The organism is Catenovulum sp. SX2 (assembly GCF_052056295.1).
In the GTDB taxonomy this organism is placed as follows: domain Bacteria; phylum Pseudomonadota; class Gammaproteobacteria; order Enterobacterales; family Alteromonadaceae; genus Catenovulum.
Genome location: NZ_CP182493.1, coordinates 3,114,260 through 3,171,930, shown reverse-complemented (window position 1 = coordinate 3,171,930; position 57,671 = coordinate 3,114,260). Strand labels below are relative to the sequence as shown.

Below are 57,671 nucleotides of genomic sequence, written 5' to 3'. Positions count from 1 at the left end.
CTAAAATTTTGTTGCGCCACCTTAGCAAAAGCAATAGCAAAAGCAGCACAAACACTTGGGGTAAAATCAACCACTAAACCGCGCGCACCACTAGTGCCAAACTGAACACCCGAATTTTTAATAACACTTGAAGTAACTAACATTGTTAAACCTTTATCCTAAAAACTGTTTAAAGCAAACTTAAAGCTCAAAGTACGCTGCACGCAACCTGTCTTGATGGCGCTGTAAATAACTTGTGCCTTTGCGGCCAAAGTTATTAAAGTGGTTATCTAAATGGTAAAAAGTGCGCGCCTCGTCAGCTATACCAAATGTTAAGTAATTGGCATCTTCACCGACCAAAGTATGCACCGAATAGCTCCAATCTGCTCGGCTCCTAATATTCACATATCTAGAATTAAAATCTTTTCGCGGTCCAAAATTCATAGTAAAGCCAAGACCTAACATCTTAGTATAAGTACTTTTGTATTCATACCCGCCAGAAAAAGCATCAACTTCACCATCAGGCTTTGTCGCTTTAAATGAAAGGTTAATCTCAAAGTCGTCGAAATACCGGCTCACTAGTAAATGCAGGCCTTTGTCATTTGACCAAAATGTTCCATACTTCGCATAAAAACTGGTGTTTAACAATGGAGAATAATAACGGTACTTTGCTAAATTGACCTTTTTATCCGCATATTGCGGCAATACACCATAACAATCAGACAAAAGCTTCGTTGGATCAGACACACAACTCCTATCATATCCGAATTCTTTTTGCCCTTTATACTTATAGCTCCCACTGTAAAGAAAAAACTGATGTCTCCCATTCTCGGTTTGCCACCCGATCTCCGCACTGCTTACAGTATAATTTTGCGCAAAGGTACCATAAGTCAACAACGCATTTGTGTTATATGGGAGTGAAATTGCTTGGTTCAAAGTAACATTATGAATACCTGACTTTTGCCTAAAATTTGCATACCACTTACCATCACGAAAGTCTGAACTTTCAGTTAATTGTGTTAAATGAAAGGCAGTGGCGGTCAATCCAGGCCAAACAGGAATTGGTAATTCGACATGGGTTGCTAAAGCTAAAGAGTAGTCGAACATTCCGGCATCGCTACCAACTGTGGTGCTCAAATGTGGGTATAAGGTAAATTTTGGCTTCAAGAAAAATGACCTAGCTTCGTCATACCATGCGATCTGACTTTCGGAATTAAGCCTACCAGCAATTTTTAACTCTCCACCCCGTAAAAATGCTCTGTAATCTTCAATACTGCCGCTGACTGTATCAATAACAATATCCGCTTGTTTAATATTTACAGCAAAGCTATCAAACTCTCTATCGACATAACTAGTTATAAGAGCCAACACAACAGAAAAAGTATCGATATGATTACCAGAATAAGCGTTATTCTCGACTTCCACTACAAGCATTGAACCAATCGAACCAATTCGATACTGATCAAACCCCTTGCGCGCCAACGCAACCGATAAAATATTGATCAAGTTTTCATTATTGGCCGTTTGCTCAAGATTAGATTTCGGAGAAAACTCACTAATTTGAGCTGGCGTAACTTCGTGGCGGCCTTGGTATAAATTACTCTTAAAACCTACATTAAAATAGCTATTGTCTTGTAATTCTGAGTTACTAGCACCGAGCATAGTCTTGGCAAAAACTTGATAGTTGCTACCTAACAGATCAAATTTTTTATTAATTTCTACCCCGTAATTTGTACTACCCCCATCATGTTCAAGCAATAAACTAGCCCAAGGAACAGGGCTCCATTTTACCCCTGCAAACGGGCCATCATTTCTACCATAAAAAGAGTCACTTGAAGCTGCACCAATAGTTGCTTCAAGATTGAGGGCTTCTATATGTTTGGAAAGCGCAATATATTTACTTCCAAAAAAACTAACTTCACCACCAACATCTTGCCAACCAACAGCTAGCTTAAACCAATCATCAGGAATGTAAGGGAATATGAATTTAATATTTGCAGATAAATCCGATCCGTGGCTAGTTTTTTCAGTATACGCAGCATTCCTAGCACTGATTTCTACAGTATTCCATAGGTTAACAATAAACTGGAAGTTAGGTGTTTGTTGAATTTTTCTTCCAGGCTTCAAGGTTTCTAATTCAGTGAAAGTGCTATAACTAAAACCAAAATCTCCATCGTCAACAGAGTAAGCTGTTGGCACATTATAATATCCTGCATATCCCTGAAAGCTTGGTGTTACATTTGGTTCATTTGCGTGAACATAAGAGAAAACTGAACTAAATAGTACCGTACTCACCAATAATTTGAATTTAAGTTTCATTGTATTCCCTAAACAGAAAAAAGGGAGCAGAGCTCCCTTAGTTTTAATTATTTAATTTATATCAAGCTGCGTTTTTATGTACAAAGCCTTTGAACAAGGTTAAAAATATAATCTTGAGATCTAAAACCAAAGACCAGTTCTCAATATATTCTAGATCGCATTCAATCCGTTTATTTAAATCTGTATCACCGCGCCACCCATTAATTTGCGCCCAACCAGTTATTCCAGCCTTAACCATATGTTTTTTCATATAACCTGGAATTTGAGTTTTAAACTCTTCAACAAAAACAGTACGTTCTGGGCGAGGGCCGACAATAGACATATCGCCTAGTAACACATTAATAAACTGTGGTAGCTCATCTAGACTGGTAGCTCGAATAAATTTACCGAACCGAGTATTAGCTTTACTTTTTGCATTACCCCATTGTACACCATTCACCTCGGTATTTACGGGCATGGAACGAAACTTAAGCATATAAAAAGGGTTACCATTCCAACCTACACGCTCTTGACGATAAAATATAGGCCCTGGTGACGACAACTTAACCCCTATAGCCAAAGCAAGCATTATAGGTGATATCATAAGCAAAATCATAAACGCCAACACTCTGTCTTCAACCGCTTTAATAATACGATTGAAGCCATACATAGGGCTAGAACTAAGGTTCACGACTGGCATACCAGAAACCATACTAACAGAGTGATTAATTAGGTTAAATCCGTCAAACCCTGGAATATAACGAATATCAACTGTAGTTAACTCTAACTGAGCCGCAATTTCTTGCACAACTAGAGCATCAGACAAAGGTAGGGCAATCCAAACTTGCTCTGCGATACCTGGGTGTGCTTCCATATATTCTTTTAGATCATTATAGCTACCAAGGCGTTTGACTGGCATATCTAGATCATCATCACCAAAATATCCAATCACTCGGTAACCTGTCCACTTACTCTGCCTGATACGTCGAATGACGGCTTGGGTAATTTCGTCGTCACCAACGATAATAATTTCTTTTATATTATAGCCACGCTCACGTACCCAGTTTAGGGCAATACGAACAACTAAGCGATTAATAGAACATGCAACTGAACCAATAACAAACCAACAAATTAGTAACTCTCTATCTTTTGCGGCAAGCAAACCAATAGCATAACTCGCCACAACCCCCAAGATAAAAACTGTAGACCACGCAACTAACATAGTAGCCAATTCGCGTGATTTCTTTTCTCCACGCCATGGCCGATACATGCCAATAGGCCGAAAAAGAAATACTGCAAACAAAAGCATTATTAGACCTGTGGCGGTGGTAGAAGCTGATAAAGAAAACTGCCCTGTCACATAATAAGAAGCCAAATAAGCAGCAAGAGCTATAGAAATCCAATCACTAATTTGGTGAATCCGAATTAGTGCAGACTGGTACCCATGCAAACCCTTATTATATCCCATACAAAAACCTCAGTTGAACTGCCAATCATTAACTTTGGCAATATTCTAAGCGTAATTTAGTGGAAATTTAATTACTAAAATCAATAATTTTTATTTTTTTGAGAGGTTAAACGTATCACCCGAATTGAAAAATTAAAAAAAAACTTTCAACTAACTTCTTGATACAGTCTATTAATATATAAATACATAATTACAACCTGCTAAATGAAAATGAAGCGGCCATACTAGGAAAGATTAAAAAGCAATTAGTTTAATTTTTTACGTATACATCGGCTAAACCACGCCTAACTTTTACACTCCAAGAAATAGCTAGTTGATGTCGCAATCTGGTTTACATCATTAAGTCAAACAATCACAGGTGGTCTATGTTAATTAAACCAGACACTTTAATAATGAAATATAACCCAATTATTGAAACCAGAAATGACAAAACCAACAAATAGAAGTTATACAACTGTGACGGTGTATATAAGCTATTGAAAATTTATCTACTAATGGTGATATATCGCAGTAGAATATGGTTAAAGCTCCTTGATTTACTGTCCAATAATCAATGCAGGCGAAGATAACATTACAATTATGCATTGTTGTCGTCCACACAGATGCAAGGTCAGGCAGTTTTGTGGCACCGCGTAGCACAGCCCCCTGGGAACGAAAGCGGCAATTTATATTCATAGGCCTCATTAGTAGAACAAACCGTCAGTTTGGAAATATTCAGGCGAAATCCGAACCAAAAATAAATTAAACTAATGGTAGCAAGTAACCAAAGGAGCTATCCCATTGGCTATAAACAGGCGAGATTTAATAATTAGTGCTTTGTCCGCAGCGGCAGGTTCAGGTGCAACTTACACGCAAAATAAACAACTGAATCCCTTCGGTAATAACTCTGATGCACTGACTATACTTAGCTCGAACGGTGGTGCGCATAACGTAAAATTTGATGCCAATAACTCAGTGGGTGATTTAACCAACAAAACGGATGAAACCAAAGGCGCAGCTCTAATTGGTAACCGCGGTGTTAGTTTATCGGACGTTTTATTAAAAAACACAATAGAGTTTCAAACTTTTTCTAGCTTATCTACTGCTATTTCATCTGATGGTCGAAAGCTTTCTCAAGCTGATTTACAAACGCTAAAGTCAAATGATGTTCGTTTTAGAACGATTGTTCATAATACGACGTCTAAAGTGGGCTCGGCAAAATATAAATTACTGACGACGGCTGAAAAAGATCAAAGCCTATACGCTGGACTGGAGGGAGTTGCATGTTCAGAAATTGACAACTCAGGATTATGGGCTTGCTTAGTTTTGGATGAAAAAACTTTGTTTAGTCAATTAGGGGCGATTGGCAACGGAATTGTTGACGATACAATAGCTATTAATGCTGGGTTTATATTAAATAAATGCACATCTGAAAATAACAAAACATATTTATTTAATTCAAGCGTTAACTTTGCACGCAGTTTTGCCGGAGGAGATAGCGTTAAATTTCTTAAAGGTGCAGACAATGCCTATTTAATCTTACACCCAGATAGAAAAGTGTATGCCGATTTTGAAGTGGATGCTGGCGGCTTTTCAACTGGTGTTGACGTGCGACATAACGGTAATCAATTTGACGGAATTAAGTATTCATTTTTAGCTAATATTCGTGTCAGAAATTATACTGTCCGTGGTTTCAATATTAATCAGGCAGCATTTGGCGCAACGCTTATACATTGTAGAGCATTGTCAAACGCGTCAGACGGATCACAAGATGCCTCAACTATGTTCTATTTTTCAATTGAAGAAAATAATGGCATAGGCACACCCAACGGAGAAACCAATGCATCCTTTAGCTTACTATCACCCAACGGATACTGTAGAAAAAATGCAGCAAACGACACTACATTCATTCAAGCTGATTACTGCCGTGGTGTATCTATCACTGGGGCAGAAGTCGCAGCTGCAAGAATTATTAAAGGTACTCAATTTGATGGTTCGATGCAGGGGGCTTTTGAATTTGTTAATACCCATTCAGCGCTGTACAACTCCAACTTAAAAATTGGTGAAGGTTCAAACATTCAAACTTTCAGAAAAGGGATTGAAAGTTGGACAGGAGACACAAATATTCCGGCGTCAACCAGTGTTGGCCGTCATATATTCCGTGTAGATGGTGCAGGCAGCATTAAAGTTGAGGGAACATCGTTTTTTAACCAAATGGGCACAGATGAAGACTCAGGCTCTATTGGTCTCATTGGTTTGGTGGCTTGCGCTTCTGGTTTTACAGGCAAAGCTAAAGTCGCAAGCATTCACAAATACAACAGTAGCAATGGTGGTTTTGCGCAATTAATCCAAGTTGCAAACGAATCTGGCGCCATTTCTAAAAAAACACTCATAGGTGAAACTGCTGAACAAGTGGTATTTACGCGAGATGTACTATCTAGTGACGGTATGGTTAATTTATATCCATCGGGTAAAACTTCAATCGCAGATAAATACGTCAGAGATCATACTGAAATACGCGAATTTATTATTGAACTTGAAGGCGATACATTAACAACTGACGTGGCAGTTAGAATTGAAACCTTTGACGAAACAGGAGCAATGGATTCCAGTTTAAAAGTTGTTCATACCATTCCAAGCGGTTCAGCGTCGGGTTTTAAAATCATAACCAACAACCCCAATAGAAGTATTGCTGAAGATGGAAAATACAAAATTAGTATTGCCCCCTCTTCTAGCTCGATGGGAACAAATACGCGTATATCAGTTATCGTACGTGAAAACTATTGATTCATAGTAGGTACGCTCCTAATCAACTGGTATCCTGACATTCAATGTCTTAAAACTGCATAATTTTCTCACCATTCATACAAGAAAATAGCGTACTTACTGGTACACTTAGCACAACGGCTAGCGCCAGGGCTTAGGTATCCGTCGGCAAAGTGTTCCGGAATGTTGAATTAAGTTACACGCCTCCAGAAAGCAAGGGTATTAAACCCTAACCGCTTCTTAACAAAATACACAGCAAGCAAGTTTTGTAAACTTATAAAAAAAGCCATTGACGAAGCGGCCCCAATGGGTCCATATAGCTTAGTGAAAAATGGGACCGATGCCAAAACTCCAAAACCGCTAACCATTGTAACCAGTCGCATATCTTTCTCGTAACCAGTCATCTGTAGTAAAACACCTACTGAACCGGTTATAACATTAACTGCTTGACCCAATACTAAAATCTGTAGTAGCACAGCTCCTTGCTCAAATTCCTTACCAAACAACCCCATTAATAATTTGGGAAACAAGAGCATAAAAAGAACAACCGGGCATGCGCTCAATATTAACAATTTAACGGAAAAAAGTGCGGTTTTTTTGATGCTTAGATCGTCACCATTTGCTCTATACTTTGCAAATTTAGGAGCTACAACCAGATTTACGGCCATTAAGATAAAACTAGTTAATAATGCAATACGCTGAGCCACACTGAAGTAAGCAACTTGTTCCGAGGCCAAGATTAAACCAATTATAATAGGCGCACACCATTGAACTGTTTGACTCATGATCGTAGTAAACCAGTTTGGCCTTGCACTCGACCAAATATCATTCGAATTTAGAGGACTACCATTAGAATTTAGAGGACTACCATTAGAATTTATTCCTTTTAAACTCACCCAATAAAAAAAACTTGATGACACTCCCAAAGACAAACTTAGGTAAAGAGCAATACTTTCTGGAGATTTTGTTTGAAAAGCGAAAATAATTGCGCCGCACAGAAAAAAATGAGCAATATTTTGACATGGTATGCTGTAAAAAATCTTATGTCGCGCCTGCAAACTCATTGCTAGTTGGCTTACAATAGCAAACCCAACTATGGCGGGAGATATATACTGCAATACGTTTTCTAAAAGGTTTTTTTTAAATATTACTCCTGCTATAAAAGGAGCATTGTAAAAAGTTAAGACCGCAATTAACGTAGCAAATGGAACACTGAATCGAAGTGTGAAGTGCAGTATAGATTTAACTGTTTTACCGTTTTGAGAATTAGCTGCAGTAAATCTTAGTACAGTGTTATCAAAACCCAATCGAGCAATAGCCGAAAGCACTATAGCAATTGCCAAAGCTAAAAAAAATATTCCAGCCTTTTCTGCACCTAGCTGCCTAGCTACAACAAGATTGAACGCAAATGACATTCCAGCGCCCATCACCCTAATACTCAGAGCAAGGATAGAGTGAAAGACTGTGTGCCGGTGCTCTGGATGAGTAATTAACTCGTATATTTTTTTAAACATAAGTTATTAAAAAAGCTTGGCATAAACACCAATTATTTCTGTAAAATACCTACAATTTTACCGCGTTCACATACAACTAGGCTTTTTATTTTTTTTAACTCCATTAAATCAAAAGCTTCTCCCATCAACATCGTTGGCGCTACAGTTACAGGATACCCAACAGCTATATCACTAGCCTTCATGTCAAACAAGTCTTTGCTGTACCTCTCTATAGCACGTCTTAAGTCACCGTCTGTAATAACTGACTTAATCTTATTGTCACATTCAACAATAGCTAAACCCATTGAGCCTTTTGACATAACATTTATCACCTCTGACATTGGGGTAAATTCTTTAACAATAGGCAAGTTTTCTGAGATCATTTCTGACTCTACGCTGCGGACTAAACGGCGTCCTAAATTCCCTCCTGGGTGGAACCTCGCAAAACTCTCTGGCTGAAATTTGTTTATTTCCATTAACGCAACAGTCAATGCATCGCCAATAACTAAAGTTGCGGTAGTCGAGGAGGTTGGAGCTAACTGTAAAGGGCATGCTTCTTTGGGTACACCGATGTTAATGTGGCAATTAGAGTTCTTCGCAAGCGTCGATTCTGGTTTTCCTGTCAAAGCAATAATAGTATTTTTATTGTCTTTCAAAAAAGGTATTAGTTTAATAACCTCTTCAGTTTCGCCAGAGTTAGAAATTGCTAAAAATAGGTCGTCTTTAGTAACCATTCCTAAGTCACCATGAAACGCTTCACCTGGGTGCATAAAAAAACTAGGAGTACCAGTGCTCGCTAGCGAAGCAGCGATTTTTTTTCCAATAATACCCGATTTACCCATACCACAAATGATGACTCTACCCTTAGTCTTAAAAATGAGTTCAATCGCATGAATAAACTGCTCATCTAGTTTTTCTGAAACAGCTGCCAATGCCGCTATTTCAATATCAATAACTCTTTTGGCTGTTTTCAATGCACCGGTCATTATTTCATAAGCCTCTTTAAAGCGAGATAATCTTCTTGGGTATCCACGCCATGAGGTAAATCACCAAGATAACGCATTACACCTATAGTCAGGTTATTGCTCAAAGCTCTTAACTGTTCTAATTTTTCGCTTTTTTCCAATAAAGATTCAGGAAATTCACAGACACGGGAAAGTACACTGACTTTGTATAAATAAATACCAATATGCCTCAACGCCAAACTGTAATCCATTGGCTCGTCACGGTTTAAAGGCGCTGGACTCCGGGTAAAATAAAGCGCTTGCTCTATTTCTGTAACCACAGCTTTCACAACATTTGGATTATGGAAATCATCCAGCGAATTAATGGGCGTTACCGCTGTCACTATATCAAAATGGTTATTTTCAACCGCAAATGTCGTTAACCCCTTAACTAAATCAGGTGGTAAAAGAGGCTCATCACCCTGTACATTGACCACCAAAGTATCATCAGTCCAGTTCTGTAATCTTGCAACTTCATTAATACGGTCTGTGCCACTTATATGTGAAGTTGATGTCATGACGACAGGCACATCTAACTCTTTAGCTTTAAGCAGGATACGTTCATCATCAGTTGCAACCAAAATATCGTCAATAAGAATTCCGGCTTCCAAAACGCGTTGAACAACATGCCAGAATAAAGGTTTTTCATTAATTTCCAAAAGAGGCTTAGCCGGCAAACGGCTCGAACCATAACGGGCTGGAATAACCACTTTAATATTTAATTGGCTCATTTTATTGTTCTAATGAATTAACATCGTCTGCGGAAATTTTGTTTAACAACACTTCATAGACAGCTGTTAATGTGCCATGTTTGGCTATCAAAATTTTGTCGGCGACTTCACGTACCACACCCTGTCCACCTTTTGCTTTTGTGATAACGCCAGCTGTTTCTATTACCAGCTCATGCGCGTCCACCGGAGCAAAACTTGCACCACAAAGACGCATAACAGGTATATCCAGAACATCATCACCAACAAAGGCTATCTGCTGCAAACTAATATTAAGCTCATTGCAAATTTGTTTAACCCGAGGTAATTTATTTTTACAGCCAGTGATCACATAATCAAAACCTAAACCTTCGCATCTTTTATTTAGTGCCGCACTGGCCTTGCCAGATACCACGCCAGTTTTAATACCATGACTTCTTAGCAACTCAATAGCTAATCCGTCTTTTACATTAAATTTTTTAAAGGCTTCGCCAGATGAATCAATGTAGATACCGCCATCAGTCATTACGCCATCTACATCAAATAGAACAAGTTCAATATTTTGCATATTAACCCAATTTAGATTCTAAAAACGGGCGCTTATGTGCGATTTGGTCTAACTCAAGTAAAGTTTCCAGCATTTCTTCCATATGTTTTAACGGGATCATATTTGGACCATCACTTAATGCAACTGACGGATTAGGATGCGTTTCCATAAATACACCATCAACACCTACTGCAACAGCAGCTCTCGCTAGTACTGGAACCATTTCTCGCTGGCCACCAGAAGTTGTTCCCAGACCACCTGGTTGCTGCACTGAATGAGTTGCATCGAAAACCACCTTGCAACCTGTACTTCTCATTACCGGTAAACCACGCATGTCGGAGACTAATGTATTGTAACCAAACGAGGTACCACGATCACATAGCCAGATATCTTTATTTCCGACCTCATGGCATTTGTTGACGACTTGTTGCATATCCCATGGAGCCTGGAACTGGCCTTTTTTAATATTGACCGGCTTACCCGCTCGCGCTACTTTTTGAATAAAATTGGTTTGGCGCACTAAAAATGCAGGGGTTTGCAAAACGTCGACCACACTGGCAACTTCATCAATTGGTGTATCTTCGTGGACATCCGTTAAAACACGTAAACCTAATTCTTTTTTAACTTTCGCTAAAATCTCTAAGCCCTTCTCCATGCCCGGACCACGAAAACTACCAGTAGAGCTGCGGTTCGCTTTGTCAAAGCTAGATTTAAAAATATATTCCATACCCAGTTTTTGGGTTAATTCTTTCATATGGCCTGCAACTTCAAAAATCAATTCTTCTGATTCGATAACACATGGGCCTGCAATTAAAAACATCAAAACTACCTCAAACTTTAATTTTATTAACGACTTGATTCACTAACAATAAATTAACTGACCTATTATAATAGCGACTACAAAAAGCCTATTAGTATTCCAAAGCGTTTGTAGGGTTAGGCTTTTTATTTTTTTTCACACGCAAAAACCCTTTTAGCTTCAATGCATTTTTTTCAATGTAATTCCATGAAGCAAAGGCAAAAATAAATGTCACAAAACTAGATAGGATTATCATCGTCATTATACTTTGAGGTTGAAAAACAGATACTATTGCCTGCTGTACAGGAAATGCATAAATATAAATTCCATATGAATAATCACCCAATTTATTAAAATTTAAGATATACCCTTTTGGCAAATACGCCACACATAATACAATATAAGCCAGAGTTATATGATAACATAACAAAAACACACTTTTGTTTACCACGGTGAGTAAAACTAACAATATTAGAATTAGAAAACACCACTCAAGCTTGAGTTTTACTTTCTCCTTTAAAACATAAAACGTAGCTCCAGCAAAAAACAATTGTAAAAATCGCAAAAAACCATCGCCAGAGCCAAGAGACAAACCAATATGTGAAATAAAAAAATCAGGGTAGGAATAATTAAGTATCAGTACAGATGTGACAAAAAGCGTCGCTAAGGCAAACAGCACTCCTCGTGCATCCAACTTTAATAATTTAGATATTGTAATAGTCACGAACCCAAATATACCTAAAAGTATGTACATCCATATTTCGTAAGGTAAAGTCCATAATGAACCATTTACGACATTTTCCACAGGAAGATCTGAAAAAACACCTGGCAACTCTCTTTTAACCCCGAAAACTAATGTACAATTCCTTAAAATAAATTCCAATACTTCATTACTTTTCATATATTCGACGAACCCTAATTCAGAAAAAATAGGTCCGATGATAAACACACAAAATAATACAGAAATGATTAAAGCAGGGAAAATCCTTAAAACACGTGCCCATATAAATGAAATTACACTGTCATTTCTAAAAAAACTACCAGCAATAAGAAAACCACTAGTAACAAAAAAGACATCAACCCCTACCGCTCCCCAAGATTTACCGACTAATTCCTGTAGCAATGAAATGCTATTCCCGGGACCAGACATCAAAAAGTAACTATGACTGATTAAAACCATAAAAGCAGCCAAAAAGCGTATTAAGTTAAAATTATTATCCCTAGACTTAGCAAGATTTGAGAGTAGATCATTGTTTTGCATGTTAACCCTATTATGTTTAAAGCATTTCTTACGTCTAAATAACTAAAATTTTCTGAAGCTAATTTAACGTGTGGACTCTGCTTTTTTCCAAGTTGTTATTTTTTTCCCAGTAATTGACAAATACCAGCCTAAAAATGCTGCAAAATTAACAGCAATGAAATAGACGACGATATTACCTATTTTTCCAAATTTATTGTCTAATATATTTTTTGTTATAATATAACTATATACGTAAGCAAAAATTTGGAAAACTGTGAGAGTTAATATTACATCAGAGTAAAATGATAGATATGCACTTGATATTAAAAAACAAAACATAGGTACAAATGAATACCAACGTAAAACCTTGTGTGAATAAAGCTTTATCAAATCGAAATAAGAGAACGTTGCAACTATCTCCTTTTTCATATTTCTAAATGTGTTGAAGGATCTATTGCTAATTCTTATCTTTCTGTAAAACTCTTCGTCCCCCCTTTCAGCGCCCTTTTCATAAGCTTTGATTTCCGTTGAGAAAATTAACCTCTGATTCTGGCAAATAACCCCGACTGAAGTCGAAAAATCATCCAAAACATTGATATCGAGCTGCCTGTAGTAATTAGTTTTTATTGCAAAAATAGAACCATCGGCTCCCATCATCGAACCAGTATCAGATTCAAGTTTCTTAATACTCTCTTCATACCGCCAGTACAACCCATTCGAATACGCAGCACCTGGCTCGAAACTATTGACATAAGTAAGCTGCCCAGCGACCCCACCAACATTGCTGGCGGCTAATGCTTTAACTATGTTCATAAGCGCTTTATCGTCAAGCATTACGTTGGCATCAGAAAATACAGTAATGTCTGTGCGTATTGTTGGCATTAACTGATTAATCGCGTTGGTTTTACCCTTGCCGTCCTTCACATCAAATACACTAATTAGTCCAGGAAATTTTTTTGCATATTCAGTTGCGATTTGGCCAGTTGCATCATTCGAAGTATCATTTAACACAATGATAGAAGTTAACTCTTTTGGATAGTCTAAACTAAGATGGTTTTCTAGTTTCTGTGCAATAACAGCTTCTTCGTTATGCGCTGGGATTACAATTGTGACGGTTTTTTTTTCAAAAATATTGTCCGAAGCAATTTCTTTATCACCCAAACTGCTTAGTTTTTTTACTATATACAGTACGCAAGGGTATGCGATATAAACGTAGAACAAGATTAAAAACGATATCACTGCAACTAGCTCAAAAATCAATCTCATCTAAACAAACTCCTTATAATGAGAGATCATACTTTCTACATTTTGGTCCCAATCATAGTTATCCACGACTCGTTTTCTAGCGTTGTTTCCTAGGTTATTCCGAAGAGCTTTGTCTGCAACCAGAGTCTTTATTTTGTCAGCTAAATCGCTAGGGTCTTCTTTTCTAGCAACCAACCCAGTGACACCATCAACTACAACTTCCGGCAGCCCACCTACATTCGATACAACACATGGGACAGCACAAGCTCCAGCTTCAACGGCAACAACACCAAAACTTTCACTATCTAACCTTGAAGGCACAACAAAAATATCAAAAGAATTTATAATACTTGGTAAGGTATCGTTGTCTACCCAACCAACAAAATTAATTTTTTGATATACACCAAGTGCTTTAGCGAGATTAACTAATTCGTCATACTTAGGCCCATCACCAACTATGTCGAGGGTTATATCACTATATTCTACTTGAGTTAATAGCGCAAAAGCTTCGATCAAATTATCAATGCCATATTTGTGATCCAGAACCTTTACCACACCCAATCTAACTGATTCTTTGTGCCCTTTTTGCATCTCGGGCCTAAACTTAACCAAATCGACACCAAACGGAATCACATGAATTTCGCCATTGAAAAAATTAGACGTTTGTTTTTTCATACAATGACTGGTTGAAAAAATACGGCTAGCTTTCTTTAAAGAGCGTCCAAGCAAATATTTAGTAAACTTATTATTTGGAAAGTCATATACATCACTCCCCCAAACCGAAAGTAAGTACTCAAAACCACTATTAGCAGCAAGAGTACCATAGCCGCTTGCGTAATGTGCATGGATGATGTCCGGGCTTTCCTGCTTGACCAGTTTCCTAAATTCAAAAGTATTTAGAAAGTACCCTTTAGAGCCTTTATATTTAAGTTGATGAAAGCTTACATCTGAAGATAATCCCGATATTAGGGTGTGTTGAGATACTAGCAATATGCGGATACCTCGTTTTGACAATGCGTTACACCACCTTATTGTGTGGACTGATTCAGCGCTTGATAGGACTATTAATTTCATTTGAATGTTCCTACAATTCTAATAATTTTTTTCATAAATAGGTATAAATTAAAATTCCATCTAGAGTTCAACACCCTTGAAGCAGCCTGCTCTCTCAACGAACTGTAATAACCCGTATACCCAGTGGCCATAGGCTCTATTCTACTATTCAATATTTCTTTAAGTGTTTTTGGATCCTTTTGAATTTTTCGAATTACAAAATTCTGGAACTCCATGCGCTCTGGCTCATGATTTAGCATAGACAATAGCGTATCTCTGATAGATACGCTCGCTGTAATCCTCCAAGCTGATTGATACAGTATAGGAGAGCTTCGATAATCAAAGTGTGCAACGGGAACGCCATAAGCCATAGCTTCAATCGATACAGAGCTTGGGGTCGTGACTAAAAAGTCGACTTTAGACATCAAATCATTAAAGTTTGAACTCGTGTCGTTCCGAAGTCCTTCGCCATTAATTTGTGCCATAAGGTCTTCATCAAATATCCTAAGAACTACTACGTCAAATACGTTTTCAGCTTGTGAAATTACTGAATTGATTAACTTTACTAATTCCCGTTTTTCATCATTATTAAAATATGGGGCGTTTGCCGTTGTAATTAATAGAACACTCGAACTAACACCTTTTCTTTTCACTCTACTCGTCAAACTTTTTTCCATCCTATTAGGTATATATGAAAAGTATTTAATACCGGGGTTTTGATATTCAAGAAACTCTTGACTTCCATCATTGAGCCCCAGTATAACCCTTGCAGGAATGGGATCATATAGAGCCAAACCTCTCTGAAGATGTTTGGGGTTATAATAGGCATTAGTCCAGTCGTATAAGCCATCTTTTATAACAATAGTTAACTTCCCAGCAAGCATTTGCTCTAACATTAAATATTGATTAACTAGATTAATAGTGTTGATGCAGATAACAACGTCAAACGATGTTAATTCGCTGTCTCTTAATAAAAGTTGACCCGAATATACTAAATCAAATTCATCTAAACTTGACACATCAACTATTTTAATCACTTCCTCAAAAGGGTCTAAAAAAAGTATTTTCTTTGTTTTTTGCATATAGCATAACCAACAACATTATTTGGTAAACGAGCATCCCTTGGGCAGAGTTCAAAGAAGTCGTAATAACACAACATATGAAAAGTACACTGGAGTCACTTTTATCTGGGAGCTTAAGAAGGTTATATAATAAAATGACTATAATCACACTACCGACTAATATCCCAAAGTTAAAAATAAGCATAAACAATAGTGAAGACGCACTACCAGCAATCGAACTAAAAGGTAGATAAGTATCACTTAAAGGCCCCATCCCCAAATAAAGCCTATTGTTTTCGAGCATAAACCTAAATAAGTCTAAAACAGTGTTTAATCTTGGGTTATATCCTTCACTTCCCAAATATACAATCGCTTCGAGTGCGGCTTTTAGCTTGATCAACGGGTCATCAAGATAGTCAACCCCGATTCTGGAATAATCCAATATAGCCTGAACAACAAAATGTACTATAGCTAGAATAGCGATATACAAAACTAATCTTCTAGACGCACTTAATGAAAGAGATAAATAAAAAAGAAAAGTAGAAAAAGTCACTATAATTAAGATCAAAGAACCACTAAGTGACATACAAGTTAACGCAATCAATAAATCTACAGGCCTTTTGTCACGTATGCTACGTATAAAAAACCAAGACACGAATAAAGACAACGCAGAGGGTTCAGATAGAAGAGCATGAGGCCGAAACAAACCGTATCCATCGTCTGCTAATACATATATGCCAGATGAAAAGTGGATCCCCCATGAAGCAATCACTAAGATTAAAGACACTTTGATAAAGCGATAAAACAAATCGTAAAACTGTTGGAGGCAATCATATTTTTTTACAAATAAAAAGAAAAAGTAAGTCACAATAACATATGTAAAAAATAGTAATGTTGAAGCAAAACTAGATGCCAAATAATAGGGGCGATTGAGGAACGTATCACCTAAATATATCAACAGAATTACTAGCAACAAGCTAATAATTAACGTTACCTTTTTTAATGGTAAAACATTCTTTTGGAGTAAAATAACAATTAATAACGGGTAAAAGATCAAATGACTCCTAAGAAAAAACTCACCCTTTGCACCAAAATCAACATTCGCAAAAAATATTGGCACTAGATACAAAAAGATAATAACTGGCTGGAGCCTATAAGCAATCATCACTCATAACCGAATAATTCAAAGTCTTCTCTATAAACGCGCTTTAGTTTCTCAATATTGCTTTCATCAACCTGCAGCTCAGTTTTTTGTTTTGTCCTGTTTGAATGAGAGAGCTGTGTATCTAACCTCAATTTATTCATTAAATTGAAAAAGTCTTGTTCAATTGATTCAAATTTTCCAATAAAATCAGCTCTCACTTTGCCTTTATTATCCTTCAAATAATAAGCTTGAGGAACGAAATGCTCCTTTTTATTAATGTTTCTTGAGTCAACCCAATCTTCTATAAAATGATTTACATCAACATACTTAGACATCACGCTTTCAGAAAAGCATTGATCTCCGTGACTTGTTCCCCCTTGTTTCAGAAAGGAGTAAGCAGACAAGAACCTATCAATAGGGTGCCTGACAAATGCAAAAATAAAACTTTCTTCGAAGTGTTTCTGGTCATAATATAAATAGTCTTTCACCGAATAATGTCCAGGCTTATCATCCCCATAAACAGCTAAAGCAACACTTTTTCCAGCAGCTTTTGGGATATGAATAAATATGTAGTCTTTGTCTAACACAAACGGTTTATAGATGCATGTCCTTTTTGATTTCCCATATACAAAGCGGCTTAATGCTCTCCTCTCTGGATAAGTGATTAAACTCTTAGCTATTGCAGATATTGCCTGTTTCATAGACTGTGACCTAATGACATTTAGTGTTGTTGTTAAAAGAGCCTTTAAAATGATGAAGCATTAAGACTACGACTAGAGCAAACACCCCTCCCAAGAAAGTGATTACAATACAAATAATAGCTCTATTAGGGAAAGATTTTTCTTCTGCAACCTTTGCTGGGACTAAAGTTTTTAATACATATTCAGAACTGCTTTCAGCAAGCATAAGAGTTTGGGTTTGGCTTTCAATCATTTTGTAGAATACAGAATGCATTTCAGTCAAATTGGTCTCCGCTATCTTTCTCTGTAAATATTCTACGTTTTGCTTAGCTTCTAGAGTATCTAAGCGTTGGAAGTAAAGGTTCAGCTCTTTTTTCAGCAATACTACCCACTCATACGCTAAATCAGGAGAATAGAACTCTAACGCAATCGTCACCAAGCCAGATTTAGAGTCGAGTTCGATAGAAAGCATATCCCTGAATACTTGATAGGTCTCAAAGCTAGTTGGCTCACTGCTTTCGCCATCCTTTATCATCCACTCTCCATTTATTGGGTTATATTTATCGAGATCGTAAATCAACTCGTTGTTAACTTGATCAAACCCTTCTGTAGCCATTATCTTTGCTTTTAATTCATGCTTATTAACGAATGTCTCTATAAATGGCCAACTGCGGCCAAGTAAAATTGCCTGCTCCATACGGCTACTTTCTTGGTTTACATTAACTCCGGCCAACGCAGCTAATCCACCAAAACTAGAAGATATTCCAGCAAGTCCTCCACCTGAATTGGCTTGAGTAGACACCAACACTGTATGAGATTGATAACGGTTAGGGATCAGTAAAGCGACGAAAACAGATATGCTAGCAAACAACAATGTCATAACAATTATCTTGATGCGTTCACTCCATAATATATCCCATAGTTGATTCAGGTTGACAGTTTCAATCACGAACGGTTTGCAGTTATCGCGTAATTCGTCATCTAACTTTTCGTCATTACTTTCAGAGCTATGGCTTAAATGGTTGCTCATCGTATATACTCCCAACTTACAACGCTGCGACAGCTGCAACAGCTACAGTAGATTGATAAATAATACCCGTAACTTCTTTCCATATGGTTAACGAAGGTACTGGGTCTACATTTGTTGGTACAACTATGGTATCGCCTGGCTCTACAGCATCATCAAAACTAAACCAGCCTATATTTGATACCACTCTACCATTGGCTTTTATTATGTAAGCATCAGAAGTTTCAGCTAATTGGTTATAACCACCTGCCGCGGCAACATAGTCCTCTAAACTCCAACCGGCTTTATATATTTGCGCGGTAGGTGCGTATACTTCGCCAATAACTGATACAGCTTGGTTTATAGTTGGAATAATTAGTACGTCACCGTCGCGTAATTGTACCGACTCTTCAATATCTAATAACTGGTCGCGATTTATTATCATACGGCCAGTCGCTTGAGTCGCTTGCAATTGATCTAACAAAGCTAGAATGGTATCTGCATTACCGGCTTCACCTGAATTAATTTGCGTTGAAACTAATTCACGACGCAGCTTTTTCTCGGCTTCGTCTAATAGTTTTTGTTCTTTAGCTTTTAAGTAGCTGCGGGTAAATATTGAAGCATCTAAAAATGCATCACCAGTAAAGCCGCCTGCTCGTTTTATTAACTGAGCTAAGGTTTCGCCTTTGTTAATTGTGTAGTTGCCCGGGAACTTAAATTCGCCCATTAAGGTAACTGTTTCATGGTCACGCCACTCTGGTATTTTTTTAACCAGTACTGTATCGCGCGGTTGTAGTTGGTATTCTTCTATACTGGTTGTGGTTAGGTCTATGGTTTCTAATATAAATTCAGACGAGTCAATTAAGTTTGAGTCAAAGCGGCTGATATTCATTTCGTTTAAATAACTGGCTTCGGTATAACCACCAGCAGCATCTACTAACTCAGCAATAGTCATGTTTGATGAAAGCGGGTAAGTACCCGGAAAACGTACTTCACCATTTATATTTACCAATAGTTCACGGTTTTGTTTGTTGTTTTGCGCTTTTATTTGTGCAACTAAATCAGCAATTGCTTCAGCGCGCGATGCGTTTTGGGCAAACACATATAGTTTGTCTTGCGGTTGTAGTTTTAGGCTTAAGTCTTGTGCATTGCGCATACTGAGTGTTTCAAACTCAAATCTGTCTAGCAGGTAGTTGCGGCGTTTTAGCAACATGTAATCTAAATCAGTTTCTAGTTTTATGTCGTGTGCGGCTAATAATAAGTCACCTACTGTCATATCTGTTGCTAACGGAAAGTACGCCGGAAATTTTACATTACCTGTTACTTGTACAATATTGGCTGGTTCGCCGTTACGTGTTTGTTGTTGTAACTCTAACAATGCACCGGCTAAGTCACCAATTTGACCGCTACGCGATTCGTTACTTGAAAATACAAATAATCTGTCTTCTGCTTTTAGCTGAATGTTTTTGGTACTGCTCCTGGTTAAGTCTATTTGTTCAAACCAAGTACGTTTGGGGTTGCGATTACGGCGTTGTAGTAATGCAAATTTTAAGTCGGTATCAATTTTATAATCGTATGCTGCTTGCAGTAGTTGTTCTACCGTCATGCTATTGGTAAGCGGATAACTACCAGAAAATTCAACATTACCTGTAATTGAAACTACTTTTGCGGGCTCGGTTGCGCGCGCTTGAGATCTTAATTGTGCAAGTACGTTAGTTAATTCTCGTGATTGGTTTGCACCAAATATATATACTTTGTCGCGCGGTTGTAAGGTGATATTGTCTGCACTGTTACTATTTTCGAATACTTTACCTAACGAAAATTGCATTGCGCTTATGGTACGCAGTGGTTGTTGTTCTCGCACCACTATTGAGTACATTAAATCTGGTTCGGCTTTTAGGTCTTTTATATTGTTTATTAAGTCGCTTATACGTAAACCTTTACGCCATGAAAATGCACCTGGGCGTTGTACGTGGCCTTCTATCGACACTACATTTTCGCGCGAGTCGAGTATTGAATATACTCGTACTACGTCACCATTGGTTAGCTTTTGTTGTTTACGGTTATTTTGGGTGAGATCTAGGTCTATTACTGTGCGTTCACCTTGCTTAGAGATACGCTCAATTTTTGATGCTTTTGGATATGCAGTTGCTAAATAACCACCGGCTAGTTGTATTACTTCGTCTGCTGTTTCTTCGCCTTTTAGTTCATATATGGCTGCACGTTTTACTTCGCCATCTACACCAACTGTAGCGCCTACTGGTGGAATAAATACTACATCGCCTGGTAGTAGGTTGGTGTCGTTAGAGGTATCACCCTTTAACAGTAGGTCGTATAAGTCGAATGTAGTTACTACACGGCCTTTTCGTTTTAATTGTATTTGTCGTAATGAACCAACCTCAGTTATACCACCTGACACAAATAACGCATGGGTTATGCTAGATAAACTGCTTACTGTGTAGGCACCTGGTTTGTATGCTTCGCCCAATACAAATATACGAATTGAGCGTAATGCGCCCATAGTTACATTAGCTTTTGCGCCTATTACTTTTTGTTCTATTTGTTGGTTTATAAAGTTTTTAAATTCGGTAAAACTCATGCCTACTACTTGTAGTGGGCCGGTTTCTGGCATGGTTATTGTGCCGTTTCTGTCTACTGCTAGTTCGTAGCTTTTATATTCTTTACCAAATAGTTGTACTTTAATGGTGTCGCCTGGGCCTATTACGTATTCGCTTGGTACAGGTACGTCGGTTGCGGGTGCAAAGGTAGATGGGCTGCCGGCAAATAGTTCGTAACCAAATGGTTTTAATACTCGCGCTTTTTTGCCTTGTTGTTTTGCATCACCGTCTGACTTTAAGCCAGTGCTGCTAGACAAACCTTTATCAATTTCAGTAACTACAGCATCATCTACTGAACGGGCAGTCACTACGTTTGGATTCGTTACTTTCTCGTCATTTACGCTTTGGTTTATTTCGTTTAGGTTTATACCATATTGCGCTGCTAATGCTTGTTGTTGCGCTTTTGGTAGTTGTTTGAATTGTGCGATTTGTTCTTGTGATGGCGCTGCTGCGTAGGTGGTTTGTACCAAGCTAATACCAGCTGCTAAAGCGAAAATTTTGGCAAGCATGAACTGCTTCATGTTTTGTTTTTCCCTATCCGAAACGTCAATTTAACATTTTGTTAAATTGCTTTTTAATAACTTTAAACTCGTCTAACGTCTATGTGTGTATTTTTACACTTATAATTGTATGTTCTTTTTTAGGCGTTGTTTATAGCGCGCTAATATAACAAAACTATGAATGGTTGCGAATTAATTTTTGTTGGTAGGCGGTATATTGTGATGGTTTTAACTTAAGCCTCGGATTTATGGCGCATGTTTTGCTGCTTTAAGTGTTGAGTATTGCTTTTTTTGCAATGTAGAACCTAAAATTTAGCTAAGTTTAGCTAAGCTAGGTAAGTAAATATGCAAGTTAACATGCACGAAGCAAAATCTCAGTTATCAAAATTAGGTGAAGCTGCATGGAGTGGTGAATCAGTTATTATTGCTAAATCAGGCAAACCTTACCTTGAATTGGTGCCGCATAAGACTGTTTTAAAAGAGCGTAAACCAGGCCGTTATAAAGACCAAATCAAACTAAATCCTTCTTTCAATAATGAATCTAAAGAGTTGAACGATCTTTTTGAGGCCGACTTATGAAACGTATTCTGTTAGATACGCATGCACTTTTGTGGTGGCTGACAGATGACCAAAACTTAGGTGTTAAAGCTAGGGAAATTATCGCAGACCCACGCAATCAAGTATTTGTCAGCACTGCTTCTACTTGGGAAATTTCAATTAAACGCGCTTTAGGTAAACTTAAAGCGCCTGAAGATATGGACAGTTTAATTGAAGATGAGGGCTTTTTGCCACTGCCAATTAGTTTGTACCATGGCGATCAAGCGGGTTTATTGCCCGAACACCACAAAGATCCATTTGATAGAATGTTAATAGCTCAAGCCCAAGCTGAAGGTTTAACAATTATTACTTGCGATGAAAAATTTCCGCCGTATAAAATTAGGTTAATCGACGCGGGTAACTAATTACAAACCGAGCGCAACTGCTCCAATATTTCGTCCATGGTTTGCATTGTATTTAACGTAAACTGGTGGGTTACTACATCGCTTTGTATTTTGCCTTCTTTAATACATTTTTCTGCTTCAGCTATTTCGTATTCAAAGCCATTTACGGCAAATGGTAGTTGCAGTGTTTGTTTGCTGTTGTCTTCGTTGGTGTATAGGGTTATTTCTTCGCTTTCCCAAAACATATTGCTTATTTCTATCCGGCCTTCACTGCCGTAGATATGTAGGTTGTTTTCGGTTTTACACACTAGGTTGGTGTTAAATTGGGCAAATTTGTTGTTGCTATAGCTAAGGTTGGCCATGCTGGTTAAGTCGACCCCAGTTTCACCTATTGTGCCCATTGCTTGTATGTTTTGTGCTTTTTCTTGCATAAACCATTGGGCGGTTGCTACGCAATATACGCCTCTGTCTAATAGTGCGCCACCTGCTAGGTTTGGATTAAGGTTTCTGTCTTCTGGGTCGTCTTTAGGTATATTAAAACCGAAAGTTGAGCGAATTAATTGTATGTCACCAATTTTGCCTTCAGCTATCCATTTATTCGCTTGCAAATATACAGGTAAATATAGCGACCACATGGCTTCCATTAAAAAGGTGTTATTTGCGTTAGCTAATTCAATTAGCTCTGCCGTTTGTGCAGCGGTAACTGTTAATGGTTTTTCACACAAAACTGGCTTTTTAGCTTTAAGGCAGCTTTTTACTAGTTCAAAATGAAAATTATGCGGAGTGGCTATGTAAACAGCGTCTATTTGTTCATCGTTTATTAAATCTTGGTAGTTTGTATAAACTTTTTCGCCGCCGTATTTTTTTGCAAATTCTTCACCACGTTGTTGGCTACGACAACCAACTGCGTATAGGCTACCGACAAAATCAGCAGCAAGTGCACCGGCGAATCTATTAGCGATTTGTCCTGGGCCGATAATGCCCCACTTAAAATTTGTCATGGTTAAACTTGCTCCGTAGCCTGCGGTTGATAGTTTTTCTTGCGTAAAAAATACCCTACTACTGCGCAAATACTGATTAAATAACAAAGGTAAACGAACCAATCACCATATTTTCTATATACAGTTTGATGCTGAATAATTGGTAATAAGTAGGTTAATACGTGTTGCTCAAATTGTGGTGCTTGCGCTGATATTCTGCCTGTTGCATTTATAATTGCAGAAATACCTGTATTGGTCGCACGCACTATCGGAATACCGAGTTCTAGCGCTCGCATACGCGCGATTTCTAAATGTTGATGTGGGCCGTGTGAATTGCCAAACCAAGCATCGTTACTGACGGTTAAAATGAAATCTGTCTGCTCGGTTAAATTGTCTCTAATTTGTGTTGGAAAGAGAATTTCGTAACAAATGGCTGGGGTGATATGAAAACCTTTAGCAACCAGATCGTGCTGAACATAGTCGCCACGGGTAAAAGAAGAAAAAGGTAAATCAAATATCGGCGACAGTTGACGTAACCAATCTTCAAAAGGGACAAATTCGCCTATCGGCAATAAATGATGTTTGTTGTATCTATTATCGTGGCCGTGAAAATAGCTCGCATCACCGGCTTCGCTTTGCTGTTGCCCCACAACAATCAAACTATTATAAAACGCGCCAGAATATGGCCGGTAGTCAATAATACCTGTCACTATTGCTGTATTGGTATAATTGGCGGCTTTGTCTAAGTTTGCTAGAAACTCTTGTGCGTTCGGCTCTATTGCCGGTATAGCTGCTTCAGGCCAGATTACGATATCAGTTTTTGAATAATGTGGCCGGCTAATATCTTGATATTTGAGCATGGTCGGCAATAAATATTCAGGCTGCCAACGATTTTCCTGCGCTATGTTGCCTTGCACTAATGCTAGGTTAATTAATTTGGTAGAGCGTGGCAGCTGGTTTATCGGTGGCTGCAGAACCGGAGAATCAGCAATTCTAAGTATGTGTTGGCTGGTTGCAGTTATCGTGGTTAATAACATTGCAATTGCAACCGTTTGAGTGCCACTGACCTTTCGAATTATGCTAAATACAGCGGGCAATAAACTCATTGCGACAACAACTAAAGTTACGCCTGTTTCACCAATTAACGGTGCGAGTTTTCCCCACATGGTGTGAAATTGACTGTAGCCAACCGACAACCACGGAAAACCGGTTAATACAAAGCTGCGCAGCCATTCAAACAAACACCAAAAAGCGGGCAATAACCATAATGCATATAAGCTGTAGCGCATTAGGTAGCGAGTTATGGTCAAGGCGGCGGTAAAATAGATAGATAAATAGGCTGCAAGCAGCAAAATCATCGCGACAGAGCCAAGCATAGGCACGCCGCCGTGTTGGTCTAAACTTACGTATATCCAACTTAAGCCAAAACCAAACCAACCTAACGAAAAACTGAAAGCATATACTGCGGCCATTTTGGTTGAGGCGGTCAGGCAGGCCCAAATCACTCCTGGTAATATTAAAAATATCATCCAAGAAAATGAAAAAGGCGCAAATGTTAAAGTGCCGAGGCCACCTGCTACAAACAGCAGTAAACTTTGGCATTTAGCATCTAGTTGCATTAAGCAGTGGCTTCCTTGTTTTCTGCATTGTCGCGTGGCATGGTCATTTGTAGCTGGTTGATACGGCGTCCGTCGCAGCTAACTACTTTAAAGTTATAACCATTTACTTCTATCGCCTCACCTTTAGTTGGTAAGTGACCAAATGCTTGTATAACTAATCCGCCTATTGTGTCTACGTCTTCTGCTTGCCATTGTGTTTTGAAAAAGTCGTTAAATTCTTCAATTTCAGTTAACGCATTCACAGCATAAACATAGCTGGTGACTTTGCGAATATCTTCTGGCTCTTGAACGTCGTGTTCGTCTTCAATTTCGCCAACAATGAGTTCTAATATATCTTCAATGGTGACAAGGCCCGACACGCTGCCAAATTCGTCGACCACTATTGCCATATGGTATCTTTCTTTACGAAAGTCTTTAAGCAGTATGTCTAATCGTTTGCTCTCTGGAATAACAACAGCTGGACGCAATAGTTCATTAAAGGTGAAATTTTCAAAACCATTGTGGTAAACGTAGGCTAGTAGGTCTTTGGCAAGTAGTATGCCTTCAACATGATCTTTGTCTTCGCATATAACCGGAAAGCGGCTGTGCGCAGATTCAATCATGATAGGGAGGAATTCTTCTACAGGTTGTGATCTTTCAATGGTAACCATGTGCGATCTTGGGATCATCACATCACGAACACGCATTTCAGCAATGTCCATAACACCTTCGATCATTTCCTTGGTGTCGTTATCTATTAAAGAACGCTCGGCGGCTTCTTCAAAAACTTCCTGTAATTCTTCACGGCTTCGCGGTTCTCCTGCAAACATTTGTCCTAGTTTATCTAACCAAGACTTGCCAGAAGAACCGTTGCTAGAGTGAGGATTGTCTTCGCTCATGTTAGCTTTTTTCTCATTCTGTTAGGGATCAATAGTTTCGTCACTTTTGTACGGGTCGTCAAACCCTAATTGCGACAAAATTCGTCTTTCTAAATTTTCCATTGTTTCGGCTTCTTCGTCTTCTATATGGTCGTAACCTAATAAATGCAAGCAGCCGTGTATAACCATGTGTGCCCAGTGGGCTGTTAGTGGCTTATTTTGTTCTTCGGCTTCGCGCCTAACAACTTGAGCACAAATCACTAAATCACCAATTAATGGCAATTCAATTCCCGGCGGGTTTTCAAATGGAAATGATAATACATTGGTTGGTTTATTTTTGTGTCTGTAGGTATTGTTTAGATCTTGGCTTTCGTCTTCGTTGACTAAACGAATAGACATTTCGGTTAATGCATCACCGCGCTCAACCAAAGCTGCCTGCGCCCATTTAACAAAGTTGGACTCAGGTGGGATATCCCCTTCGCAGGCTATTTGTAAATCTAGATCTAACATTATCCTAGAGACATCAAGCGTCATTGTCTTTTTTCGCTTTTTGTTCGCGCTGTTTTATTTCGTCCCAGCGCTCGTATGCATCAACAACTCTTTGCACAACTGGGTGACGCACTACGTCATGTGAACGGAAAAAGTTAAAGCTGATGTCTTCAACCCCTTCTAAAACTTCAATTGCATGGCGTAAGCCAGATTTTTGCCCACGTGGTAAATCAACTTGGGTGATGTCACCTGTGATCACAGCTTTTGAGTTAAAACCAATACGGGTTAAGAACATTTTCATTTGTTCTACAGTGGTGTTTTGGCTTTCGTCCAAAATAATAAAGGCATCGTTTAAGGTACGACCACGCATATAAGCTAGTGGTGCTATTTCGATAACGCTGCGCTCAATTAAACGCTCTACTTTTTCAAAACCAAGCATTTCAAACAAGGCGTCGTAAAGTGGCCTTAGATATGGGTCGACTTTTTGGCTTAAATCACCCGGTAAAAAGCCGAGTTTTTCACCGGCTTCAACTGCGGGGCGAGTTAATAAGATACGGCGCACTTCTTGGCGCTCGAGTGCATCTACCGCACAGGCAACGGCTAAATATGTTTTACCTGTACCAGCAGGGCCAACACCAAAACAAATATCGTTAGTCAGTACATTATGAACGTATTTACTTTGGTTTGGATTACGCGGTTTAATTACCCCACGTTTGGTTTTGATAAAACTTTCTTTACCAATTTCGTCGTCATCACTTGATTGTTCAAGCACTTTAAGCGATTGAATAGCAAGGTGAACTTGTTCTGAGTCAAGTTCACTGGCTTTGCCTTTTACAATTTGTGTTTCTACGTATAAGTCACGTAATAAACCTGCAACAGGCACCACCACATCTTTTTTGCCAGTTATTTTAAATTGGTTGTCACGGTAGGTAATTTCTACCCCTAAACGACGTTCAATTTGTTTGATGTTATCGTCAAACGGGCCACACAAACTTGCTAAACGAAAGCTGTCGGCTGGTTCTAAAAATACTTCGATTGATTCTAACTGGCTACTCAAGAGTTATCCTTTTATTTGTTTGTTCAATTACAGGCTTGGGTTAAATACACCCACACCTGTTTCGTCTACTGCTACTTGTTTTTTCGCTAAAATTTCAGCTGGTGCAGTAGCAACACGTAAACCCATTTCTTCTTCCGAACGAATAAATTCGCCGCGTAATGAGTTTGACCACACGTCAACTATCTTCACATCAACAAATTTACCGATACAAGTGTGTGGACCTTCAAAGTTAACCACTCGATTATTTTCAGTACGGCCACAAAGCTCCATTGGATTCTTTTTCGATGGGCCTTCTACTAAAATTCTTTGTTCGGTATTTAACATGCCTCGGGCAATTTGTAATGATTGCTGATTAATACGTTGCTGTAATAAGTATAGACGTTCTTTCTTTTCTTCTTCGGTAACATCGTCAGGTAAATCTGCTGCAGGTGTACCAGGGCGTGCACTGTAGATAAAGCTAAAGCTCATATCAAAACCTATGCTGGCAATTAAGTCCATTGTTGCTTTGAAGTCTTCTTTGCTTTCACCGGGGAAACCGATAATAAAGTCGGACGACATGCTTAAGTTAGGGCGAATTTTCTTAAGCTTGCGAATTTTTGACTTGTATTCAATTGCAGTATGACCACGTTTCATTAAGTTTAAGATGTGATCAGAGCCTGATTGCACTGGCAAGTGCAAGTGGTCGACTAATTCTGGTAAGTCTTTATAAACTTCTATAATGTCGTCGGTAAATTCTACTGGGTGTGATGTTGTGTAACGAATACGGTCGATACCATCGATAGATGCAACTAAACGCAATAACTCAGAAAAGTGGCAAATGCTGCCATCAAAGTTTTCACCACGGAATGCGTTTACGTTTTGGCCTAGTAGGTTTACTTCACGTACACCTTGTTCTGCTAACTGGGCAATTTCGTATAATACATCATCCACTGGTCGTGATACTTCATCACCACGAGTGTAAGGCACTACGCAGAATGTGCAGTATTTAGAACAACCTTCCATTATAGATACAAAAGCAGTTGGCCCTTCAGCACGCGGCTCTGGCAAACGATCGAACTTTTCAATTTCTGGAAAGCTTACGTCGACGACAGACTTATCACCCGCTTTGATTTGGTTAATCATTTCTGGCAAGCGGTGTAAGGTTTGTGGACCAAATACCATATCAACATATGGTGCGCGCTGGCGAATTGCTTTACCTTCTTGCGAAGCTACACAACCACCAACACCTATAACCAACTCAGGATTTTTGTCTTTTAGCTCTTTCCAACGACCTAATTGGTGGAACACTTTTTCTTGTGCTTTTTCACGGATTGAACATGTGTTTAGGAGGATCACATCTGCGTCTTCTGCTTCTTCAGCAAGTGTGTATCCGTGGGTTGAGTCTAATAGATCCGCCATTTTTTGCGAATCGTATTCGTTCATCTGACAACCCCAAGTTTTAATAAATAGCTTTTTGCCCATTTAAATATCGCCCAAAATTTAACCAACGGGAAAAATGACCGCGTATTGTACCCAGTTTGCTTGGCTTAAACCATAGTTTAAGCCTGAAAATTGCTCGATTAATGCCTATCCTATGATTCGTAAGGATAAATCGAGTGCTTTGATGTGTTTTGACAGTGCACCGCTTGAGATAAAATCGACTCCTGGCTGCGCGTAACTTGCGATAGTTTCTAAGGTGATGTCGCCAGATACTTCAATTTTCGCCGGTGTTTGGTGATTTTGGTTTATTTCCACGGCAGCAGGAATGTCAGCTGGCGCGTAGTTATCCAACATAATAATATCTGCACCTGCGTTTAATGCTTGTAGCAGCTCGTTGTTGTTTTCAACTTCTACTTCAACCGGTTTACCCGGCGCTATAACTTTTGCTTGTTTAACTGCATTTTCAATCGAGCCTGCCGCCGCTATATGATTCTCTTTTATTAAAAACGCATCATATAAACCGACTCTGTGGTTTTTACCACCACCACAAGTTGTTGCGTATTTTTGCGCAAGCCTTAAACCCGGAATGGTTTTACGTGTATCCAACAAGTTTGTTTGGGTATGTGCAATTTTACTCACATATTCGTGGGTAATAGTTGCTGTTGACGACAAGGTTTGCACAAAGTTTAGCGCCGTTCTCTCGCCAGTTAAGATAGCACGTGCAGAGCCAGTTAAGATGAAAAGTGGCTGATTTTTACCAACTTCGTCGCCATCTTCGACTAAAAACTCTATTTCAACCGGTTGATTTATTTGTTTAAAAGTTTCGAGCACCCATGCTTTTCCACAAAATATTGCATCTTCACGGCTAATAACCTGAGCTTTTGCTTGTTGCTCGGCTGGAATTAATTGCGCTGTGATGTCATTACTGGCATCTGTGCCATTTAGATCTTCAAATAGTGCCAGTGCGACCATTTGTTCTATGTTTGTTTGCAAGTTTTGCGGTAACTGTGAGGTCATGGGTGTTCTTTGTTTGCTCGAAATGCGGGGATTATATCTGTTGTGGAGTGTAATGTGCAATCAAGCCACCATATAACGAACATGGTGGTGTTTGAAAAGTCGCAGCAAGACTAGTGCAATATGCTCAAAATCATTAAGCCATAACTTTCGCAAAAACGCTGTGAATACTTCCATGTACGCTTCGCTTTTTCATCCCTGAAAAAGAGATTTTGCTCTAAGTTATCGCCTTAATGCTTTTTCTGTAATTGTTGATCGCAAAAGTGAAGTATTTAAATATCAAACGATAATTACATAAAGGTATATAGGCTTGTGGAAGCGTTTCCTACAACTGTGCCATAGAACGTCAAGCTGGTTGCGAAATTTTTTGCAAAATCGCTGCAAGGCCATCCATGGCCCGCTCTCAAACGGTATCCCTACCGATTGGAAGTTTTGCAAAAAACACTCCCAACCACCTTTCCTTAGCAATTGTTTTGCTGCAAACATGTGCAGCTATGCGACCAAAAGTCTGAGAATAGATTAGCGCCGTAGAGATAAAGAAGATTGATGGAAATGTTGTGAGCAAAACTTCAAAAGATAGGGATATCTTTTGCGAGCGACCCAAGGATGGGCTCGAAGCGTTTTTGCGAACAATATTCCATCAAGCTTCGATATATAGCACGAAACTTCCAGCTGTTTTGAGAAACATCTCGAACTAGCTCAACTTTCTATGCCTCAAAATTAGCAGCGCCTTAACTACAGTGCAATAAAGTCAACTTGAAGCATAGTTTTATCAGACATTCTGGTTTCGGCTCAAATATTTCAGTAAAAAATACTTGCTCTTCTTCCAATTTAAAACGATAGTAAAATTAGAAACGCAATGACGCGACATAAAACCAACCTGCCATATTTCAGCTAAGTCTGAAAAAGCTGAATACGGTTCATAAAAAAGCATCAAGGGGGTCTGATGAGCAACGACCAAATGACCAAGATATACGTACTCGACACCAACATACTGCTACACGAACCTTTCGCCTTTCTCAATTTCCAAGAACATGACGTCTATATCCCAATGATTGTGCTTGAAGAGCTCGACGCAATTAAAGACCGGAAAAAAGACGTTAGCCGCGACGCACGTATTGCTATTCGCGCGTTGGAAGAAGCATTAAAAGACGCCACACCAGAGGAAATAGCCGAAGGTGTGCCGATGAAAAGGTATCAAAGTGAACATGGTTCAACCGGACGCTTGGCCATTTATCCAGACCACCTACTCAAAAACGAACGGGTTACTTTACCTGGCCCCGAAAATGACAACACAATCATCAACGCTGCATTGCATTTGCAAAAAGATAAATTTCCGCAACCCGTTATCTTAGTGACAAAAGATATCAACATGCGCCTGAAAGCCAAAGGTGCAGGTATGGAACGTGTTGAAGATTACCGCACCGACCAATTAATTTCAGATCTTAAATACTTAAGTACAGGTTATGCTGAAATTGAAGGTGAGTTTTGGTCAAAAGTAAAAAGTTGCGATAGTGAAACCGAAGGCAGAGAAGCAATTCACACAGTTGAACGTTCCGCGCTTCCTTCAACCATTTTTATCAACCAATATATTTTTGATGAAGCAAAAAGCTTTGCGGGTAAGGTGATAGAGCACAATGATAGCCAGGTAAAACTTAAAGACCTTGGTTACGAACGTTTAATGGGTCGTCATGCTTGGGGCATTTCGCCGAAAAACTTCCATCAAGCCATGGCGTTAGATGCCCTGTTAGATACCAACATTGATTTATGCTTGTTAACCGGCCCTGCAGGTAGTGGTAAAACTTTATTAGCCTTGGCTGCCGCTTTAGAAATGGTGGTGGAGAAAGGCATTTACGAAAAAATAATAGTAACCCGCAACACGCCTGAGATTGCTGAATCCATTGGTTTTTTACCGGGTACTGAAGAAGAGAAAATGGCACCTTGGTTAGGGGCGATTAGCGATTCTTTAGACTTTTTGCATCGCCACGACGAGTGTCGCGAAGGCAGCACACGTTATATTATTGAGAAAGCGAATATTCAATTTAAGTCGGTTAACTTTATGCGTGGCCGTAGTATTCAAAAGTCGATTGTTATTTTGGACGAGTGCCAAAATATGACATCGTCTCAGTTAAAAACCATTATTACTCGTGCGGGTGAAGGCACTAAGTTAATTTGCTGCGGTAACTTGGCACAAATTGACAGTAATTATTTGAGTCCTCTAACCTCTGGTTTAACTTATATAGTTGAGCGATTTAAAGACTTTGAAGGCAGCGCGACTGTGCATATTGCAGGTGTTATGCGTTCTAGGTTAGCGTCGTTTGCGGAGAAAAATTTGTAGCGCTTGGAATAGATTGCGTTGCGCTCAGTGCAAACAAGCGCACGCGAAGCATGGTTTTCTAAAAACGCTTTAAACCCATCCATGGGCCGCTCGCACAAGATATCCATATCTTGTGAAGTTTTAGAAAACCAGCATTCGCGTACACTTTTATTTAGCTCATCTATCGCTACTTGAAAATGCAGACGACAGATTAAATATCACGCAATTCCATACCAGGAAAGTGCTAGGGCATTAACTTAGAGCAAAATTTCTTTTTCAGGTTCGCCCCTGAAAAGGACGTTCTGCTTTGGTAAATCTAATCACAGTCCTCAACCAATAAGTCGCTTTTGAGCCCGCTTTTATTAAGCATTGGCATTGCTTCGATGCCGCTAATAGCAACAAATATGTTTAGGAAAGGTGATCGTAAATGTTTTTTGCAAAACGTCCAATCGGTAGGGATACCGTTTGAGAGCGGGCCATGGATGGCCTCGAAGCGATTTTGCAAAAAATATTGCGAGCACCTTGACCTTCTATGCCCCGCTTTTCCAGCGAAAAAGCCCTATTCTGCTTCTTTAATTGCCGCTAGCCGAACTTTTGCATCATCAGCTATTTTACGCTTCTCATCGTCCGATAAAAAAATCCAATCAGTGCGCTCATCTTTAGTACGACCACAGCCTTTACACACATCATCTTCATTCAATTGGCAATAACCAATACACGGATTTTTAACTGCATTAATATTAGAAAAATCGAACTGACTCATAAATTTAGCAACAACCTGATTAAAATTAATAGATTAACTTTAAGTTAGTAAAAATATACCTATACTTACACTATAGGTTTATTCTAAAGGAAACTTGTATGGTAATCGACAAAGCAGATGCGCTAGAAAGATTAGCAGGTAACGAACAACTATTTGTGATGTTGGTAAATAAATTTACCGACCAATATAAAAATTCAGCAGAAGAAGTCACAACACTCGTTTCGTCAGGGCAATTAAAAGATGCAGCAGTATTAGTGCATTCGATTAAAGGCGCAGCTGGCAATTTGAGTATGGTGGAACTGTACAATCATGCAAAAGTTCTCGAGACGGAGTTACGAGCAGACAATTTAGACACAGAAGCTTTAGTTATAGAATTTAACAATGCGCTGCAAAAAGTAATTGAAGAAACATCTTCTTGGTAAATTATGTACGTAGATGACAACATAGCGACAGGTAAAAACCGTCCTTGTATATTGGTTGTTGACGACCAAGAAATCAATTCTCATATATTACAATCCGCGCTTTCACAGTTGTACGAAGTATTTACCGCTTCTGATGGATACCAAGCATTAGAAGTGCTCAATAAGTATCATCAACTAATAGACTTGGTATTGCTGGATATTCAAATGCCTAATATAGATGGCTACCAAGTTTTGTTAGAAATTAGACAAAGTGACCATTTAAAAAACATCCCTGTTATTTTTATTACCGGTAAAGATTCAGCTGAAGACGAAGCAAAAGGTTTAGAGCTTGGCGCTATGGATTATATTCCTAAACCATTCAATATGTCGGTTGTACATGCGCGTATTCGAAACCAGATCTCGTTGAAGAAAAAGTCAGCTCTATTAGAAAAGCTCGCCTTGCTTGACGGCTTAACAGAAATCCCTAACCGACGAAATTACGACGAAACTTTTGTCCAAGAGTGGCGACGCGCTGCGCGCGCTGAGAGTCCAATTTCGTTAATCATGTTAGATATCGATTATTTCAAACAATATAACGATCACTATGGTCACAGTTTAGGCGATCAAACGTTAAAGGCCGTGGCTAAATGTTTATCTGATCAAGTAATGCGTAGTGGCGATCATGTCGCACGCTATGGTGGTGAAGAATTTGCGATCATCTTGCCGAATACAGAATTGCGAGCTGCATCTAGCGTTGCAGAAAAAATTCGTAATGCAATTATTCAGTTAGCTATACCACACGAATTTAGTACAGCAGCTGATTTCATTACCGTAAGTTTGGGAGTTTCCTCAACCATTCCAACTATTTCAGATTCTTACACTGTATTGCAAGAATTTGCTGATCAACAATTATACAAAGCGAAACAAGCTGGCCGGAATAGAGTTGTTGCTGAGAATATGGCTAAAAGTTAATGCGTGGTAATTTATTATTACCACGCACTTTTTTACACCAATTATAGGTTAACTATGCAGGTGAGTTTTCAGCAGAATTAGCGCCTGCCTTTTTTGACTCTGTGTTTTCAGCTTCTTTACTGTCATTTACGAAACAAACCGAAATTGCACCCAATACTAAAGATGCACCTGCTAACCACATCATACCAATTGCATTATTATCAAATAGATACAATAAAATTGGGCCAGCAATAATACCACAAACGATTTGCGGGCCTGCAACGGTAAAGTTAAATATACCCATATATACACCGGTTTTATCCGCAGGTAACGCACCAGCTAATATAGAATATGGCATAGCGATAATAGCTGCCCAAGCAATACCTACACCTATCATAGGTACTAACAAACCTAGTGCACCTGCTGGAATTTCAACTTGTGCTATTAATAAATTCACTTCAACAATTTCAGCTTGAGTGAACAAGCCCATAGATAAGAAACCAATAGCGCCTGCTAACAAACCCACTGCATAGGTAAATTTACGTCCAAAGGTATTGGCCATTTTACCCATAACCATAGAAAACAAAGCGGCGGCTATGTACATCATGGCATATAAAATACCCAGCCAATCACCGGCAGCGCCTTTAGCAGCACTGATTTCTGCCGGTACAGCTTCAACAGATTTAATATAGTCAGCATTAAACCAATTAGGATCTATTCCCCACGATGTTTGAGTAATTGCCGCCAAAATATATACCCACATTAAAAACATCGGGAACCATGAGAAAAACTGTACAAACGCCAGCTGCTTCATGGTTTTTGGCATAGACGTCATCAGCTGCCACATACCTTGCGCTTTTTCTGTCAGGCTTTTTTTCTCAACTTCTGCTGGCTCTTCAGCTAAGCCTTTATATTGACGATATTCAGCTGGCGCGTATTCTTTAGTTTTAACCACAGTCCATACAACTGACGCTATCATAATGAACGCACCAAGGTAGAAAGACCAAGCTACAGTTTCGGCTACTTCACCTAATTCAGCTTCGTTACTCAGCAATAAAACATTAGTTAAAACAAAAGGTAAAATTGAGCCGATAATTGCGCCCATGTTGATTAACAAAGATTGAATTGAATAACCTTGGTTGCGTTGCTCGCCCGGCACCATGTCAGACACTAAAGCTCTAAACGGTTGGAATGCAACGTTAAAAGCAGCATCCATTACCGCAAGCATTATCAAACCAAATAACATAGGCATGATAAAACTTACAAACACTGGCGCTTGTGGCATTAATATCATTGCGACACCAGCCGTTAATGCACCACCTAAAATAAATGGGCTTCGACGACCTAAACGAGTCCAAGTTCTGTCAGAGCTTGCACCCACAATAGGTTGAATAATCACCCCCATAAGTGGTGCTAACAACCACATAAACGACAATGAATAAAGGTTTGCTCCTAAATCAGAGAAAACGCGACTCATGTTGGCATTTTGCAGTGCAAAACCAATTTGCACACCAAAAAAGCCAAAACTGACATTCCAGATTTGCCAAAACGATAACTTAGGCTGTTTCATAATAATTCACTGCTCATAATGTTAAAAATTTAATACGAATTTTTAACATTCTATCACCCGACTTTTTTTTGTAATCAGGTTTTTATATGCATACGTATGCAGCGAAGTAATTGAAAATTAGGGCGGTTAAGGAGTCAGCGGGTTAAGTTAACCCGCTGGTTTCTATGGGTTGGCTATTGCTTGCTACCACGTAATTGAATTAACAATTCCATATGTTTTTTGCCGACTAGCATATTTTGATATTGCTGCTGAATATCTTGCAAGGTCAGTTGCTGCAACAATTCGATGCTACGCTCTTTACTGTCAAACTGAGTTTGATTGTCAAAAAAATCGTAAATATAGCTGCCCGCTTCATCATATAGGTTATTCGGTGCTTGTTGGTAATAACTCAACAGACCATCACGCGCTTGTTCAAATTCAGCTTGCGTCAGTTGATTAACTTTCACAGCAAAGTCTTTCCTAAATGTGTCCATACGCTTTTTCAACGCTTTGTAATCTGTGTTATTGCTTTGCACTAACATAGCGAATATAGGTTTTAGCTGGTAATCAAATGCCATGCTTGCAACTTGATAACCTAACTGTTCTTCGGTGCGTAACTGGGCAAAAAATTCACTGTGATAAAAGTTATTTAATACTTTTAGTGACAAGCTATCTTTTAAACTCTCACGTGGCGCAATAAATGCGTCCAACACAGCATGATCTGAATGTTTAACTTTATGCGCAAAGTTAAGTTGCTCACCAACATGAATATCCATCAGTGGCTTTTTATATCTATCAATACGTTTACGCTCTGCTGGTAAAATGCTCGCGTAAGTATTAATTGCACTGAGTAGTTCATGTTGGCGATAAGCGCCGTAGGCAAAAATGAGTACTTTGTTGCGGTTTAACAATTGCTGCTTAAATTTATTTACCACAGCTAAGTTCACATATTTGCTTGCTTGCAATAATTGGTCGTCCGTCAATGCTGTGTACATTAGCTGAGTTAATAATCTTTGTGCCTGCTCTGCAGGTGTATCTAAAGCTTTATTGGCGAGCTCTTCTTGGTATTTAGTTAGTGCTTGTTCAAACTCTTGTTTTGTTGGCTTAAAATCAACTAAAGCTTGTAACAACTGCTGCGCTAACAATAAATGTTTGGCGCTTTTACCTTGAATTTTAAAGCGCATACTGCCGCCCCAATAAGGCTCAATATAAATATTGATTCCGGCACGAGATGCTTTATCACGCAGTGCAATTAAATCTTGCTCAAACATATTGAGAAATACCCGAGATGCCACTTTATATTGACCATCCCAGTCACCCACATCTGTGTTAATAATGAGCTCTAACCAACCTTGGTTATGTTGATAATTTGGGCTGTGGCTTAACCAAGCTTCAATACCATCTTGATGATAAACTTGGGTTGGTTTGGTTAACTCCACTGTTATGCCTAAGTCTTTTTGTGTATCAAATAACTCGTTAGTTTTTGGCAATTGCATGGCAATGTTTTGGCTCGCATTTTGCCATTTGTTTTGTTCGTCAGCAGTAATAGCTTTTACTGCGTATTGGCCGTTGTAGTGGTCAATTGGTTGGTTTACTTCAACTTGCGGGTAAACATGCCATACACGTATATTATTAACAGACATTTGCGCCAGCACTTGGTTAATTTTATCTGCATTAAAATCAGCGAATACAGCAGCGCGATTTAATACATTTTCAGCAGGTGTATCAAATAAAGTTGCGCTTAAATTAACGGCTGTATGCATTAAATTACCTTTAGCGCCATTATTAAATTCATCCACCGCCATAGCCGCAAGCTCTTGGTAATATTGCTCGCTAACACCTTGCTGTTTAATCAGATTAATGTAGGCCAAAGTGGCCGCGATGATTTGATCTGTTTTATTGATTCCTTCATCGGTTAATGACACATGAATTTGCACAAAACCGTCCTTACCATAATAGTCTGGCGCGAATTGCACTGAGCTTGAAATTGCTAAGTTTTGTTTACGTAAATATTCACCTAAAGTGCCCGGCTCTTCTGAGCTTAAAATATAACTTAAATAACGATTTGCTTGATACTGCCAGTCGGTACTATTGTCTGTTAACGCAAACTCAATAAAGAGCAATTTATGCGTTTGCTGCGGCTGATAATAAATATGTTGGTTTAACGTATCTGCAGTAATACCGGGTACGGATATTTTATCGGTTTTCACCTGAGTATTTTTTATTGCAGCAAAATACTCATTTGCTAGTCGAGCAAGTTCAGCTAAGTTTTGTGGGCCAGCCAATACTAAGTTCATCTGATTAGCTGAATAATGTTTTTTATAAAACCCAACTGCTTCATCTAACAATTTGCTATCCGCTTTATCGGTAAGTGTTTGCAAATTACCAACGCTAATTTGGCTGACTGGATGTTCAGGATTGCCAGTATGGCCGCGCACACGTTGCATAATCACACCATCGTGCGATTTGCGTTTAGTCCATTCGTTATCTACCGCTGTGCGTTCTTTGTCCACATAAACTGGATCAAACAGTGGGCTGATAAAGTAATCCGAAAATCTGTCTAACGCGCCTTGATAATGTTCATTCGGAATAGAGAAATAATAGTTAGTGTGATCTTTGGCTGTATAGGCGTTGCTCGACCCACCTTTGGTTTCGATAAAGTTAAAATAGCCAGACGGCTCTGGATATTTTTCTGAGCCTAAAAACAGCATATGCTCAACAAAATGCGCTAAGCCTGGTTGGCTTTTAGGATTGTGGTAACTACCTACCCCTACTGCAAGTGATGCAACAGATTGTTCAGATTGAGGATCGGATATTAACAATACTTTTAATTGGTTATTTAGGACTAAATATTGATATTCCCTGTCGTCTCTTGGGCTTTTAACTATTTCTACAGGTTTAGTATTTATAACAGGTTTCACTTCAGCCACTTTGTCAGTGCTATTACAGCCGACAACTAAGCTGCATAAACAGGTAATTGTGATGATAAGTTTGTTGTGCAGTGTCACGCAAAAATCCTCGTGCTTGTTTTTTTAGTGAGTGGTAAGACTCAATTTTTGTTTGTTAGTTTAATTCGATTTATTTAAACGCGTGTCATTCGGCATAAGACACATGTTTGGCAATATGAACTTGCGCTGGCGCTAAATCAGACACTCGCTGCAAAGCAATTGCATTAGCTGTGTACTGAGCAAAAAACTTTTGCAAAACTGCAATTGTTTGTGGATGCGGGTGGCCAATAGCAATAACAGTTTGTTTTTTGGTGGCTAAATGCAGCACTTTATTTAACTGGCGTTGAATAGCCACTTCGTCTATTTCGTTGTCTAAAAATACATGCCGACGATATGCTGTCACCCCGTTTTGCTGAGCCACAATTAACGCCTGCGACGCACTGCTGGTGCGGCTATCAACAAAATACAAATTGTGTTTTTTCAGTACGCGCATAATCGCCGCTAGCGGCTTTTCCATTTGAGTTAGTTTACTGCCCATATGATTGTTCACCCCAATAACTTGTGGGTACTGAGCTATCGCGGTTTCAAGTGTTTGGGTGATTTGTTGCTCTGACATGCTGCTATAAATTGTTCCCGGCTCTAGCGTTTGTCCGCTGAGTGATTCCATTGGTAAATGCAGCATAATTTCGTGGCCGCGCGCACTGGCTAAATCAGCAAGCTCTTTGCCATGTGGGGTGTGGGGCAACATTGATAAGGTAATTTCGGGTGGAAGTGTAAGTAGCGCGCGGTCTGTTGCGCGATAGCCGACATCGTCAATAATAATCGCTATTTCTGCATGCGCATATGAGGTTAATACAACCCATTGTAGTGCCAATAAGCTGGCTAGTTGTAAGCTTTTGTTTTTTATTTTTTTATATAAATTCACAGCGCAGTTCTTCTAAAAAATGACCGACGCAGTTTAGATATTTCGGCCACGAATGGCAACTTAAATGCCGTAAAATTAGTTTAAGTTGCGGTGCATCCAAGCCATCTCTATGCGTGATTTTCTATATTCAGTGCACGGTCGTTTAAGGGGAGTTCCTTTTAGCGCTATAAAAACCGAGTAACAGAGTCCTGTCGAAGCATAATTTTCTAAAATCGCTTTTCGTTCCTGCAATATAAGTGTATGGAAAGACGGTTGGGAGTGTGTTTATGGAGCTTTAAGAATTGTGCCATAGAAGGTCAAGTTGGTTGCGATATTTTTTGCAAAATCGCTGCAAGGCCATCCATGGCCCGCTCTCAAACGGTATCCCTACCGATTGGAAGTTTTGCAAAAAACACTCCCAACCACCTTTCCTTGATAATTGTTTTGCTGCGAACACGTAAAGTTATGCGACAAAATATGAGAATAGTCATAGTGCTATCAGCAATAAAAATGCCGAGAAGGTTGATGGAAATGTTGTGAGCAAAACTTCAAAAGATAGGGATATCTTTTGCGAGCGGCCCAGGGATGGGCTCGAAGCGTTTTTGCGAACAATATTCCATTAAGCTTCGCATTTATAGCACAGAATTTCAGCGGTTTTGAGAAACATCTCGCAACCAGCTTGACCTTCCATGCCACGATACTTGCAGCAACAATAACTAAACTAATGAAATTTTAGCAAATTTACGTTTACCAACTTGATAAACAGCTTCGCTACCAACCTCAATTTGCAACTTATTATCAGCAACTTTTTCGCCATCAATTTTAACAGCGCCCTGCTTAATCATACGCATAGCTTCACTGGTACTTGCAACCAAACCAGCTTCTTTAAGCAAGTTCGCAATACCTTGAGCTTCACCAGTAGTTACAGTTACTTCGTCAATATCATCCGGAATGGCATTTTTTTGGAAACGCTGAATAAAATCTTGCTCTGCACCTTGCGCCGCAGCGTCATCGTGGAAACGAGCAATTAACTCTTTCGCTAATTCAATTTTAACGTCTCGCGGGTTTTTGCCGTTTTCAACATCAACTTTCAGCTGAGCAATTTCTTCAATTGGACGGAAGCTTAATAAATCAAAATAACGCCACATCAAATCATCAGAAATAGACATAACTTTACCAAACATATCGTTTGGTGCATCGGTAATACCAATATAGTTATTCAAAGATTTAGACATTTTTTGTACACCGTCTAAACCTTCTAATAAAGGCATCATCAACACAGTTTGTGGTTTTTGACCTTCTTCTTTTTGTAACTCGCGGCCCATTAACAAATTGAATTTTTGGTCAGTACCACCTAACTCAACATCAGACTCTAATGCAACTGAGTCCCAACCTTGTACCAGAGGGTATAAAAATTCATGAATCGCAATTGGCTGGCCGCCAGTGTAACGCTTTTTAAAATCATCACGCTCTAACATACGCGCAACGGTTTGACGCGCTGCAAGTTTAATCATACCTGCAGCACCTAACTCGTTCATCCATTTAGAATTAAACTCAACACGCGTTTTTGCCGGATCTAAAATCTTAAACACTTGCTCTTTATAAGTTTCAGCGTTAGCAAGTACTTGCTCTTTGGTTAGCGGCTTACGCGTAACGTTTTTGCCAGTAGGATCGCCAATTAAACCAGTAAAATCACCAATTAAGAAAATTACCTCATGGCCTAATTGTTGGAAAGCACGCATTTTGTTAATAAGTACAGTGTGACCTAAATGCAAATCAGGTGCTGTTGGATCAAAACCCGCTTTAATTTTTAATGGTTTACCTGATTTAAGCTTTTCAATTAGCTCTTCTTCTACCAAAATCTCTTCTGCACCGCGCTTAATTTCTGCTAGTGCTGCCTGAATGTCGGCCATGATTTACCTACTATCTTAGAATTCTGTTAACAGTGCTGTGCCGATAAGTTGACAATCCAGCGTAAAAGTCCGACATTTTATCCGTCAATTCAATGAATTTAAAGCTTGGATGCTGGTAAAACGAGCAAATTCATTATATTCTTCGCTTGTTTTAGTGACAGAGGTTAAGAAGTAATGCGTGGCTTGACACGTTTTTGGAGCGACTTTCCAACATTACATAAAGTTTATATAGGCTTTATTAGTTTAGTTATGGTGATAGCGTTATGGTTGCCACTAGAAGACGCCAGCGCCTCCAAACAAAATGACGCCAGCACGACCAGTTTAAAACCCGGTGTTAGATACGATTTATCTACACTTGAAGTTGTTCCCTCCTCGGTTGAAAACAGCCAAGATTCTCCTACTGACACAAGCGAAATTAATCAAGTATTAGACAGCAGAGTTGAAAGTACTCAAGTAGCCGATGTAATTGAGCAAGAAGTTGAGAGCAATGCCAAAATAGAATGGCGCACAGTTAAAGTTGAAAAGAACGATAATTTAGCGAAAATCTTCGAGCGTAACAAAATATCTGCCAAAACTTTATTACAGGTCAGCCAAAGTGGCCCAGCAGCCAATACGCTGATCAATAAATTGCGTCCTGGACAAAGCATTGAATTAGGCTTTTTAGACGATAAGTTTGATCGTTTAATGTACCCCTTATCTAAATTTGAATTTATCGAAATCACCCCAGTAGAAAATGGTTATTTCGCCCAACAAGTTACTCGTGCAGTTGATACAAAACACGCATTTGCCGCAGCTATCATTAAAAGTAACTTTTGGAATGCGGGTGTTCAAGCTGGTTTAAACGACACACAAATTATGAACCTTGCCAACATTTTTGGCTGGGATGTCGATTTTGCCTTAGATATTCGTGAAGGTGACAGTTTTACCGTTGTCTATGAAGAATTATTAGTTGAAGGTGAACACGCTGGTTATGGCAATATTTTAGCCGCCGAGTTTGTTAACCAAGGGGATGCATTTACTGCTATTCGCCATAGCGACGGCAACTATTACACACCAGAAGGTAACAGCATGCGCAAAGCGTTTTTGCGCGCACCAGTTAACTTTAAATATATTAGCTCTAGCTTTAACCCTCGTCGCTTACATCCAGTAACAGGCAATGTCGCTCCGCACAGAGGGATAGATTACGCAGCTCGCACCGGCACTCCGGTTGTGGCCGCTGGTGATGGTAAAGTAATTAAATCTGGCTACAACAGCTTAAATGGTAACTATGTATTTATTCAGCATGGCAAAGAATACGTGACTAAATATCTGCACTTACATAAAAGATATGTTCGCACAGGTGCTAAAGTTAAACAAAATCAAAAAATTGGTACAGTTGGAGCAACAGGCCGAGTGACAGGCGCACATTTACACTATGAATTTTTAGTAAATGGTGTGCATAGAAACCCAAAAACAGTCAAGTTACCTAAAGCTTTGCCAATTGAGTCGAACGAAAAACAAGAGTTTATGGCAATAGCAACTAACATGATGTCGTTATTGCAAACCAATAAAAACGTTTTGTTAGCCGCAAATTAATGGATGATATATGCCTTTGTTTATTGGCTTAATGTCTGGCACCAGCGCTGATGGTGTTGATGCCAGCTTAGTCGACATTAGCCAGAATAACGGCCAACACTCAATTAATCCTCTTGCTCATTATTATTTACCCTTCCCTGATAACTTTGCCAATACAATTCGCAGTTTGTATCAAAGTGGCGACAATGAAGTAGAAAAAGTTGGAGTTATTAGCCAACAACTCAGCCACTTATATGCTCAAGCAGTAAACGAGCTACTCCAGCAACAAAATATTCAAGCCGAACAAATTGTCGCTATTGGTAACCACGGGCAAACCATTCGCCATTGTGTTGATTTGAACCCTGCTTTTACTGTGCAAATTGGTAATCATGCGTTATTGGCCGAGTTAACTGGTATTGATGTAATTGGTGATTTTCGCAGTGCGGACATTGCCGCAGGCGGCCAAGGTGCCCCTTTAGTGCCTGCTTTTCATCAACGTATTTTTACCAGCGGCCAAAACAATCAAGCGATAGTTAATATTGGTGGCATTGCCAATATTACCGCGATTGCTCAAAGTGGCAACGTGCTTGCAGGTTTTGATACAGGCCCCGGCAATGCGTTATTAAATGATTGGATTTTTAACCATCAGCAAGTGAGTTTTGATAACGATGGCTTATGGGCTAAATCAGGCGTGGTAAATGACCACTTACTGACTTTGTTATTAAATGATGATTATTTTAGCCGGTCAGCGCCTAAAAGCACTGGTCGCGAGTATTTTCATTTAGCTTGGCTGCAAACTAAGTTAGCGCAATTTTCTACTGATATTTCTGCGCAAGATGTTCAAGCTACTTTGGTTGATTTAACCGCTGTGACCATTATCAAGGCTGTCAAAAATTATTTTGACCAAGCGGATATTTGGATATGTGGTGGTGGTGCACACAATAGTTTGTTGATGCAGCGTTTGAGTTTTTATGCTGGTAGCGATTTTACTGTAGCGAGCTCTGCTGAAAAAGGGGTTGATCCTGATTGGGTTGAGTCGCAGTGTTTTGCTTGGTTAGCATTTTGTTTTGTTGAGCGTTTAGCGGCGAATATTCCAGCTTTAACTGGTGCAAAAAAACCAAAAGTGCTTGGGTGTTTGTATCCTGCTTAATGCATTGCTTAGCTCTATAACCAAACAAAAGTACATGTGTTTAAAAAGCCTTAGTTGCAGCGCTTGGGATGTGGTGGCAAAGACCGAAGGTAAATAGGATATTCCGACCAAAAACGCTGCGAGTTCATCCCTGAAGCGCTCTCACAAAATATACCTATTTTGTGAAGTTTTGTTCGCAACACCCTATCCACCTTCTTAGCACCTTTAACGCTTCTTTCACCCTAACTAACCCAATCTCAGGTTAACTACCTTTTCTTACGTACTTAAAGCGTTTTAGAGCTAAATCAATATAAATTGCAAGTATCAGAGCCATCACAGACAGTTCAATTCAAGGCGTATCACTGCAGGAATGTAGTCACCTTTCAAAATGATACAACACAGAAGTGGGCTGTCTGCGAGGCTCCTGAAAGGCTGGGCTAAAAGCTATTTATATTGATTTAGCTCTACTGCGCATAACAGCAACATCTCAGCGAAAAAATTGCCAAGGAAAGATGGTTGAGAGTGTTTTTTGCAAAACTTCCAATCGGTAGGGATACCGTTTGAGAGCGGGCCATGGATGGCCTTGCAGCGATTTTGCAAAAAATATTTCAACCAGCTTGACCTTCAATGGCACTTTAGCTGCAGCGATCGTGGGCATAATGCACAAAACTTGCAGCAACTTTTCTACACTTGCTCTTAATCTATAATTCCAAAACGCACTTCAAAAAATCCGATTAATCCAATCTGTTTTTCCCGCTCCATCTTAGTGCAACCTCCGACTTATACTGTAAAAAGTTTCCACAACACAACAGACTAGAAGGATTAACTCATGTTAAAAAAAGCACTTCCGATAATGACTGCGGTTGCATTTGCTGTTTCATCAGCAACAGCAATGGCAGGTACAGACACCAAAACAAATAAATTCTGGTGGCCGGAGCAATTAGACCTTACCCAACTTCGCGCACACGGCGTGGAATCAAATCCATACGGCGACAATTTCAACTATGCAGAAGCATTCGAAGCACTAGATTTAGACGCAGTAAAAGCAGATATCCGAAAAGTTTTAACCACTTCACAAGATTGGTGGCCAGCCGATTATGGTCATTACGGGCCATTCTTTATTCGTATGGCATGGCACGCAGCGGGTACATACCGCGTACATGACGGCCGCGGTGGTTCTGGCGGTGGTCAAATGCGTTTCGATCCACTAAACAGCTGGCCAGACAATGCCAACTTAGACAAAGCACGTCGTTTATTATGGCCTATCAAACAAAAATACGGCCGTGATATTTCATGGGCTGATTTAATGGCTTTAACCGGTAACGTATCTTTAGAAGACATGGGCTTTACTACTTTCGGTTTTGCTGGTGGTCGTGAAGACGATTGGGAACCAGATCACGTTTATTGGGGTCCTGAAAAAGCTATGTTAAAAGACGAGCGTCGTGACGGCAAAGGTGGCTTAAAAGGTCCATTAGCGGCAGTTGAAATGGGTTTGATATACGTAAATCCTGAAGGCCCACATGGCAACCCAGACCCACTATTAGCAGCACAAGATATTCGTATGTCATTTGGCCGTATGGCGATGAATGACGAAGAAATCGTTGCGTTAATTGCTGGTGGTCACACTTTTGGTAAAGCACATGGTGCGAAAAAACCTTCTGATTGTACTGGTAAAGAGCCAGCAGCAGCGGCAATTGAAGAACAAGGTTTTGGTTGGAAAAATAAATGTGGTAAAGGCCATTCTGAAGACACTATTACCAGTGGTTTAGAAGGTGCTTGGACAGTTTCACCAACTCAATGGACATCTAACTATTTAGATAACTTATTTGGTTTTAACTGGGTACAAACTCGCAGCCCTGCTGGTGCAATCCAATGGATCCCAGATAATAAAGCAGCAGCCAATTTAGTACCTGATGCACATATTCCTGGTAAGCGTCATGCACCCATCATGTTTACCACTGACTTGGCATTAAAAGAAGATCCTGCATTCCGTAAAATTGCAGAGAGCTTCCACAAAGATCCGAAAAAATACGAACTTGCTTTTGCTAAAGCTTGGTTCAAATTAAACCACAGAGATTTAGGTCCGCGTGCACGTTATTTGGGTAAAGAAATTCCACAAGAAGTACTAAAGTGGCAAGACTACATCCCAGAAGTTGACCACAAGTTAGTTGACGCAAAAGACGTTAAACGTCTTAAAGCTGAAATTTTAGATTCTGGTTTAACTGTATCTGAGTTAGTTCGTGTTGCTTGGGCGTCTGCTGCAAGTTACCGTGGTACAGATATGCGTGGTGGTGCAAATGGTGCACGTGTTGCTTTAGCGCCACAAAAAGATTGGGCAGTGAACAATCCAAAAGAATTGGCGAAAGTTTTAAACAAACTAGAGAAAATTCAACAGCAGTTCAACCGCAAAACACGTAGTGGCAAAAAGATTTCTTTAGCTGACACTATAGTATTAGCGGGTGCAGCGGCAATTGAACAATCAGCGAAAGATGCTGGATATTCAATTGAAGTACCATTTAAGCCAGGTCGTATGGATGCTTCGCAAGATATGACTGATGTTCAATCATTCAGCTACCTTGAGCCAAAAGCAGACGGCTTCCGTAACTACTTTGTCGGTGGTAACTACAAAGGGCCAACTGAAATGTTAGTTGAGCGTGCAGATTTACTTGATTTATCTGTACCTGAAATGACAGCTTTATTAGGTGGTATGCGTGTATTAAACGCTAACTTTGAACAAAGCCAACATGGTGTATTCACAGCTAAACCTGGCACTTTAACCAACGACTTCTTTGTAAACTTATTAGATATGTCTACTAAGTGGAGCAAGTCAGATAAAGATGCTGGTGTTTACGAAGGTCGTGATCGCCAAACAGGCAAATTAAAGTGGACGGCAACGCCAGTTGACTTAATTTTCGGTTCAAATTCTGAATTACGTGCCATTGCTGAAGTTTATGCATCTGAAGATGCTAAAAACAAATTTGTTCAAGACTTTGTTAACGCTTGGACAAAAGTAATGACCAACGATAGATTCGATTTGAAAAAATAACCTCTGTCTCTCATATACCTTGAGGTTTTTGGGCTGCTTCGGCAGCCCTTTTTTATTGTGTACCAATCCCCAATGGTCAGACCAAAAAGAGTGCCATGCAAAGTGGCTGAAATAACATTGATAAGCTATCTTTAATTAATCACACATCCAATAAAACTCGAACGCAACCTAAATGAAATACGATCCTAATTTGCTGATAGCTCCGCAGTATTTCATCAAGGATTTGATAGACATAGAGCAACTAACAACGCTGTTAGAAAAATACTCGCTCGCCACAGGTATGGTCACAGCATTGCTCGACTTAGAAGGCAATGTGCTGATTGCAACCAACTGGCAAGATTCATGTACCAAATTCCATCGTCAAAACGCCACAACCTGTGCAAATTGTTTAGAAAGCGACACCATACTTGCAGGCCAATTAGCCGCAGGTGATACCTATAATGTTTACCGTTGTAAAAATGGCTTAGTTGATGTTGCGACGCCTGTAAAAATAGCTGATCAGCATGTCGCCAATTTGTTTACAGGGCAGTTTTTCTTTGAAACACCGGATATTGAGCACTTTCGCCAACGCGCAAAAAATTTAGGTTTTGATGAAGAAGCGTATATAGATGCTATCCAACGAGTGCCTGTGTATTCAGAAGAAAAAATTAAAGCACACTTCGATTTTCTTTCAACATTGGCGCAAACCATAGCGGAAATGGGCGCTAACGCCATTTTAATGGAAAGGCTAAATCAGCAAGTTTTGGCGTACAACCAAAGTTTGACCAACTCGTTTGCCGACTTTATCGAAATAGCGCCAGTTGGTGTATTTAAAATGAATGCTCGCAATGGCAAATTTATTTTAGTCAATGAACAATTTGCCAAACTACTCGGGGTGCATAAAGACACACTAACCGGACAAGACCTCAGTCCCTATTTAACCCAAATTAACCAGCAACAATTACAACAACAATTTGCGTTATTAAAAAAAACCAATTTCTTTGGCCCATTTGAACTGCAACTAGATATAGATAAAGCGGATAGTAAAGTGGTGATGTTGCATGGCATTTTAACCCGAGAAGAAAGTGGCGAAAAAACCATTTGGACTATAGTGCAGGATATTTCAGAAATAAAAGAAATCGAGTTAAACCTGCGTGAAGCCAAAGCTAAAGCTGAATATGCTAACCGGGCAAAAAGCGACTTTTTAGCCAACATGAGTCATGAAATTCGTACACCAATGAATGCGATATTTGGCACGCTGCAAACCTTACAAATGACCAAGTCATTAGGTAGTGAACAAATATTGGTAGACCAAGCTCTCTACTCTGCACGCTCATTGTTAACCATAATTAACGACATACTAGACTACTCAAAAATCGAGGCGCAAAAACTAGAGCTTGAAGAAGTGCCGATTTTAATTGAACAAGTTGTCAGCTCTATTTGTTCAGATTTAAACCCAGTTGCTAGCGCAAAAAATATCTCTCTGCATCTAAAAGTAGACAAAAATTTCGAAGATGGTTGGATTGGCGATCCTGTACGTATTCGACAAATTATCTTAAATTTAACCTCTAATGCGGTTAAATTTACTCAACAAGGTAGTGTAACCATATCACTCAAGCAGATTAAAAAAGCCGATACTTATGCTGTTAAGATAGAGATTAAAGACACGGGTATAGGTATGGATAAAAAAGGTTTAGCCGCACTTTTTGCCCGCTTTGAACAAGCCGACAGCTCCACCACTCGCCAGTATGGCGGCACAGGTTTGGGTATGGCAATTAGTAAAAACCTTGTCGACATGATGAATGGCAAAATCAGCGTAAAAAGCCAGCTAGGTGTGGGAAGTCAGTTCAGCATTGAACTGCCATTAGCCAAAGCCGATGCGTCGCAGTTGTCTGCGTCACATATTATTGATGTCAAACCACCAAATCTTGCTGGTAAACATATTTTAATAGCCGAAGATAATGAAATAAACCAATCAGTTATTGAATGTATGCTTAAACCAACCAAAGCCATCTGCCACTTTGCCGCGGATGGATTAATTGCAGTGAATGAGTTTAAACGTCTACAACCAGAGTTAATTTTAATGGATATTCAAATGCCCAATATGGACGGCGTACAAGCATGTATTCAGATAAAATCACAAAACAAAGAGATACCTATAATAGCGCTAACGGCTAATGTAATGTCTGAAGATGTAGAAGTTTATAAACAAACGGGTTTCGATCAATACGTAGGTAAACCGATTGAACTCTCCGAATTATATTGTGTACTTTCCACCTATAGCCATTTAACTGCAAAGACTTAATATTTGCAGTACTTTTGTGCTTTGCCGTTGAGCTATTTAGCCAAATTTGCTAGTTTGCATAACAAATTTTCAGACCGTAACCTTAATGCAAATCAGCCATCCAATTGCCATTTCAGCCAATACAACAAATGAAATCGAAGCGCTTTATCAAACCTATCTAGAGCTACCGCTTAAGCTTCAGTGCATCCTAAAATTATTTGTGATTGTGCACAAACCAATTGGCCAAACTAAAATCGCAGAGTTGATTAAACTCGCGTCTGCATATAATGCGTTCAATTTGGATAAAAAGCTGACTGGTATTAACGCCGAAGAAAAAAAGTTTCTAGTTGAACAAAAATTGCTACAAGTACAGCCAGATGGGGTGATTTTAAATAGGTTGTTGTGCGGCAAGTTAATGGCCGAATGCATTCAGCAAAACCTGTTTCACCAGCTGATTACTTTAGCCGAGCAAGTTGTGCCTGTGGTTAATCCTTTTGCTTGGCAACCTGTACTAAAAGACCAACAAAGGTTAGTGCGCGATTTTTTCTATCTAGGCGAAATTGCCAATGTCAGTAAAATTTTAGACTTTAATGCCAACCCACAAGAAGTCGATTATTCGCTGAATCAAGTGTTAATTGAGCTGCTATTTATTCCGTTTGAGTTAGACAAAATACTCGCGTTGGCGGATGACATTCAATACCAAGCATTTGCTACTTTGTTTGATAGCCATTTACAACATGGTTTTGCGCTAAACTACCCTATCAGCTTGGCTGAGCAGGTTTTACAGCATAATCCGCACAATCAAAACTTGTGCTATTTATTGGCCGAACATTATTTATATCAAGGTCAATTAGAGCAAGTAGCTAAGTTGATAAATGCCGATGACACTAGCTGTTATGCTTTACAAATAAATGCCAGCTTGGCCTTTTTAACCGGTGATTTTGTCCAAGCAGAAGCTTTATTTAGCCAAGCGATTAGAGCGAAAAACAAATTTAGCCGCCGTAAAAATCAGTATTTAGCCGGCATTTTTGGCGTGTTTTATAAGCTGTGTTTAACCATATTGGCCAACCAACAATCGGCTGATTATTTTGGCACTGCGCTTGAACAAATTAAGTTTGAACAAACTGATAAAAAGCGCCAGCCATTACCAGCTGATTTATCCGCTTGTTTGCAACCCGGCATATTTGCTTTGTCCAATGCAACTGCATATCAAAATAGTGCTGCGGCAATGAGCAACTTGCTTGACTTGCACCCAGGGTTTTATCATCTAGCAAAAATTATCGACTTATTATTGCGCTGTTGGGTTAACGGCGAAATGAATCGTTTTGAATTAAAAAGCATTCAAGATGCCAACAACTTTTTTAGCCACAGTGGTTTTTGCTTATTTAGCCAACTTGCCGAGCAGTTGCTAAGCACACCAAACAGCAACGACTTGTACTTTTTCCCCGATGCAGTTAAACCCAAAGCCCAGTGGGATATTGCACTAGAAAAACTCCAAGCGTTAGCAGGCAAACAAACCAGCGAGCAAACAAACACTGAGAATAAATCGAACAATGAAGCGCGACTTATTTGGGAGCTGCATATATCGCGTTATCAGGTTGAGCTAAAACCGCGTGAACAAAAACTCAATAAAAGTGGCTGGAGCAAAGGCCGCGCAGTTGCGTTAAAAAAACTCGCTGAAACACCTGAAGCTTACTCGTATTTAACTGAGCAAGATTTGCAAATTTGCCAGAAAATTCAAGCATACGATACCTGGAATAGATACGGCACAGTGCAATTTGAACTAGAAGGTTTAGATGCACTTGTTGCAGCTGTTGGCGCTGAAAATATTTATTTAGCCGATGATTTATCCGCACCAATTGAACTTGAACAAAAAGAGCCAGAGTTATTAATTAGCCAGCAAGACGACCAGCTTTGTTTAAGTATTGCCGATTTGCCACAATTTAATGGTGATAAAAACAAAGCTTTTTCGCTTAAACAAATAAAACCCGAAGTCTATTGTTTAACTGTATTTAGCCCAACTCATCTGCAAGTTGCTGAAATAATTGGTGAAGGTGGTTTGTTAATTCCAGTCAAAGCCAAAGAAAAAGTGCTTACCAGTATTCGCGCAATTGCACCGCTACTCAATATTCAATCGGATTTAACTGAACTGAATACAGGGTTAAGCAGTTTTGACTGTGACAAACACTTGGTTATTAATATTCAACCTTTCCAACAAGGTTTAGAGTTTGATTGTGTGATCATGCCTTTTGGCGAAGATGGCCCAGCCCTACAACCTGCGGTTGGCAGTGCCAATATCACCACAGAAATAAACGGCAAACGCATAGCGACTCAACGTGATTTAATTCGCGAACAAGAGTTATTGGATAAATTAGACCAAGCTTGTTCAAGCTTTTTAGCCATGGCCGATACCAAATTAATGCTAGCTGAACCGCAAGATGCACTAGCAACACTTGAGCAGCTTGAGCACTTGGTGAAACAACCACTTGCTGATTTGCCGATAAAACTGCGCTGGCCAAAAGGTAAAAAACTAAACTTAAGCCAACAACTAACCAGCGAACATATGCAACTGGCAGTCAATAAAAAGAATGAATGGTTTGAAATAGCGGGCGAGCTAAAAGTAAATGACGAACAAGTTATTGAACTGAAAAAACTACTGCAATTAGTCAGCTCAAGTAATGGACGTTTTATCGAATTAGACCAAGAGCAAGTATTGGTATTGTCAGATGACTTACGCCGCCGCGTGCAAACTTTGGCGCACAGCACAGACGATGGCAAATTCCACGCTCTCGCCAGTTTACAAGTGGCTGAAGCCACCCAAGGTATGCGTTTAAAAACCTTGCATGCGTGGGAAACCCAAACTGAGAAAATGTATCAGGCGAATAAAATTGAGCCTCAAGTGCCAAGCACCTTACAAGCTGAATTGCGGGACTATCAACTAACAGGTTTTGATTGGGCGAGCCGCTTAGCCCATTGGGGCGCAGGTGCTTGTTTAGCCGATGACATGGGTTTAGGTAAAACTCTGCAAGCTTTAGCTGTGTTATTGTCTCGCGCATCTGTTGGGCCAAGTTTAGTCATTGCGCCAACTTCTGTATGTTTTAACTGGCAACAAGAAGTGGCTAAGTTTGCTCCTACGCTTAAGGTTAAATTATTTGCTGATCATTCAGGTGACGAACAAAGAACTGAGTTGTTAAACAATTTAGCTGAATTTGATTTAGTGATTATCAGTTATGGCTTATTACAGCGCGAAAGTGACAAACTTGCGGCAATTAATTGGCAAACTATAGTGGCGGACGAAGCGCAAGCGTTAAAAAACCCGCTAGCAAAACGCAGCAAAGCGGCTTTTCAGTTAAAAGCCCAATTTAAAATGATCACCACAGGTACACCAATTGAAAATGACTTAACTGAACTTTGGAGTTTATTTAAGTTTGTAAACCCAGGTTTGCTCGGTAATTTAAAAGAATTTGGCCGCAGGTTTATTCAGCCAATCGCCAATGCGAAAGAAGATAAACTAGCAGCGCATAAAGCAAGGCAAAGTTTAAAAACCTTAATTGCGCCATTTATTTTACGCCGGATGAAAAACCAAGTTTTGACTGAACTACCACCACGTACCGACATTAATGTGGCCGTTGAACTTTCCAGCGATGAACAAAACTTTTATGAAGCGCTGCGCTTAACCGCAATTGATAATATCAGCCAAGCATCGCTGAACAGCAACGCTGGTGAACACAGAATAAAAATGCTCGCCGAATTAACTAAACTGCGCCAAGCCTGCTGCAACCCAAAACTTGTGATGGCTGAAAGTACGATTCCAAGTGCTAAACTAGCTGCATTAGATGAATTGTTAGATGAACTTAAACAAAACAAACATAAAGCGCTGATATTCAGCCAGTTTGTTGGCCATTTGCAGCTAATTAAACAGCACATTGAAAACAAGGGTTTAAGTTACCAATATTTAGATGGTTCGACACCACAAAAACAACGCCAACAAGCGGTAAATAACTTTCAAAACGGCGAAGGTGACGTGTTTTTAATTAGCCTAAAAGCTGGTGGCTCAGGGTTAAATTTAACTGCGGCTGATTATGTTATTCATATGGACCCTTGGTGGAACCCAGCAGTTGAAGAACAAGCATCCGACCGCGCACATAGATTAGGCCAACAAAGGCCTGTGACTATCTACCGATTAATTGCTAAAAACACCATTGAAGAAAAAATTGTCGCCCTGCATCAAAACAAACGCGACTTAGCGGATAAGTTATTGGCAGGCAATGAACAAGCTATGCCGTTATCAGTTGAAGATATGTTAGTCATGCTCAAACAAACGTTTTAAAGCATAGTTAACTTGGATATAAAAGAAAATTGGTAATGGCTCCTAACACTAGGAGCCTAATCACGAGCTCAGCTATTACTTTTGATATCTTTTAGTGATTTGCTGTTGAATGCCCAGGCCATCAATGCCCAAACGCATTACATCACCTTCTTTTAAGTAACGCGGTGGATTCATTCCTAAACCTACGCCCGGTGGTGTACCAGTACTAATTACATCACCCGGTTGCAAACTCATAAATTGGCTAATGTAGTGCACTAAAAATGGCACTTGGTACACCATGGTATTGGTATTACCGTTCTGGACTTTTTCGCCATTTAGCTCTAACCAAATGCTTAAATTGTTGTAGTCAGCTACTTCATCTGGCGTCACTAAATATGGGCCAATTGGTCCAAAAGTGTCACAACCTTTACCTTTACACCATTGCCCTTGTTGCTCTAATTGATAAGCGCGTTCTGATAAATCATTGACCACACAAAAACCTGCAACATAGTCCATAGCGTCGGCTTCATCTACATAGCGAGCTTCTTTACCTATAATGATACCTAACTCTACTTCCCAATCGCTTTTTTCAGAATTGGGTGGCAACAACACAGTGTCATTTGGCCCTACAACTGCCGAGGTGGCTTTCATAAACAATACAGGCTCAGATGGCACATCCATGCCAGATTCAGCTGCGTGATCCGCATAATTTAAACCTACACAAATAAACTTGCCAACCTGTGCAACTGGCGGAGCAATACGCACATCGTCGGCAACAACAGGCAAACTGTTAATATCTAACTGAGCTAACTTTGCTAAACCAGCATTATCAAAAAATGCTCTATCGTAATCTTCAACATGCGCTGAACAATCACGAATTTGCTCCTGATCATCTACTAAACCAGCTTTTTCTTCGCCAACTTGTCCAAATCTAATTAATTTCATTGTTTACTCTCTTTTCAATTCGGCTGTTAATTTTCAGCCTGTTGCTGTGCTTAGAGCTAAATCAATCTAAATAGCGATAATCAGCAATTTATATTCATTTAGCTCTCATGGTTTGGTATCCATAAGCAGCAATAATGACAAAACACACAACGGGTAGTGTAAAAGAAGCCTGTACTGCAGTAACAATAGTGCCAGTCCAATTGTCTATTACACTGGCTTGCAGCATAGGTAAAAAGGTGCCACCAACAATGGCCATAATTAAACCGGCTGCGGCAAACTTAGCTTCATCGCCCTGTAAACCTTTTAATGCAATACCATAAATGGTTGGAAACATGAGCGACATACAAGCAGATATCGCCACTAAACAATACAAACCTATGCGGCCATCTAGGATTATTGTGCCAAGGGTAAAAGCACCACCTGCTATCGCTAAACTCAGTAACAACAACCCCGGTTGAATAAATTTAAGCAAATAAGTGCAAATAAAGCGGCTAGTGCAAAACAGCACCATGGCCAGTATGTTGTATTCTTGCGATAGAATTTGTGCTTGTTTTTCAGACATACCTTCTTGCATAAAAACTTCAGTGCCGTAATGGATAATAAAAGTCCAACACATAATTTGCGCGCCAACATAAAACATTTGCGCGATAACACCTTGAGTGTAATTTCTTGATTTGATTAAGTTGGCAAATACGGTTTTAAGTGGTTTGTGTTCACTTTCACTTTTCTGCTCTGGCATTTTGGCTAGCGCGATAAAGATAAAAATTAGCGCAATCACCAAAGCAATAAACAAGTAAGGCTGGCTAACAATTTCTAAATCATGTGTTTTAACTGTATTAAATTCTTCTAGCGGTAATAGCGCCCGTTCTGCCTTGGTTCTTTCATCTAAATTAACCAAAATAAACTGTGAAGCTGTATACATACCTATCAGTGAACCCATTGGATTAAAGGCTTGGGCTAAGTTCAGCCTTTGTGTCGCGGTTGCCGCACTACCCATAGATAAAATGTACGGATTCGCTGTTGTTTCTAAAAACGACAAACCACAAGTGATGACAAAATAAGCCAATAAAAATGGATAAAACTCGCCAATGGAAGTGGCCGGAATAAACAACAGCCCACCCATAGCATACAAAGCTAACCCCATTAAAATGCCCGCTTTGTAACTAAACCGACGAATAAACAAAGCCGCCGGTATAGCCATAGCGCCATATCCGCCATAAAAGGCAACTTGAATTAAAGTTGCTTCGGTTGCGCCCGTTAGAAATATTTTTTGAAACGCTGCCACCATAGGGTTGGTAATGTCGTTGGCAAATCCCCACAAAACAAAACAGCTGGTTACCAAAATAAACGGCAACAATATTGTTTTGGCGACTAGTTTTTCGCCGACTGTGCTCGGCTCTTTATAATTATCTATCGCTTCCATTGGTCTACCCTTTTTTAAATTAATCAGAGTTCAGATTAGTTATTCAGCGTGACAAATCCACCATCAATTGGGAAATTGCTGCCGGTTATAAACGCAGCTTGCTCTGAGCATAAATAACAAATTAACGCCGCAATTTCCGCTACCTCGGCCATGCGGCCAATAGGTTGTGATTTGGATAATTTTTCAAACATTTCTGCTTGCTTGTCTGGATAATTTTTTGCGAGAAAGTTATCAACAAATGGCGTGTGTACTCGGCCTGGAGAGATGCAGTTACAGCGAATACCATAGTCGATGTAATCACGCGCAACTGAGTAAGTCATAGTTAATACCGCACCTTTACTCATTGAATAAGCAAAACGGTCGCTAATACCAACACTTGAAGCGATTGACGCTAAATTTAAAATCACCCCAGATTTTTGTTCTTTCATTGCAGGAATAATTGCAGCAAGCATGTTATAAACACCTTTTACATTCACTTGATAGATGCGATCTAAATCTTCTTCTGCGGTGTTTTCGATATTGCCTATATGCGCTATGCCAGCGTTATTAACCAACACATCTATGCTTGTTTGCGCCAATATGGGTTGCAGTGCATCTTTAACCGCTTGGGTATTAGAAATATCTACAATAATGCTTTGTGCTTGGCCACCTTGTTCGATTATTTGTTGTTGTACCGCAGCCGCGCTCGCCTCATCAACATCCATAATGATCAGCTTGCCACCTAACTTTGCCATTTGTAAGCAGGTTTCTTTACCTATGCCGCTACCGCCGCCAGTAACCACAATAGTTTTGCCTGTATAACTTTGTTCAGCCATCATTCTTTATTCCACATTTAGTTGTAAGTTGTAAAACTCGACTGCATTGTTAAAACACACATCGGCTTGCTGCTGCGGGTTGAGCAAGTGCAACACTTGTTCACTAATGCTCAGCCACTCTTGGTAATTAGAAGCTAAATTTAATACCGGCCAGTCACTGCCCCACATCAGCTTTTTACTGGTGAACATTTGCAATAACGCCTTGGCAAAATTGTCTATATAAACTTTGTCGCTAGGGCTAGCGATTTGGGTAACTAAACCAGATAACTTGCAATACACCTGCGGTAATTGCGCTAGTTTATTCATCCAATAAAACCAAGCGGACGATTTAATATCACCGGCATGAATTGCATCAATTTGTGGTTTAGCAGCGTGATCTATTACGATTTTTAATTGTGGATACTGACAAGCTAGTTGATAGATATGCGGTAAGTGTTTTGGTAAAACCAAGGCATCAAAAGTTAAATTTTCGGCAATT

General features: G+C 39.5%; 43 protein-coding genes (2 of these 43 running past the window's edge). 11 read left to right on the top strand and 32 right to left on the bottom strand.

Features of this window, described 5'->3' with window-relative positions; genetic code table 11:
* The 3 genes from ACMZOO_RS13185 to ACMZOO_RS13175 all read right to left on the bottom strand — a co-directional run.
* Positions 1–143, bottom strand: partial view of a phosphomannomutase gene (locus ACMZOO_RS13185; protein ID WP_440903800.1) — the start only. Its footprint begins 1,273 nt before the window's first position; only the first 143 of its 1,416 coding nucleotides appear in the window; it begins with the start codon at positions 141–143; its stop codon lies off the left edge, out of view.
* A gap of 37 nt (positions 144–180) precedes the next feature.
* Positions 181–2,298, bottom strand: a complete 2,118-nt coding sequence (locus tag ACMZOO_RS13180; protein ID WP_440903799.1) for a YjbH domain-containing protein — start codon at positions 2,296–2,298, stop codon at positions 181–183.
* A gap of 61 nt (positions 2,299–2,359) precedes the next feature.
* On the bottom strand, positions 2,360–3,745 hold the full coding sequence (locus ACMZOO_RS13175) for an undecaprenyl-phosphate glucose phosphotransferase (protein WP_440903798.1): 1,386 nt from the start codon (positions 3,743–3,745) through the stop codon (positions 2,360–2,362).
* A 780-nt stretch (positions 3,746–4,525) separates the two neighbouring features.
* Between ACMZOO_RS13175 and ACMZOO_RS13170 the strand changes: the two genes are divergently transcribed.
* Complete coding sequence (locus tag ACMZOO_RS13170; RefSeq protein ID WP_440903797.1) at positions 4,526–6,511, top strand: hypothetical protein; 1,986 nt, start codon at positions 4,526–4,528, stop codon at positions 6,509–6,511.
* 170 nt (positions 6,512–6,681) lie between these two features.
* On the opposite strand, the gene ACMZOO_RS13165 is transcribed toward ACMZOO_RS13170, so the two are convergent.
* The 13 genes from ACMZOO_RS13165 to ACMZOO_RS13105 all read right to left on the bottom strand — a co-directional run bounded on the left by ACMZOO_RS13165 (position 6,682) and on the right by ACMZOO_RS13105 (position 21,608).
* A complete protein-coding gene (locus tag ACMZOO_RS13165; RefSeq protein WP_440903796.1) occupies positions 6,682–8,004 on the bottom strand; it encodes an oligosaccharide flippase family protein in 1,323 nt (440 codons plus the stop codon).
* Positions 8,005–8,036: 32 nt separating this feature from the next.
* Positions 8,037–8,969, bottom strand: coding sequence for a KpsF/GutQ family sugar-phosphate isomerase (locus tag ACMZOO_RS13160; protein WP_440903795.1), 933 nt, complete (start codon positions 8,967–8,969; stop codon positions 8,037–8,039).
* Entirely contained in the window at positions 8,969–9,718 is a 750-nt protein-coding gene (kdsB, locus tag ACMZOO_RS13155) for a 3-deoxy-manno-octulosonate cytidylyltransferase (RefSeq protein ID WP_440903794.1), read from the bottom strand. The genes ACMZOO_RS13160 and kdsB overlap by 1 nt, the downstream gene beginning before the upstream one ends.
* A gap of 1 nt (position 9,719) precedes the next feature.
* Positions 9,720–10,262 (bottom strand): KdsC family phosphatase, encoded by a 543-nt coding sequence (locus ACMZOO_RS13150; RefSeq protein ID WP_440903793.1) that lies wholly within the window; start codon positions 10,260–10,262, stop codon positions 9,720–9,722.
* 1 nt (position 10,263) lies between these two features.
* On the bottom strand, positions 10,264–11,061 hold the full coding sequence (gene kdsA / locus ACMZOO_RS13145) for a 3-deoxy-8-phosphooctulonate synthase (RefSeq protein ID WP_440903792.1): 798 nt from the start codon (positions 11,059–11,061) through the stop codon (positions 10,264–10,266).
* Positions 11,062–11,152: 91 nt separating this feature from the next.
* Entirely contained in the window at positions 11,153–12,301 is a 1,149-nt protein-coding gene (locus ACMZOO_RS13140; protein ID WP_440903791.1) for an acyltransferase family protein, read from the bottom strand.
* Between the two features lie 63 nt (positions 12,302–12,364).
* A complete protein-coding gene (locus ACMZOO_RS13135; RefSeq protein WP_440903790.1) occupies positions 12,365–13,546 on the bottom strand; it encodes a glycosyltransferase in 1,182 nt (393 codons plus the stop codon).
* A complete protein-coding gene (locus ACMZOO_RS13130; protein ID WP_440903789.1) occupies positions 13,547–14,599 on the bottom strand; it encodes a glycosyltransferase in 1,053 nt (350 codons plus the stop codon).
* The gene (locus ACMZOO_RS13125) at positions 14,596–15,660 is read right to left on the bottom strand and encodes a hypothetical protein (protein ID WP_440903788.1); all 1,065 of its coding nucleotides are present in this window, start codon (positions 15,658–15,660) and stop codon (positions 14,596–14,598) included. Before ACMZOO_RS13125 ends, ACMZOO_RS13130 begins: the two co-directional genes overlap by 4 nt.
* Positions 15,620–16,807 (bottom strand): hypothetical protein, encoded by a 1,188-nt coding sequence (locus ACMZOO_RS13120; protein ID WP_440903787.1) that lies wholly within the window; start codon positions 16,805–16,807, stop codon positions 15,620–15,622. Before ACMZOO_RS13120 ends, ACMZOO_RS13125 begins: the two co-directional genes overlap by 41 nt.
* Complete coding sequence (locus tag ACMZOO_RS13115; protein ID WP_440903786.1) at positions 16,804–17,484, bottom strand: sulfotransferase family 2 domain-containing protein; 681 nt, start codon at positions 17,482–17,484, stop codon at positions 16,804–16,806. The genes ACMZOO_RS13120 and ACMZOO_RS13115 overlap by 4 nt, the downstream gene beginning before the upstream one ends.
* Positions 17,485–17,494: 10 nt before the next feature.
* On the bottom strand, positions 17,495–18,493 hold the full coding sequence (locus ACMZOO_RS13110; protein ID WP_440903785.1) for a Wzz/FepE/Etk N-terminal domain-containing protein: 999 nt from the start codon (positions 18,491–18,493) through the stop codon (positions 17,495–17,497).
* A 16-nt stretch (positions 18,494–18,509) separates the two neighbouring features.
* Entirely contained in the window at positions 18,510–21,608 is a 3,099-nt protein-coding gene (locus tag ACMZOO_RS13105; RefSeq protein WP_440903784.1) for an SLBB domain-containing protein, read from the bottom strand.
* A 324-nt stretch (positions 21,609–21,932) separates the two neighbouring features.
* On the opposite strand from ACMZOO_RS13105, the gene ACMZOO_RS13100 reads away from it, so the two are divergent.
* Both ACMZOO_RS13100 and ACMZOO_RS13095 read left to right on the top strand, forming a co-directional pair.
* Positions 21,933–22,166 carry a type II toxin-antitoxin system Phd/YefM family antitoxin gene (locus ACMZOO_RS13100; protein ID WP_440903783.1) on the top strand — a complete coding sequence of 78 codons (234 nt, stop codon included), beginning with the start codon at positions 21,933–21,935 and terminating at the stop codon, positions 22,164–22,166.
* Positions 22,163–22,549, top strand: coding sequence for a type II toxin-antitoxin system VapC family toxin (locus ACMZOO_RS13095; RefSeq protein ID WP_440903782.1), 387 nt, complete (start codon positions 22,163–22,165; stop codon positions 22,547–22,549). Before ACMZOO_RS13100 ends, ACMZOO_RS13095 begins: the two co-directional genes overlap by 4 nt.
* Here ACMZOO_RS13095 and ACMZOO_RS13090 read toward each other — a convergent pair.
* The 7 genes from ACMZOO_RS13090 to nadC form a co-directional block, all read right to left on the bottom strand.
* A complete protein-coding gene (locus tag ACMZOO_RS13090) occupies positions 22,546–23,529 on the bottom strand; it encodes a Gfo/Idh/MocA family protein (RefSeq protein ID WP_440903781.1) in 984 nt (327 codons plus the stop codon). The genes ACMZOO_RS13095 and ACMZOO_RS13090 overlap by 4 nt on opposite strands.
* 2 nt (positions 23,530–23,531) lie before the next feature.
* Positions 23,532–25,127 carry an apolipoprotein N-acyltransferase gene (gene lnt / locus ACMZOO_RS13085; RefSeq protein ID WP_440903780.1) on the bottom strand — a complete coding sequence of 532 codons (1,596 nt, stop codon included), beginning with the start codon at positions 25,125–25,127 and terminating at the stop codon, positions 23,532–23,534.
* Complete coding sequence (gene corC / locus ACMZOO_RS13080; RefSeq protein ID WP_440903779.1) at positions 25,127–26,005, bottom strand: CNNM family magnesium/cobalt transport protein CorC; 879 nt, start codon at positions 26,003–26,005, stop codon at positions 25,127–25,129. The genes lnt and corC overlap by 1 nt, the downstream gene beginning before the upstream one ends.
* A 21-nt stretch (positions 26,006–26,026) precedes the next feature.
* Positions 26,027–26,518, bottom strand: coding sequence for an rRNA maturation RNase YbeY (gene ybeY, locus ACMZOO_RS13075; protein WP_440903778.1), 492 nt, complete (start codon positions 26,516–26,518; stop codon positions 26,027–26,029).
* Positions 26,508–27,530: a PhoH family protein gene (locus tag ACMZOO_RS13070; RefSeq protein ID WP_440903777.1), complete on the bottom strand. Its 1,023-nt coding sequence runs from the start codon at positions 27,528–27,530 to the stop codon at positions 26,508–26,510. Before ACMZOO_RS13070 ends, ybeY begins: the two co-directional genes overlap by 11 nt.
* A 27-nt stretch (positions 27,531–27,557) precedes the next feature.
* Complete coding sequence (gene miaB / locus ACMZOO_RS13065; RefSeq protein WP_016953987.1) at positions 27,558–28,991, bottom strand: tRNA (N6-isopentenyl adenosine(37)-C2)-methylthiotransferase MiaB; 1,434 nt, start codon at positions 28,989–28,991, stop codon at positions 27,558–27,560.
* A 105-nt stretch (positions 28,992–29,096) separates the two neighbouring features.
* Positions 29,097–29,966, bottom strand: a complete 870-nt coding sequence (gene nadC / locus ACMZOO_RS13060; protein WP_440903776.1) for a carboxylating nicotinate-nucleotide diphosphorylase — start codon at positions 29,964–29,966, stop codon at positions 29,097–29,099.
* A 943-nt stretch (positions 29,967–30,909) separates the two neighbouring features.
* Here nadC and ACMZOO_RS13055 point away from each other — a divergent pair.
* Entirely contained in the window at positions 30,910–32,301 is a 1,392-nt protein-coding gene (locus tag ACMZOO_RS13055; protein WP_440903775.1) for a PhoH family protein, read from the top strand.
* A 538-nt stretch (positions 32,302–32,839) separates the two neighbouring features.
* Here ACMZOO_RS13055 and ACMZOO_RS13050 read toward each other — a convergent pair.
* Positions 32,840–33,043: a DUF1289 domain-containing protein gene (locus tag ACMZOO_RS13050; RefSeq protein WP_440903774.1), complete on the bottom strand. Its 204-nt coding sequence runs from the start codon at positions 33,041–33,043 to the stop codon at positions 32,840–32,842.
* Between the two features lie 98 nt (positions 33,044–33,141).
* Between ACMZOO_RS13050 and ACMZOO_RS13045 the strand changes: the two genes are divergently transcribed.
* Entirely contained in the window at positions 33,142–33,465 is a 324-nt protein-coding gene (locus ACMZOO_RS13045) for an Hpt domain-containing protein (protein ID WP_440903773.1), read from the top strand.
* Positions 33,466–33,468: 3 nt separating this feature from the next.
* Positions 33,469–34,416 (top strand): diguanylate cyclase, encoded by a 948-nt coding sequence (locus tag ACMZOO_RS13040; RefSeq protein WP_440903772.1) that lies wholly within the window; start codon positions 33,469–33,471, stop codon positions 34,414–34,416.
* Between the two features lie 52 nt (positions 34,417–34,468).
* Here ACMZOO_RS13040 and ACMZOO_RS13035 read toward each other — a convergent pair whose 3' ends face one another.
* The 4 genes from ACMZOO_RS13035 to tyrS form a co-directional block, all read right to left on the bottom strand.
* Complete coding sequence (locus ACMZOO_RS13035; RefSeq protein WP_440903771.1) at positions 34,469–35,965, bottom strand: MFS transporter; 1,497 nt, start codon at positions 35,963–35,965, stop codon at positions 34,469–34,471.
* Between the two features lie 173 nt (positions 35,966–36,138).
* Positions 36,139–38,952, bottom strand: coding sequence for an insulinase family protein (locus ACMZOO_RS13030; RefSeq protein WP_440903770.1), 2,814 nt, complete (start codon positions 38,950–38,952; stop codon positions 36,139–36,141).
* 85 nt (positions 38,953–39,037) lie between these two features.
* Entirely contained in the window at positions 39,038–39,817 is a 780-nt protein-coding gene (locus tag ACMZOO_RS13025; RefSeq protein WP_440903769.1) for a divergent polysaccharide deacetylase family protein, read from the bottom strand.
* Between the two features lie 695 nt (positions 39,818–40,512).
* Entirely contained in the window at positions 40,513–41,709 is a 1,197-nt protein-coding gene (gene tyrS, locus ACMZOO_RS13020) for a tyrosine--tRNA ligase (RefSeq protein WP_440903768.1), read from the bottom strand.
* A gap of 174 nt (positions 41,710–41,883) precedes the next feature.
* Between tyrS and ACMZOO_RS13015 the strand changes: the two genes are divergently transcribed.
* The 5 genes from ACMZOO_RS13015 to ACMZOO_RS12995 all read left to right on the top strand — a co-directional run bounded on the left by ACMZOO_RS13015 (position 41,884) and on the right by ACMZOO_RS12995 (position 54,031).
* Positions 41,884–43,284: a peptidoglycan DD-metalloendopeptidase family protein gene (locus ACMZOO_RS13015; RefSeq protein ID WP_440903767.1), complete on the top strand. Its 1,401-nt coding sequence runs from the start codon at positions 41,884–41,886 to the stop codon at positions 43,282–43,284.
* A gap of 10 nt (positions 43,285–43,294) precedes the next feature.
* Positions 43,295–44,413, top strand: coding sequence for an anhydro-N-acetylmuramic acid kinase (locus tag ACMZOO_RS13010; protein WP_440903766.1), 1,119 nt, complete (start codon positions 43,295–43,297; stop codon positions 44,411–44,413).
* Between the two features lie 808 nt (positions 44,414–45,221).
* Positions 45,222–47,438 carry a catalase/peroxidase HPI gene (gene katG, locus ACMZOO_RS13005; protein ID WP_440903765.1) on the top strand — a complete coding sequence of 739 codons (2,217 nt, stop codon included), beginning with the start codon at positions 45,222–45,224 and terminating at the stop codon, positions 47,436–47,438.
* 172 nt (positions 47,439–47,610) lie between these two features.
* On the top strand, positions 47,611–49,722 hold the full coding sequence (locus tag ACMZOO_RS13000) for a PocR ligand-binding domain-containing protein (protein ID WP_440903764.1): 2,112 nt from the start codon (positions 47,611–47,613) through the stop codon (positions 49,720–49,722).
* An 85-nt stretch (positions 49,723–49,807) separates the two neighbouring features.
* Positions 49,808–54,031 (top strand): SNF2-related protein, encoded by a 4,224-nt coding sequence (locus ACMZOO_RS12995; protein WP_440903763.1) that lies wholly within the window; start codon positions 49,808–49,810, stop codon positions 54,029–54,031.
* Positions 54,032–54,106: 75 nt separating this feature from the next.
* Here the strand turns inward: ACMZOO_RS12995 and ACMZOO_RS12990 are convergent, their stop codons facing one another.
* The 4 genes from ACMZOO_RS12990 to ACMZOO_RS12975 form a co-directional block, all read right to left on the bottom strand.
* The gene (locus ACMZOO_RS12990) at positions 54,107–54,955 is read right to left on the bottom strand and encodes a fumarylacetoacetate hydrolase family protein (protein ID WP_440903762.1); all 849 of its coding nucleotides are present in this window, start codon (positions 54,953–54,955) and stop codon (positions 54,107–54,109) included.
* Between the two features lie 94 nt (positions 54,956–55,049).
* The gene (fucP, locus tag ACMZOO_RS12985) at positions 55,050–56,378 is read right to left on the bottom strand and encodes an L-fucose:H+ symporter permease (RefSeq protein WP_440903761.1); all 1,329 of its coding nucleotides are present in this window, start codon (positions 56,376–56,378) and stop codon (positions 55,050–55,052) included.
* 35 nt (positions 56,379–56,413) lie between these two features.
* The gene (locus tag ACMZOO_RS12980; protein WP_440903760.1) at positions 56,414–57,196 is read right to left on the bottom strand and encodes an SDR family NAD(P)-dependent oxidoreductase; all 783 of its coding nucleotides are present in this window, start codon (positions 57,194–57,196) and stop codon (positions 56,414–56,416) included.
* Positions 57,197–57,199: 3 nt separating this feature from the next.
* A protein-coding gene (locus ACMZOO_RS12975; protein WP_440903759.1) for an amidohydrolase family protein crosses the window boundary here: on the bottom strand, positions 57,200–57,671 show its 3' portion. It continues 422 nt past the right edge of the window; the window shows 472 of its 894 coding nt (coding positions 423–894); its start codon lies off the right edge, out of view — the gene reads right to left on this strand; it ends in the stop codon at positions 57,200–57,202.

What these genes read in the sequence shown, in the direction of transcription:
- ACMZOO_RS13125 (WP_440903788.1), bottom strand. Translation starts at nt 15,660, where the DNA reads ATGCAAAAAACAAAGAAAATACTTTTTTTAGACCCTTTTGAGGAAGTG.
- ACMZOO_RS13095 (WP_440903782.1), top strand. Translation starts at nt 22,163, where the DNA reads ATGAAACGTATTCTGTTAGATACGCATGCACTTTTGTGGTGGCTGACA.
- nadC (WP_440903776.1), bottom strand. Translation starts at nt 29,966, where the DNA reads ATGACCTCACAGTTACCGCAAAACTTGCAAACAAACATAGAACAAATG.
- katG (WP_440903765.1), top strand. Translation starts at nt 45,222, where the DNA reads ATGTTAAAAAAAGCACTTCCGATAATGACTGCGGTTGCATTTGCTGTT.
- ACMZOO_RS13010 (WP_440903766.1), top strand. Translation starts at nt 43,295, where the DNA reads ATGCCTTTGTTTATTGGCTTAATGTCTGGCACCAGCGCTGATGGTGTT.
- tyrS (WP_440903768.1), bottom strand. Translation starts at nt 41,709, where the DNA reads ATGGCCGACATTCAGGCAGCACTAGCAGAAATTAAGCGCGGTGCAGAA.
- ACMZOO_RS13000 (WP_440903764.1), top strand. Translation starts at nt 47,611, where the DNA reads ATGAAATACGATCCTAATTTGCTGATAGCTCCGCAGTATTTCATCAAG.
- ACMZOO_RS13140 (WP_440903791.1), bottom strand. Translation starts at nt 12,301, where the DNA reads ATGCAAAACAATGATCTACTCTCAAATCTTGCTAAGTCTAGGGATAAT.
- lnt (WP_440903780.1), bottom strand. Translation starts at nt 25,127, where the DNA reads ATGCAACTAGATGCTAAATGCCAAAGTTTACTGCTGTTTGTAGCAGGT.
- ACMZOO_RS12980 (WP_440903760.1), bottom strand. Translation starts at nt 57,196, where the DNA reads ATGATGGCTGAACAAAGTTATACAGGCAAAACTATTGTGGTTACTGGC.
- ACMZOO_RS13130 (WP_440903789.1), bottom strand. Translation starts at nt 14,599, where the DNA reads ATGAAATTAATAGTCCTATCAAGCGCTGAATCAGTCCACACAATAAGG.
- ACMZOO_RS13035 (WP_440903771.1), bottom strand. Translation starts at nt 35,965, where the DNA reads ATGAAACAGCCTAAGTTATCGTTTTGGCAAATCTGGAATGTCAGTTTT.
- ACMZOO_RS13050 (WP_440903774.1), bottom strand. Translation starts at nt 33,043, where the DNA reads ATGAGTCAGTTCGATTTTTCTAATATTAATGCAGTTAAAAATCCGTGT.
- ACMZOO_RS13055 (WP_440903775.1), top strand. Translation starts at nt 30,910, where the DNA reads ATGAGCAACGACCAAATGACCAAGATATACGTACTCGACACCAACATA.
- ACMZOO_RS13115 (WP_440903786.1), bottom strand. Translation starts at nt 17,484, where the DNA reads ATGAAACAGGCAATATCTGCAATAGCTAAGAGTTTAATCACTTATCCA.
- ACMZOO_RS13160 (WP_440903795.1), bottom strand. Translation starts at nt 8,969, where the DNA reads ATGACCGGTGCATTGAAAACAGCCAAAAGAGTTATTGATATTGAAATA.
- ACMZOO_RS13165 (WP_440903796.1), bottom strand. Translation starts at nt 8,004, where the DNA reads ATGTTTAAAAAAATATACGAGTTAATTACTCATCCAGAGCACCGGCAC.
- ACMZOO_RS13150 (WP_440903793.1), bottom strand. Translation starts at nt 10,262, where the DNA reads ATGCAAAATATTGAACTTGTTCTATTTGATGTAGATGGCGTAATGACT.
- ACMZOO_RS13045 (WP_440903773.1), top strand. Translation starts at nt 33,142, where the DNA reads ATGGTAATCGACAAAGCAGATGCGCTAGAAAGATTAGCAGGTAACGAA.
- ACMZOO_RS13105 (WP_440903784.1), bottom strand. Translation starts at nt 21,608, where the DNA reads ATGAAGCAGTTCATGCTTGCCAAAATTTTCGCTTTAGCAGCTGGTATT.
- kdsA (WP_440903792.1), bottom strand. Translation starts at nt 11,061, where the DNA reads ATGTTTTTAATTGCAGGCCCATGTGTTATCGAATCAGAAGAATTGATT.
- ACMZOO_RS13180 (WP_440903799.1), bottom strand. Translation starts at nt 2,298, where the DNA reads ATGAAACTTAAATTCAAATTATTGGTGAGTACGGTACTATTTAGTTCA.
- ACMZOO_RS13015 (WP_440903767.1), top strand. Translation starts at nt 41,884, where the DNA reads ATGCGTGGCTTGACACGTTTTTGGAGCGACTTTCCAACATTACATAAA.
- ACMZOO_RS12990 (WP_440903762.1), bottom strand. Translation starts at nt 54,955, where the DNA reads ATGAAATTAATTAGATTTGGACAAGTTGGCGAAGAAAAAGCTGGTTTA.
- ACMZOO_RS13090 (WP_440903781.1), bottom strand. Translation starts at nt 23,529, where the DNA reads ATGACAAATTTTAAGTGGGGCATTATCGGCCCAGGACAAATCGCTAAT.
- ACMZOO_RS13040 (WP_440903772.1), top strand. Translation starts at nt 33,469, where the DNA reads ATGTACGTAGATGACAACATAGCGACAGGTAAAAACCGTCCTTGTATA.
- miaB (WP_016953987.1), bottom strand. Translation starts at nt 28,991, where the DNA reads ATGGGCAAAAAGCTATTTATTAAAACTTGGGGTTGTCAGATGAACGAA.
- fucP (WP_440903761.1), bottom strand. Translation starts at nt 56,378, where the DNA reads ATGGAAGCGATAGATAATTATAAAGAGCCGAGCACAGTCGGCGAAAAA.
- ACMZOO_RS13110 (WP_440903785.1), bottom strand. Translation starts at nt 18,493, where the DNA reads ATGAGCAACCATTTAAGCCATAGCTCTGAAAGTAATGACGAAAAGTTA.
- corC (WP_440903779.1), bottom strand. Translation starts at nt 26,005, where the DNA reads ATGAGCGAAGACAATCCTCACTCTAGCAACGGTTCTTCTGGCAAGTCT.
- kdsB (WP_440903794.1), bottom strand. Translation starts at nt 9,718, where the DNA reads ATGAGCCAATTAAATATTAAAGTGGTTATTCCAGCCCGTTATGGTTCG.
- ACMZOO_RS12995 (WP_440903763.1), top strand. Translation starts at nt 49,808, where the DNA reads ATGCAAATCAGCCATCCAATTGCCATTTCAGCCAATACAACAAATGAA.
- ACMZOO_RS13175 (WP_440903798.1), bottom strand. Translation starts at nt 3,745, where the DNA reads ATGGGATATAATAAGGGTTTGCATGGGTACCAGTCTGCACTAATTCGG.
- ACMZOO_RS13100 (WP_440903783.1), top strand. Translation starts at nt 21,933, where the DNA reads ATGCAAGTTAACATGCACGAAGCAAAATCTCAGTTATCAAAATTAGGT.
- ACMZOO_RS13135 (WP_440903790.1), bottom strand. Translation starts at nt 13,546, where the DNA reads ATGAGATTGATTTTTGAGCTAGTTGCAGTGATATCGTTTTTAATCTTG.
- ybeY (WP_440903778.1), bottom strand. Translation starts at nt 26,518, where the DNA reads ATGACGCTTGATGTCTCTAGGATAATGTTAGATCTAGATTTACAAATA.